This window comes from Sphingobium tyrosinilyticum (genome assembly GCF_042654265.1).
GTDB lineage: Bacteria > Pseudomonadota > Alphaproteobacteria > Sphingomonadales > Sphingomonadaceae > Sphingobium > Sphingobium tyrosinilyticum.
The window spans coordinates 159,494-215,366 of the sequence record NZ_JBHSFZ010000008.1 but is presented as its reverse complement, the minus strand read 5'-3'; the positions used below and the strand labels follow the sequence as shown (position 1 = coordinate 215,366).

The following is a 55,873-nucleotide window of genomic DNA, read 5'->3' as shown; positions in this document are numbered from 1 at the left end:
CGGGATCGCAGCCGAGTTCGTCGCGCAGATCGACGCGCCCATCCTTGCCGAAAGTGGGAATGGGCTGGCCCGTTTCCGGCGATAGCGCCACCAAGTAAGAACCATAGCTGGTGAACAGATGGGCTTCAGCGCCTTCGCGCCAATAGGCTAGGCCGCGGATCGGTTGCGTGCTTCGCGAACCCGGATCATATTCCCACAGCTTGGCGCCTGTCTCCGGCGACATCGCGACGGTCTTCTGCCCCGGGGTCGTGGCATATAGCACACCGCCAATGACCAGCGGCGTGGTCTGCAAGCCGCCGGGACCGAAATCGACCCGCCAGACCTGCTCCAGCTTGCCGACGTTGCGCGTGTCGATCTGGCCAAGCTCGGAATAGCGGTCGCCGCTCGCATTTCCGGCATATACCGGCCAGTCACCGCGATCCGACACGGTGTCGCTGCCGGGCCGCGCGTTCATCGCACAGGCCGCGACGAATGTCGTCAGCCCCAACAACAAGGTTCCGCGGCCGGCCGAAAGACAGGGTTTTCTAGTCATGCTGACAGGCTTTCAGATCTGGCCGGTCAGGTAGGCGAAGCTTTTTGTGAGGGCATCGAACTTGGGTCCCGCGAAGGGCGGTTCCTGCTCAACGTAGAACTGTTGGATGCCGGCGGCATAGGCGGCGGGCAGCAGTTTGGCCCAGGGGATGATCCCGCTGCCGACCTCAGTCGGGTCCTGCCTGATGGCGAAGTTCCGGACAGTGCTGTCCAACACATCCTTGACATGCATCTGGCGAAACCGGCGCGGATAGCGCCGCAGCAGGTGGATCGGGTCCAACCCGGCCGCAACGACCCAGCCTGCGTCCATCTCGAAGCTGACCAGGGCAGGATCGGTCTCAGCCATCAGGATGTCGAAGCCGGTCCGCCCATCGACTGGGGCGAACTCCACATTATGGTTATGGTAACCCAGGCGTAGCCCCTCACGCTTCAGCAGCGCGCCGCGCGCGTTCAGTAACGCGGCTGTTCGTTTCCAGATATCGCCGCCCGGCGTCGCAGCGACACGCGCCAGATAGTCTCCAATTCCCTCGCCTGCCTTGGGCCGTCCGCCCTCCGGCCAGGGCATTAACGGCAGCACGACGTCCTTGATGCCAAGGATGTTCATTTCCGCCGCGATGCGGGCGGGGTCGCTGTCGATCCCCGGTTCCCGTCCGCGCGCGGTCGCCTGGAGATGAATGCTGGTGAAGCGCAGCCCCGCCTTGTCCGCTGCCTGGCGCAGTTCCGTCGCCTTATGCCCGTGCAGTCCGGCCAACTCCACGGTTCGGTAGCCGATCGCGGCCAGCCGGGCCAGGGTGCCGTCCAGATCCTTCGCCGCCTCCGCCCCGACGGTATAGAGCTGAACCCCGACCGGCAGTCCATGCCGGGCGAAGAAACCGCGCCGCCGCGCGAAAGACGGGGTCGAGGCCATCGCGCCGAGGGCCAGGCCGGAAAACAGGATCGAGCGGCGATCGAGCAAGGTCATTCGGCAAGTCCCAGAAGCTTGCGGTTGCGGGCGGCATCACTCTGCGCGGCGGCAAAGTCGTCGAATGCGCGGTCAGTCACGCAGATGATATGGTCTGCGATGAACGGCGCGCCCTCGCGCGCGCCTTGTTCCGGGTGTTTGATGGCGCATTCCCATTCGAGCACCGCCCATCCCGCAAAGTCATATTGAGCGAGCTTCGAGAAAATGGCGCGGAAATCGATCTGCCCATCACCCAGCGAACGGAAGCGCCCCGGCCGATCGACCCATGACTGGTAGCCGCCATATGTTCCGCTTCGTCCGTTCGGCCGGAACTCGGCATCCTTGACGTGAAACGCCCTGATCCGATCATGGTAATGATCGATGAAGGAGAGGTAATCGAGCTGCTGGAGCTGGAAGTGGCTCGGATCGAAAAGGATGGCAGCGCGCGGGTGACCGCCGACCAGATCAAGGAAGCGATCGAACGTCACGCCGTCGTGCAGGTCCTCGCCCGGATGGAGCTCGAACGCGAGATCCACGCCCTCATCGGCGAAACAGTCGAGCAATGGCTGCCAGCGCCGCGCCAACTCGGCAAAGGCTTCTTCGATCAACCCGGCCGGTCGTTGGGGCCATGGATAGATATAGGGCCACGCCAGCGCACCGGAGAAAGTAACATGGACGTCCAGCCCCATCCGGCGGCTCGCCTTTGCAGCGAGCTTCAATTGGCGGGCCGCCCATTCGGTGCGCGCGACCGGATTGCCCCGGACCTCGGGCGCAGCGAAGCTGTCGAACAACGGGTCATAGGCCGGGTGAACAGCAATCAACTGCCCTTGCAGATGAGTCGATAGTTCGGTGACCGCAAGCCCATGCGCAGCGAGCGTACCGGTGATCTCGTCACAATAGTCCTGCGATCCAGCGGCCTGTTCGAGATCGACGAAGCTGCCCTGCCCGGTCGGGAGTTGCAGTCCCTTATAGCCCAGCTCGGCTGCCCAGCGGGCGATCGAATCCAGCCGGTCGAACGGGGGCGTTTCATTCACAAACTGCGCGATGAACAGGCCCGGGCCCTTTAGCGTTTTCATAAACTGTCAATCTTCCAAATTTGTCCATCCGGCACGCGCCGCGCTGCTTGCCACTGCGCGCTCGACAAACCGCATTGACCGCACGCCGGCGGCGATCCCCGGCACCAGCGCGTCAACAATGCCGGGGGCGCCACGGATGGCGGCGGCCGTATCGCGATAGATGTTGGCAAATGCTTCGATGAAACCCTCGGGATGCCCGGCTGGCAAGCGCGAGCGGCCGTCGGCGCCGTCGTGGAGGATTCGTGTCTCGCCATTCAGATAGTTGATCGTCAAACTTGTCGCGGTCTCGTGGCTCCAGACCATCCCAGCTTTCGATCCGTAAACCCGCAGGGTCAGGTTGTTGCGTTCTCCTGTCGCAATCTGGGAAGCGAGGAGTGCGCCGCGCGCCCCATTGTCGAAGCGCAGCAGCAGATTGGAATCATCGTCCAGCAAGCGCCCCGGAACGACGGCCGCCAGATCGGCCACGAACGCGGCCACCTTTGCCCCGCTGACATATTCGGCAAGGTTGAAGGCATGAACGCCGATGTCGCCGATGCATCCCCCGACTCCCGCCTGGGAGGGGTCCGCGCGCCAAGCGGCCTGCTTGTTGCCCTCGGTCTCGATGGGTTCGGCCAGCCAGCCTTGCGGGTAATCGACGACTATCTTGCGAATGTCGCCCAGCGCGCCGTTCGCCACCATCTCTCTGGCGCGGCGTATCATCGGGTAACCCGTATAAGTGTAGGTCAGCGTATAAATCCGGTCGGTCGCCGAGACCGCATCGCGAAGCTCAAGCGCTTCGGCGAGCGTGGCCGTCGCCGGCTTGTCGGAGACCACGTGGAAACCTGCGGCAAGCGAGGCGAGCGCTATGGGCAAATGCAAGTGATTAGGGGTAGCGATCGCCACCAACTCGGCACCGTCCTCGCGCGCTGCCTCGGCAGCGAGCATGGCGCGCCAGTCGGAATGGATACGGTCGTCCTCCAGGCCAAGACTGCGCCCGGTGGCGGCGGAACGATCCGGATCGTGGCTGAACGCACCCGCCACCAGCACGATCTGACGGTCGAGCTGAGCGGCCATCCGATGCACAGGACCGATAAAGGAACCGGCTCCCCCGCCGACCATCGCCATGCGAACGGGAGCAGGATGCGTCTTTCCGCTCATGGCGTCGCCGCCCCCGGGTCCATGCTCAGATACGGAGCCTCATCCTCAATGGCGGCCTTGGGTCCGCGCGAGAGAGGACGAAAGGCAAAGCCGAGAAGCAGTGCGCCGACAAGCGCCAGTCCGGTGGGCACCAGGAACAGCGTGCGATAATCGACCACCATGCGACGTCCGGTCTCCGTGACCACCTCGCTGCTGAGCAGCGCTGCCAAATAGGGGAACAGGAAGCTCGCCACCACCATGCCGACGCCCAGGATCAACAGGTTGAACAAACCCTGCGCGCTCACTCTCACATCCTTGGGAAACGCGTCGTCGATAAAGATGTAAACCGTTGCGAAGAAGAATGCGTAGCAAATCCCGTGCAGCAGTTGCACCCCGATGATAAGCGGTACGCTGTCGGCGGCGAACGCGAAAATCGCGAAGCGGGCTGCGTGTCCGAGTATCCCGATGACCATCGTCGTGCGCCAGCCCAACTTTGCCAGCACCCTCCCGAGCACCAGCATCGTCAATATTTCCGCTAACTGTCCAAGACTCAGGACGACCATGCTGAGATTGCCCGCAATGCCGACACGATCGGTCAGGAACGCATCGGACAGCACGAAATAGCCGTTATGTATGACCGAATCGAGAAAAGTGACGAGGAAAAGCACGGCGAGATAGGGTTGGCGCAGCAAGCCGAGAGCGCGCCGCCACGCCAGTTGATCGACAGACCCGTCCAGTTTCGGCGGCGTATGGGGCAAAGTCAGCGAGAAGGCCGCCATGGCGAAAGAAATAATTGCCGCCACCAGGAAAATCCACCGCACCTGTTCCGCATCCGCATGCGCGCTCAACAGGAAAATGAACGGCCAGCTTGCGAGAATCCAGCCTACCGTGCCGCCCATGCGAACCGTCCCGAAATCGCGTGCCGGATCGGGCAAGCTGGCGAAAGCTATCGAGTTCGCGACCGAGATGGTGGGAACATACAGCAAGCTGTAACCGAGGTAACAGGCGAAGAAACCGGCGAAGCTTTGCGAGAAAGCCGCCCCGATCAGACAGAGCCCAGACAGAAGATGGCTGACGCACAGGAAGCGCTCTGCCGCGAAGTTGCGATCGGCAAATTGGTTCGAAACGAAGATACCGATAACAGCCGCGATACCCCAACTGCTACCGACGACCGCCTGTTCCGCCGCACTAAAGCCAAGCATCGTCATGTAAGGAAATAGCTTTGGCGCCCAGGCGCCCCACACCGCCGTTTGAAGCGCCATCATCAAGAACAAGCGAGTGCGGAGCAGGGGATCAGCTATGACATGTTGTTTACTGGTCCGCGCCACGGCCTGTCCTCCCTGCAAAACGCGTTGTGCAACAACGGTAGTGCGTTGCCAACGGCCCAATCGTCACGTGTGAGCCCAACCTTGATAAGTGTCGCCTGCGGGCCAGCGAACACTTCCACGCGTTCCACGTCCGTCGGCCAGGGTGGACGAAGCGGCTTGCGGTAAATCATCCACGATGATCCCCGTCTGCGCCTGCATGCCAACCGAATTGGCGATGGGGGCCATACCGCGAATGCCAGGTGCCTTGCTGTTCTGCGCTTGCGATGTGGCCGTGACAGTTGGGAAAACGGTCTGCAGATCGGTGATCCACGTCACGCTGGCGACCGCCAGTTGGGCCTGGGAGGCGACAGCAACCTGCTGCTTCGAGACGTCCTCATTCTCGGAGCGCTTCTTCGCTGTAACAACGATCTCGTCGGACGATGCGGCTACGCGTTTTGCAGTGCCACCTTGCGCCTCCGGAGTCTGCGCCCATGGGGTGCCTGTGACACTGGCAATCCCGACGACGGCCGTGGGTGCGAGCGCCGCATACCTCATGCGCTTTCCCCTCATCACCTCGCCTCTCCAGAACCTTGCTATCAACCGGCAAACGCGTAAATAATGACGATTACATTGTCAAATATGCCTGATTTAGCACGTAATAGTGCGTTTTCTGATTAAAAAATGAAACCGATCTCATTCCTTATGGAATCGTTGCTGCAGAGTTCGATCCGCGCGAGATGCTGGCAAGCGGGATGGATCGTGATAAGCGGTGGGAAAGCATTTCAAAAAGGCGCAGAATGACGACGATACGCGACGTGGCGGCAAGCGCTGGAGTATCTTCGGCCACGGTATCACGAGTTTTGAAGCGTCCCGAGCTTGTGACGAGTAAGACGCGGGAAAACGTCCTAAGCGCTATCGAGCGTCTCGGTTATGCACCCAACGCTGTCGCAGCGAGTCTCCGGACATCGCGAACCGGTAAAATTATCGTCAGCGTGCCGGACATTTCCAATCCATTCTTTTCGGCAGTGATCAAAGGTGTGGAGGAGGCGGCTCAGGAGAGCGGCTTTTCGGTTCTGCTGGGCGACACTCATGGCTTGCGGGAAAGAGAGAACCAGTATGCCGAGATGCTTCAGCGCCGCGAGGCGGACGGCCTCATTTTCCTGGGTCATCGTCTGCCTGACGTGCTGGCGCATCGGATAGCGCGCGATGGGCCTCTTGCGCCGGTCGTGAACGGCTGCGAGTTCAGTCCTTCACTTGGCGTTTCCAGCGCGCACATTGACAACGCGGCAGCCGCGCGCGCCGCGATGGATACTCTGTATGACCTCGACCATGAAAGAATAGGTGTAATTACCGGATCTCTCGAAAGCCCGCTCAGCCGCGATAGGTTGGCCGGCGTGCGGCTGGCGGCCGAACGCCGCGGGCTGATCGGCAAATTGACTACAGCCGTCGGCGACTTTTCGATCGCGTCGGGTGAAGCGCGAGCGGCCGAGTTGCTGAGCCGCTCTGAACGCCCGACGGCCATATTTTGCTTCAGCGACGAAATGGCAATCGGCGCGTTGGCCGCCCTGCGGCGCTTGGGGCTGGATTGTCCTCGTGATATTTCGGTATTTGGCTTTGATGATATCCCGATGGCCCGATATGCTTTTCCACCCTTGACGACGATAAGGCAGCCGATGGCCGAGATTGGGCGGCGGACCGTCAAGCTGATGATCGATATCTTGGAAGGCAGGCAGCACCAAGTCGCATCGGTGACACTGCGCCATCGCCTGATTGTGCGGCATAGCGTAGCGCGCAACGATAAGGCTCGCATGTGCGGGTAGCTGACAGCCGATCGCAAAGTCGAAGCTGTTCAAGCCGACATCTTGCCCCATGATTTCGCGGCTTGAAGTTGGGCGGCGATGCTGAGTGGCGACATATGCAATGCTACGCGCCGCCAATCGATCCGTCGCGCGTTTAGGAAAGCCGCAGCCGCTGGGGAATTGCATGATCTCACTTGCAGGTGCGACATCTCCGACCAAACGCTACGTTTGCATGGACATTGATCGAGTAGTGGACGGCCGCGCGATTGTGAGCGACAGATCTCATCCCGTTCGGCTCCGCTATCCCAATTGGTTCCGAGGCCGGTTTAGCTGTCCTCGAAGTGATGCAAAGCCGGCGTTCGCCCAGTTTTCGCCTGCGAGCACTGCTGCAAAGTCACGGCATCTACCAGTTGCAATGTGACGAAGTTTCCATCACCCCGGCTCCATCAATGAGTATTGAACTTAGATGATACGGAAGGGCAGAAGCAGCTTGAAGAATTTCTCGCGCGATTGTGCGCCAATCTTGCCGTACAACTTACGCACTTGGGTGCGCACCGTGTCGAGTGCCACATTCCGGTCGCGTGCGATCTCTGTCACGGTCTGACCGCCCAACAAGGCGCGCGCGGCGTGACCTTCGCTTTCGGTCAAGCCATAGATACTGCGAAAATCCGCGAAGATCGGGTGTTCCTGAGCTTGGGAGGAGCGGACTTCCAGGCAGAAGAATTCGGTTGCCGGATCATGATAACCGAGCATCAGGAAATGGCCAGCGCCATCCTTAAGCGTCAGTATCTCGATTTCGAATTGCGCTTTAAGGTGCGATAGAAATGTAGAGAATTTGCCGACAATGGCAGCATCCACAATCAGTTGACAATCCTGTTCTTGCAAAATGCTGCTGGCGCCGATTGCGCGTTTGGCCGCGTCGTTCCACCAATGGATCCGCCACAGCGGATCGATGATCATACGCCCTCTGAAATCCGCGGAAAGCCAGCCCAAAGCAAGTGCATCGGTCGGCTCAAGATCGGCTCGCAGCATTCCCACCCCTTATCCGCGCAACCAAAAATGGCTGATCGCGTCTTATTGGCGCAGGAAATAATTAGCAATATAGAAGCTTGTTCTACTGATATGATTTTCTGAATATATTACAGATGCGGAGAAGTTTGACTTAGATCATCTATCCGGCACTGACGAAGTGGGTTGGATCAGGCGCTCGCATCCGTTGATGCGCGCCTGAACCATACCGAAAGCGGATAGCTGACAAAAGTTACTGACGGATCGCCACAATGTTGGCGATGCCGCTCTGGGACACGGTGGCGAAGCTGCCTGCTGTGCCCTGCATGATGGAGGCCATGTTGCGATCGCCATTTTGCAGCACCGTCGCCACGCCTTGATCAGAAAATTGCAGGATCTCACCCACATTACCATTGCCGCGCTGGAACAGGATGGAGACGTTCGCCGTCCCGTTCTGCTGCTGGATGGCGCGATTGCTTGTGCCCTCTTGCGATGCGAACTGGCGATTGTCATCGCCGCTCCAATTCTGCTGCCAGACATTGCCGCTCGCATCTTCGCTCACCGACGAGCCCGTTCCGCTGCGGCTATAGCGGCCCAGATCAAGCCCGAAGCCGAGCAAAGCCAGTTCCACCGGCGCTCCTGTCGAGGATAATTCTTGTGAAAGCTGCTCGGTGCTGGCCGCCTGCGCCAGGGAATAGCCGCCCGGATTGGCCTGGAATGTGCTGGGGGCCATGCCCTTCTGCGGCTGCGCCTGGGCGACGAACGCGCTTCCGGCGGACGCCGATACGATCTGCCGTATAGGTGCGGCCCACACCGCGCCCTGCCCGATCTGTTCGATCAAGACATCCGATTGCGCGGCGAAGGCAGTGGAAGATGCAGCAATAGCCGCCATGGCGCCCCATGCCGCAAGGGATTTTTTACCAATAAAAGTCTTCTGCGTCATTCCATCCTCCGGTAATATCCCCGAGGACGGACGTAAAAAGGCAGAATGAAGATATCGTTAGCGGGATTTACTGTGCCAACGCTGTCCCTTTTTGGGACTATTTGCTGATCTGATCTTCGCCTACCAGTTCAGTGCCCCGGAAGATCTTCAACCGCACCGAATAATGGTCATCAGCCGCGATGGAGCCGAAGGCGACATGGGACAGCCGCACGGCCTGATGCGGGGCGGCCTTCACGGCGCCTGCCTGCTTCACGCGCGCATTACCCGCGACGCCCTTCTTCTCACCGGTCAGTTCGTAGCGCCCCTCGAACGGCTGCTGCGCCGTCACATAAGCGACGAATTGTTTCGTGGCATTGGGCGCATCCTCGACGAGGATGCGGGCTTTCAGTTCCGGCTCGGCGGCTTGCGCGGGAACAGCCGCCAGGCATCCGGCGAGCAGAAGGAGGGCGCAGCGCATCATGTTCAATTTCCCCTTGGCACGATGACTGATCCGCCGCCCGGCACGATTACGGGCTGACCATTAGCGCTCGGCGGCGTGTTGCTGAGCGTCTCGGCGGCAGCCTGCGCCGCAACCGCTTGCGCCACGGGGGAGTTGGAGACATCGCCTGAACTCAGCCGGCGCGCGACTTCCCCAGCGTCCGGCGACTGGCCGCGCGACCGCTGTTCGCTCGCCATGCGCTGGGCGGCGCGCTCATCTTCGTTAGTCAGCAATGCTTCCTCCGCGGAGATCGGACGCGGCGCCGGTGTTGCTTCGACCAGGGCATTGCAGTCCACGCCCTTGGGCGGCGCTCCCCTGCCCTCGGCCGCACGTGAGCAGGCATCGACCAGTCCGGGCGGAACGGCACTGACCCTGGAACTGACATTGCGGTCAGCAAGCTGCGCGGTGGGAGCAGCGGCAGCGGCGCGCGGAGCAATCTGGCGCAGCGCCTGCTCTCGGCCACTACGCGAAGAGGACAACTGCCCTTGGAGCGCCGTCTCCGCGGACTCGGCGGCCCCGACCTGTGGCACCGCCCTGCCGGGGGAGCGTGCGGGCAGCTGTTCCACGGCCAGATCACCGCGCTGGGCAAGCGCCGGCGACGTGCCGCCCGTCAGCAGCAGGAGCGGTATGGCAAAAAGGGATCGCATCGGCATCTCGCTGAACGGGGAAAGGGCAGTTCCTTATAATCTATTGCCGGACCTGCGCAAAATTGCGGTCGCCACCCTGGGCTACCGTGCTGTAACTGCCGGCGGTTCGTTGCGACACGAAGGCTTCATTGCTAGCGCCGGATTGGGAAATGAGGCTGACCACCGCCATATCGACGGTTCCCGCGGCCGCGCTCTGAAAGACGCTGGCATAATTGCCGTTGCCGCCGCCCTGCGTGATCGTCGATCGGGCATAGCCTGACTCCGCCGTCTGATAGACATGCGCATCATTGCCGTTGCTGTTTTGCCGGATCGTCGATTCCTGCAATATGCCCCGCTGGAATACCGAGGCGAAGTTGCCGGAAACATCGCCATTTTCAAGGCGGCCCTGCTCGATCAGGCTATATTGCCCGCCATCATAGACGTCGCCATCCTGCCGCACGAAGGCCAGATTGTCGGACCCATATTGATGCGTGATGGCGTTGGCGTCATCTTCCTGCAGGATGACGCCCCGGTTGCCATAGCCGACCTGCCGGACGATCGCGCGATTGTTGCGACCGATCGTGTCCCCTACTTCGAAGGCAAAGGTATTTGGGCTTTCCGCGCCCTGCTGGATCACGGCGTCATTTTCGGCGCCTTCCTGTTCGATCAGGGCATCGTTGCGGGCAGCCACGGCGTTGAACTGGACCGGGACTTCCCGCAGAGCAATGTCGCGGAAGCCGCCCTGCTGGATGGTCGCATTATTACCGAGGTTGTTACCGCTGAAAGCGCCCGCCGACAGATCGAAGCTGCGATGCGTCTGCTGGACGCGGGCATAATTGGAATAAAGCAGGCTGCCTGATCCGACCGCCGATCCCACCTGGCCCACATAGGCCCGATTAAGCGAGCGCTGGCCCGGCGCGCGGGTATCCGCTTGCTCGATCAGGGTCGCATTATCCTCGCCCGCCTGGTTGATCACCGACCATCCCGCATTGCCCGCGGCCTGGTTGATATTAGCGAGGTTGCGTAAGCCATCCTGCTCGACTGCCGTCTTGTTGCCGACAGTGGTGAATTGCAGCCCGGGCACCTGGTCGAGGTTGAAACTGCCGATGATCGACTGGGCGCTCGAATTGAAGGCGGCGATGATGGCGCCGCGCACATCGCCCTTGTTGAAGGCGCGGACATCGCTGCGGTCAGGCGCATTGTCGCTGACGAGGCCCGCGTCCTGCGACTTACCTAGCGCGTTGGCGAGCACCTGATCCTGGATGAAGGACTGCGGCGTGTCGGCGATCTGGATGTCGGTGACGAGGATGCCGTCGCCAGCGCTGATGGTTTGCGCCTGGGCGACACCGGCCATCGCGAAGACTAGGGACATGCCCGCGCCGGCCAGCCAAAGCCTGTTCCTGTTGCGCATTGTCTACTCCTGAACCGGCTGCGGTGGAAATTCCTGGTCCGCCATCGACGGACCCGACGGTCAATATTGCGTAACGGCGATCGGCGACACGCCGTTGGTTCCGGCCCGCTGGTCGATGCCAATGGAATGACCGTCGCCCAGCTGCGTGACAGCCGCATAGGCATTGCCGGGCTGGCGTAGGGCGATGCTGTTGTCGTTGCCGAACTGGCCCAGCAGCGCGGTATTATTGTCGCCACTCTGCTGAAGGGTGATGCTGTTGCCGCTGCCCGCCCCACGTGCGCTGTAGCTGGCGAGCACCGCTTCGGCCGATTGGGCATAGCTGGCGTTACCCGCAGCCCCGGCCAGCGTGCCCGCAGTGGTCAGCGCCGCTTCCGCCCATGCTTGGGTGACGCCGGCGGACCCTGCCTGCACTTGCACGGCGATACTGTTGTTGCCGGTCTGATGGGCATAGGCCGAATTGCCCACGCCGCGCTGCGCCTGGACGGCCGCATTGCCGTTGCCCGTCGGGCCGTCCGGCGTGCCTTGCACGATGGCGGCCTGGTTGAACGATCCCGACAGGGCCTGTGCCGCCTTGTTGTCGTTGCCGAGCTGCGACACATGGAAATCGTTGCTGTCGCCCGCGATCAGCACGCCTGCCAGATTGCGCTGTCCTTGCTGCCGGATCACGCCCGACTCCAGCCCGGCGAGCGGCGTCAGAGTGGAGGTCAGCGGGGCAGCATTGTTGTTGTCGCCCGCATTGCCGTTGCCATTGCTGTTGCCGTTATTGCCGTTGCACGGATTGCCCGTCCCGTTGCCATTGCCCCCGCCGCAGGGGTTGCCCTGGCCGTTATTGCCATTGTTGCCATTGTGGCCGCTGTTCCCGTTGCTGACGCCATAGGCATTCAGCGTCCGCGTCGCGAAGGCCATGGTCCGGCCAGTCCCGCCAACCACATCCCCGCGCCCGTTGCGGCTGCCGGTGACCGACACCACCGCGCGATTGTCACGTCCGCCTTGCGTCACATCGAGGAGATTGGCCGATCCCTTGAACTGAGCCGAAGCCGTTGATCCCGTGCCGCCGCTCTGGTCGATGCTTGCCTGGTTATTGTCCCCCACCTGCTCGATGAAGGCGACGGACTGAGCGCTCGCGCCGGAGCCTGCGGTTGCCGCGGCCAGAGCGGCCAAGCTCAGCGCTGCTACCGCGCACGCCTTTCGCGTCCAATTGCCTGTCATCCGCATGTCATGCTCCTCTTGGGCATTTTCGGCCTGGCTGACCGATCATCCTTCACCTGAACAAAGCTGCCGCTTCGCTGAGGAGAAGGATGCGGGACGGCATGCCGCCGCCCCGCAACTTTTCTGGCTCGATTACTGCGAGACGGTGGCGATGTTGCCGTTCCCGTTCTGCGAGATGTTGCTGTAGGAGAATGCGTTCACATTCTGCGTCACAGTGGACTTGTTACCGTTGCCAGCCTGCGCGATGATGCTGTCCACATTGGCCGCATTCTGCGTCACGTCGGCAAAGTTGGTGTTGCCCGTCTGCGTGATTTCACTGTCGGCATCAGCGCCGCCCTGCGTTACCAGCGCATCATTGAAGTTGCCGCTCTGGGTCAACTCGCTGATGGCGCCCGCGCCCGACTGGATGATCGTGCCTTCATTGTCGTTGCCGGTCTGCTTGGCCTTGCTGTTCGCACCAGCGCCAGACTGGCTGACGGCCAGATCGTTGCGGTTACCGATCTGGTCGATGACGCTGATGGCAGCGGCCGACTGGGTGACGGTAGCCTCGTTGCGCGAACCACTCTGGTAGATGTCGCTCGACGCACCATCTGCGGTTGCAGTCTGGTTGACGGTCGCTTCGTTGTTATTTGACAGCGGGGTAGTCGCGCCGCCACGGACATAGCCCTGACGGATCTGCGAGTTCGCACCGTCGCCAGCCTGCGTCAGACGGGCGTCGTTGTCGATGCCGATCTGGTCGATGAAGCTGATGCCGGAAACGCCCGATTGGTTGACATTGGCATAGTTGCCGAGGCCGGTCTGAAGGATGGTGCTTTGATCACCGGCGCCAGATTGATCGACGACCGCATCATTACCGCCCAGGATAGCCGATACGAGCGGCACCGAAGTCTGGGTCACAACGCTCTGGGCGCCCGCGCCGCTCTGCCGTACGAATGCATCGTTACGGGCATTGGTCTGGGTGACGCGGCTGTTGGCGCCGGCGCCACTCTGGCCCACATTGGCGTCGTTGCCGTTGCCGGTCTGCGCGATGGCGCTGTCGGCAGCCTGACCGCTCTGGTTGACATCGGCTTCGTTGAGATTGCCATTCTGCGTCACCACGCTCTTGGCATAAGCCGACTGCGTGACATCGGCGTCGTTCAGGTTGCCGTTTTGCGTGATCGCGCTGTCGGCGTTGAAGGCCGGGTTGCCATATTTGTTGGCGGGGTTGTAGTCGTCACCGCTCTGATTGACGCTGGCGATGTTGCCGTCACCATTCTGGCCAACGGTGCTGACCGCCTTCAGGCCCGACTGAACGACGAAGGCGTCGTTATAGTCACCGGTCTGTGTGACGGTGCTCTTGCGGCCAAAGCGGTCCAGCCCGGGATCGCGCAGCGTCGGGCTCTGGCTGACATAGGCCTCGTTGGAGCGGCCGGTCTGGGTCGTGGTCGCATCGTCCATCTCGCCCTGAGCGGTTTCAGCGATATTGTCACGGCCCGTCTGGGTGATGACGGCCTTCATGCGGCCATCTTCTTCACCAGCATAGGCGGCAGCACCCTGCTGGATGCCCGCGTTGTTGCCGGTGCCGGTCTGCTTCACTTCGGCATAGTTGGAGAGGCCGCCAGTGGTCGACTGGCCCTGGAAAACCACGGCATCGTTGCGGTTGGCGTCGGTCGAGCTGTTACCCGTGTTGGTCTGCGTTACAACGACGCGCTGGTTGCTGCCTGCAAGGCCGCTGGGAGCAGGAAAGGCGCCGGACAGGAAGCCGCTGTTGTCCTGATCGGTGCCCACCTGAACGACCGTGGCGGAGTTTGCGCCGGTCTTGGCGCTGCCGGTCGAGCTCTGCGTCACGTCGGCGCGGCTGCCAGCCTTGGTCACATTGCCGCTCTGGGTCACGGACGAGCTGTTGCGCGCGCCGCCGGTCTGGTCGACATTGGCGACATTGTTGTTGTTGCTCTGCGAGACGCTCGAATTGTTCGAGGTTCCACCAGAAACGAGAACGACCTGGCCGTCGACGGTCGAACCGTCCTTAGCGCCGAAGGTCACGGTCTGCGCGCCAGCGACACCTGTCGCCAGCGCCAGCGCCGAAGCGCCGATAAGAAGCTTCTTGATCATGTTAATCCTCCTGTTTCAACTCAAGTGCCGCAGGTTCTGCGGCTGCTAGGCTTACCGGCTCCCCAGTTCGGTAGCGCCGGGCGGGCAGGGCTGGTTTTCGTCCTCGCCCCCTCGTCACACTCTCCCCCTGCGTGGAGGGGGAGTTTCATCACCGCGCGGTCGGCTGACCCGCGGAATTCCTTGGATTATTGTTCGCGACGCGCGCCGGAGCGCCCTTCGCATGGCTCGTCCGGGTCGACCGCTTCTTCGGATCATCGATCGGGTCGGTGTAGTAAGGCCCGGTGCGACGGAAGGCGGCGGCGATGGCGCGGTCCTTCTCTTCCTTATAATGGTCGAGATAGACCTTGCCCGCAGCCTGGTCGGCAAAGCCCCACAGCTGGCGGCCGCCAGGCTGGGCGCCTTCCATGATCAGCGCATAGACGGCCTTTTCGATGGCGGCCTGGGTCGCGATCTGGATCGGCTCGTTGGACGACACGCCCGCTTCACCTTCCAGCAGTTCGTCAAACTCCACGAACTTGAAAACATTGGTGTTGAGCGCGACCGAGGCGACCGTCTTGGACGTCACGACATTGCCCAACACCTCGCCGGTCTTCACGCTGATGGCGCGCAGATAGACGGTGACGGTGTTCTGGCGGTACTGCATGTCGCCGCCGATGCCGAGGAAGCGGGCGCCGATGCCGCCCGTCTGGGTGTTGCTGTCATAGCCGATGATGCCGCCTTCGAGCAGGATACCGGCGAACAGCAGCGAAGGCAGGACGCTCGACGGCGTTTCCGCCTCGCCCAGATAGCGCTGGCGCATCTCGCGGATGATCTGGCGCTCTTTCAACAGGTTATCGAGCCGCTCGCGCTCCACCACGGTGAACCAGTTGCCGTTGCCCGCATCGCGCAGCGCCTTGATGAGGACGCTGGTGCCGCCCTGCGTGACGGCGCGCGACAGGCTCTGGATATTCTCCGAGGGCTTGAGCTGCCCGGTCTGGTCGGTAAAGCTGTAAACCGCGATCGGCACCGGCTGCGGTGGCGGCGGCAGGTAAATCAGGTCGCGCTGGACTGGCGTGACGGGCGCGATCTGCGGCGGCGCGCTGGCCGACGCGGTCAGTTCACGCGGCACCGTGCATCCCCCCAGGGTGGCGGCCATGCAGCCGATGAGCGCAGCAGCAGCCGAACGCTTCACGAAATTCCCCCTCATGCTCATCTTACTGCCCCGTCAGACTGGTGGTGCCGGCCAGGCTCGCCGCCAGCGAGCTTTCGACCGAGTTGGCGCTGGCAGACGATGCAGCGGCCGCATTGGCGGTATTGAGAGTCAGCACAGGCACGACGATGTCGGTCGTCTCGCCGGTCGAATTGTCGAAGATGCTTAGGCGGATCTCGCTCAAGGTCCGCTCGAAGGAAATCTTCTGGTCGCCAACCGTGAACTCGCCGGATGTACCAGGGTCCGATCCGGTGATGGCCTCCACCACGCTCGACGACAGGGCCGACAGCAGCCGGCTCTGGATCTGGCGAGCGAACAGCTGCGCCTCGGTCAGTTCACCGGTGCCGTCAGCGCCGCTCGACTTCTGCGGCGGCCGCTGCGCCGTCGCCGTGGCGAGCAGATGGTCGGAGTTGAAGGGGTTGCCTCCGAAAGAAGGATTGCGGAACTCAAATTTCAGTTCCTGCGCCGAAACAGGTGTCGCAAGAGCGATCATCCCGAGAGCAGCCAGTCGTAGATGCTTCACTTTTCAAGCCCTTTTACTGCGTCACATGTGCCCCGTTTTGCTGGAGCAGCTCCGGCAAAAGGGTCACGCATGAAGGTGCGCGTCATCAGTGCCGAACAAGTCACTGTTCGGGGCAGCAGCTATTTAAGAAGATGGAGCCCCGGATCGGAGCACGATCATCACATCAGAGCGACGGATGATCCCTTGGATCGACAGATTTCGCCAGCTTCCTGACCGGGTTCTTCTTCGGCATTGACCACTTTCCCAACTTTCGACGCAAACCGGAAGGATCGTCGGCCGCATCCATCGGCGCGATCATCCAGTCTTGACTGTCAGGGTGGCGACTTTTTTTTGAACTACCCTTCGGCTGATAGGGCAATTAACAAATACCTAACGAATGATATATACCCAAAATTGAGTAGGGCGACTTTATTTCTCCTCCCTAAGCCTTGAAAAAGCAGGAGAAGGAGCTAAAAATTCGCGGCTTTCTTAGGCTTCCGATAGTTAACAGCCCCGGCCAATTTTTTATCATAAAGTTAGTCGTCCGAAATTGGCACATCGACGCGTGGGAGATTTCTGCCGTTTACGGGATGCTCGCCGACTGGATATTGGAGTCCGGCACAACAACGCCTGGATGGATCGTGTCCAGCTGGACCTTGATGCGGTGCGCCTCGTCTCGCCCAGCAGGAAGAAATTCAACGCTTCGGAGTTCGAGCCTCGCTCGCTTCACCAGCCCCCGCCGCAACCGCTTTCATAATCGCTCCGCCGCGGTTCAGGCTACTGCGCGGCCCGCTTCGGCTACGTCTTCCGCTGTGCAGAAATAGAGCTGCGCCTTGCCGCCCCGTTTGGAGCGATAGAGGGCGGCGTCAGCGCAGGCGGTCAGATGTTCCAGGTCCAATCCATGGCGCGGCGCCATCGCTATCCCGATGCTGACGGAAATGCGGATCTGCTCGCCCATCAACTGATAGGGCGCGCTCAGTTGCTTGATGATGCGGCGGGCCAGCATCTCGGCCTCGCCTTCGTGCAGGACGCCTTCCTGGACGACGATGAATTCGTCGCCACCGATGCGGGCGACCGTATCGACGGAGCGTACGGTCGCCCGCAGCCTGGCGGACACCTCTCGCAGAACCGCGTCTCCCATGGGGTGGCCATAGCGGTCGTTGATGATCTTGAAGCCATCCAGGTCGAGGAAATGGACTGCGAGCTGCCTGTCCTCGGACGCGGTGACGCTGAGACTGTTCTGGAACCGCTCTCTCAGCAGCAGGCGGTTGGGGAGACCGGTCAGGGCGTCCTGCCGCACCAGGGCGGCCAGATCATGTTTCGCGGTCAGATGCTCGACATCCGATCGATAGAGATGGCGTACCGACTCCAGGCTGAGCAGCGTGACAACAGTGACCAGCAACGCCTCGATGATGAAATATTCCGCGTGCATGGCCCCGGCGTCGCGCGTGCGGGCATGCAGCGCCAGGGCGGCGACCGTAGGAACGGTCGCCAGCAACAGACTGGTCACGCAGATACGCGGCCTGCCGCCGATGCGCGACACGATGCCCGCGCCGAACGTGAAGATCAGGCTGACGGCGACGAGGTGGTTGAGCGGCGTATGCGTGCCGAGTACGGCCGCACTCAACGCGCCGAGCAGCGCGGCGAACACATAGCTGCCCGCCGCGTATCGCCATTCCCATTGCTTCACGCGATCGATGGTCAGGGCTGCCTGATGCGCATCACGGCGATAGGCGGTCAGCAAAGCAAGTCGCGCGATCGTCACCAGGATGGCCGCGGCGGTGATAAGGCCGACGATGACGCTACGATGTTCCATGAAGATCATCGCTCCGGCGACGCCGAACAAGACGCCCATCCCGGCGATCGGAAGGCGCATCGCGAACAGCGCCTCCACCAGCTCGCAATAGACTGCATCGGGCAGCGGCGGCGGCGGCGGCGGCGGCCCCTTTAACAAGGCGCGGACCGCGCGCCTCATCATGTTCGCTATCCGGTTCGGCTTTTTCGAGACCCGCGTCAAATCTTGCTCCAAGCACTCAGCGCATCGTCATGCAACGCCCGAAAGCCGGGAAATGCCGGGTTCACTTAGCGGGTGGCCTTGAATTTGATAAGTTTTATCTTCGCCGGCAAAGACCTATGGGCAGTGGATAATCACAAGATGAGGAGGAATGCTTGACTGAACAGGACAAGGTCGCCGCTATTCTGGAAATCCACGCGCTCAAGGCACGCTATTTCCGGACCATGGACATGAAGGACTGGGCGGGTCTGGAGGCGGCATTCGCGCCGGACCTTGTCGCCGACTTTCGCGCGGCGGCTGGCGAGTGGAACGAGGCTATGCTGGTTCATGGCGCCGCAGCCTATGTCGCACAGTTGGCGCCGATGCTGGAAAAGGTCTGCACCGTGCATCATGGCCATATGCCCGAAATCCACATCGAGACGGAGAGGGAGGCCAGCGGCGTGTGGGCGATGGAAGACAAGCTGTGGGTCGAGGAAGGCGCGCCGCTGCCGTTCCGCTGGATGCATGGCTATGGCCATTATCATGAGCGCTATGTCCGGCTGGCCGACGGATGGCGGATCAAGGAAATCCGCCTGACGCGGCTGCGGGTCGATGTCGGCTGAGCGAGTGGCATGGCCGCCGATCGACCTTCGCGGCCATGCACAGGGGCCTCTTCGTCTCTCTCTTAGGAGGGCTAAGCCGGGCGCTTGCGCATCATCGCCTGGCGGCGGCATTGGGCGACGATCTTGCCATCCTGATTACGGGCGACATGTTCAAATTCGACAATGCCGGTCGTGGGTCGCGATGTGCTTTCGCGCGCAGACAGGACCTTGCTGCGCACCCGGATCGTGTCGCCCTGAAATACCGGATTGGGAAAGATCACGTCGGTCATGCCGAGATTGCCGACCGTCGTGCCGAGCGTCGTGTCGTTCACCGACATGCCGATCATCAGTCCCAGCGTGAAGAGGCTGTTGACGAGCGGCCTGCCCCATTCCGTCCCCGCCGCGAAATGCGCGTCAAGATGCAGCGGCTGCACATTCATGGTCAGGCTGGAAAAGAGGATATTGTCGGTTTCGGTGACCGTGCGCGACCAGGGATGATCGATCTCCAGCCCCGGCGTCAGCTCCTCGAAATATAGTCCAGCCACCTGCGCGCTCCTCTGCCTATCACGCCCCTGATAGGCGGGAAATCAAAGTTCCTCCAGCGCCGCGCTCGCCTCCATCCAGACTTCCTCGACTGCCTCCAGCTTCTTTTCGACCGAGGCGCGTTTCACCATCAGGTCGGTCATGGTCATTTTCGCTTCCGCCCCCGTGGCCGATTTGGGGTCGAACAGCGCCTGGTCGATGCGGCTGCGCTCCGCCGCCAGCACCGCCATTTCCTTTTCAGCCTTGCTCAAGGCATTTTTCGCCGCCTTCTGCTTCTCACGCCATTCAGCGGCGTTGCGCTTTTCCGCCTTGCGATCGGCCTTGGGCGCGTCGCTGCCGGACCCGTTTCCATCAGCCTTGCGCAGGATGATGTCGGTATAATCTTCCAGGCTGCCGTCGAAGGGCTGGGCCGTGCCGCCATCGACCAGCACAAGACGATCGGCGACCAGTTCGATCATGTGGCGGTCGTGGGAGACGATCACGACCGCGCCCGAATAGTCATTGAGCGCCTGCACCAGCGCCTCCCGGCTATCGACGTCGAGGTGGTTGGTCGGCTCGTCGAGGATGAGGAGATGCGGCGCGTCGCGGGTGATGAGCGCGAGCGCCAGCCGCGCCCGCTCCCCGCCCGACATGCTGCCGACCTTCTGCGTAGCTCGCTCGCCCGAAAAGCCGAAACGGCCGAGCTGCGCGCGCACCGCGCCCGGCGTCGCGCCCTTCATGACGCGGGTCATATGTTCGAGCGGCGTGTCGTTAATGTCCAACTCCTCCACCTGATACTGGGTGAAATAGCCGACATTCATCTTCGACGAGGCGTTCATCGCGCCTTCCATCGGCTTCAGCTGCGCCGCGATCAGGCGCGCGAGCGTGGTCTTGCCATTGCCGTTGCGGCCGAGCAGCGCCAGCCGGTCGTCCGGATCGATGCGCAGATTGACCCGGCGCAGCACCGGCGTCTCATCATAACCGACCGCCGCCATGTCCATGGTGATGAGCGGCGGGCGCAATTCGGGCGGATTGGGAAAACCGAAATGCAGCGTCGGGTCTTCGATGGCCGCGGCAATGGGCTGCATCTTCGCCAGCGCCTTGGCGCGCGACTGCGCCTGCTTGGCGGTCGAAGCGCGGGCAGAGTTGCGAGCGACATAGTCCTGCAGCTTTTCGCGCTCCGCCTGCTGCTTCGCGCGAGCGGCCTCCTGCTGAGCCAGCCGTTCGGCACGCTGGCGCTCAAACGCGTCATAGCCGCCCGGATAGAGAGTGATCTTCCCCCCTTCCAGATGCAGGATATAATCGACGACATTGTTGAGCAGGTCGCGCTCGTGGCTGATGACGACGACCGTGCCGCGATAGGCCTTGAGGAAATTCTCCAGCCAGAGCGTCGCTTCGAGATCGAGGTGGTTTGAAGGCTCGTCGAGCAGCAGCAGGTCAGGATTGGAAAAGAGCAGCGAGGCGAGCGCCACGCGCATCTTCCAGCCGCCCGAATAGCTGTCGAGCGGACGGCCCTGCATTTCCTCATCGAAGCCGAGGCCGACGAGGATACGGGCAGCGCGGGCAGGCGCGGTGTAAGCGTCGATCGCATTCAGCCGCTCATAGATATGGCCGAGGCGATCGGGATCATGCGTCGCCTCGCTCTCAGCCATCAGCGCGGCGCGTTCCTTGTCGGCCGCCAGAACGGTTTCGAACGGCGTGGCAGTGCCGGCGGGCGCTTCCTGCGCGATATAGCCCAGGCGCGTGTCGCGCGGCATTTCGCAACTGCCCTCGTCCGGGTCGAGCTGGCCGATCATCACTTTCATCAGCGTCGATTTGCCCGCGCCGTTACGGCCGATGAGGCCCACGCGGCTACGCGGCGGCAGCGCGGCGCTGGCGCGGTCGATAATGGTGCGGCCGCCGAGGCGCACGGTGATGTCCTTCAGATTCAGCATGGGCGGCCCCGTAGCAGTTGTTGGGGCGGTTGTCAGGGTGGGTTAGGCTTTGGGCGATTCCGCGGCGTAGAGCGTGAACTGCGCATGCAGGCCGCCGTCCGAAGACTGGCCAAGCCATAGGTCGAACAGGCCAGGTTCCGCGATGATTCTGTTACCCGCCCCCACAAATTGCAGGTCGGCGCGCGAAAGGGAGAAGCGGACGGTCTTGCTCTCTCCCGGACTCAGCGTGACGCGCTCGATCCGTTTCAGTTCACGAACTGGCCGGGTGCGGCTGGCCACTCGGTCGCGGACATATAGTTGCACCACCTCGCTGCCGCGCCGGCCACCCTTGTTGGTCAGCCGCGCCGTAACTTCGATCGCCCGGTCCCAGCGGAGCGCGCTGTCCGACAGCTTTAGGTTATCGAGTGCGAACGTGGTGTAGCTGAGGCCGTGGCCGAAGGGGAAACGGGCGCTGTTGTCGGTCGTCATGTAGCGGGCGCGATATTCGGTGCGGTTGTCGATCACCGGCCGGCCGGTTGACTTGCGGTCATAGAAAAACGGCTCCTGCCCCGATTCCCAAGGAAAGCTGACCGGTAGCTTGGCCGAGGGATCGACCCGGCCGAAAAGAATATCGGCGATCGCATGGCCCGCTTCCGACCCCAGGAACCAGGTAGCGAGGACCGCTTGCGCATTGGCCACCGAATCATGCAGCGCCAGCGCGCGGCCGTGGCGCAGCAGCACGATCATCGGCTTTCCGGTGGCGGCGACCGCCTCGGCCAGCGCCTGCTGCACGGGCGGCAGTTCGATCGCGGTGCGCGATTGCGCTTCGCCCGACATGTCCTGCGATTCGCCGACCGCCAGCAGGATGATGTCGCATGCCTTCGCCGCCTCCACCGCCTGCGCGATGCCGCCATCGATCGACCCGCTGATCTCGCAGCCCTTGGCGATGCTGAGCAAGGCCGGGTCCGACATGGCGGCGCGGAGCCCGGCGGCGATGTCCACGCCCTTCCCCTTGTCGCCATAGAAGGCCCAGGGGCCATAGATATTCGCCCGATCCTCGCCGAATGGGCCGATCAGAGCGATCTTCTGGCGCTTTGCAGGATCGAGCGGCAGGACGCCGCTATTCTGAAGCAGCACGATCGACCGCGTGGCCGCTTCCCGCGATAGCGCGCGATGGGCGGGCGTGAAGATGCGGCTCTTCTCCGCCTCCTCACTGATCGACCGATAGGGATTGTCGAACAAGCCGATAGCCGTCTTCACATAGAGGATGCGGCGCACGGCGACGTCCACTGTCTCCATCGGCACCGCGCCGCTTTTCACCAGATCGGGCAAGTGGCGGATATAGAGACCGCTCTGCATCGACATATCGACCCCTGCCAGCACCGCCAGCCGCGCCGCGTCCCGCTCATCCTCCGCATAGCCATGAGCGATCAGCTCCTCGTCCGCCGTATAATCGGAGAAGACGAAACCCCGGAACTTCATCTCGCCGCGCAGCAGGTCGGTCAGCAGCTCCCGATCCGCGGTCGCGGGCACACCGTTTATCTCGCTGAACGCCGCCATGGTGGTCAGCGCGCCCGCCGCGAAGGCCGAACCGAAGGGCGGCAGATGCGTCTCGCGCAGCGTCTCGTCGGAAATATCGACACTGCCATATTCAAGGCCCGCCGCCACCGCGCCATAGGCGGCAAAATGCTTGGGGCAAGCGAGCAAGCTGTCGTCGCGACGCAGGTCCCGGCCCTGAAAACCGCGCACGCGGGCGGCGGCGAACAGGCTGCCGAGATAGACATCCTCCCCCGCCCCCTCGACCACCCGGCCCCAGCGCTGATCGCGCGCGACATCGACCATGGGGGCGAAGGTCAAGTGCAGTCCCGCCGCGCTCGCCTCCTGCGCCATCGCGCGCGCGGTGCGTTCGGCGAGCGACGGGTCAAAACTCGCGGCCTCGGCGAGGGGCACGGGAAAGATGGTCTTTAGCCCGTGGATGACGTCCCCCGCCAGCAGCAGCGGAATACCCAAGCGGCTTTGCTTGACCGCGATGTCCTGCGCGCGGCGAGCCCCTGCCACGCCAATACCGTTGAACAGGCACCCAACGCGGCCCTTGCGCACTTCGTCGGAAAGCCGCTTCTCATCCTGGATGCCGACCTGCGGATTGGGCGGGTTATAGGGACGGAAGCTGTCGGTGAGGCAGGTCATCTGACCCGCCTTTTCCTCGACCGTCATGCGGCCGATCAGGTCATCGACCCGCGCCACTTCGGCGGCGGCAAAGGCCCGGCGGGGAAATGCCAGGGCGATAGCCAGCGCCGAGGAAAGCAGGGTGCGTCGGTCAATGCTCATCGATGGTCAAGGTAAAGCACTTCCGTGCTCCTGCGAAGGCCGGTCGAACGGGCAAACGCACCACCTATCCCGTTCGGGCTGAGTTGCCGAAGCCCTCTTCTCTTTTCTCGAAGGAAGTGAAGCCCTTCGACAAACTCAGCGCGAATGATATTGCAGGCAGCGTATTTCCTGGCGGCGCTCTCAAGCAGCGGCGAATAGCTTCGTGCCGATTACACCGATGACGGTCAGCGCCATGAAACCCGCCTGCATGGGCGTTACCCGGTCGCCAAACAGCATCACGCCGCCAATGATAACACCGACCGCACCCAGCCCGGTCCAAATCGCATAGGCCGTGCCCGCAGGCAGGCCCTTCATCGCAAGCGCCAGCAGGCCCATGTTGAGGAAGCTCAGGGCGATCGGCACGGACGATGCCTGCCAGCTGCCGATGGTCGCCGCCCATTTGAGGCTGAGCGCCCAACAGATTTCGGTGAATATGGCAATGCCCAGCACAAGCCACGCCATGACAGCGTTCCTTCTTTCAGGCGGGCTCGGAAGGAAAGGCGCGCAGGCCGGAAACCCGAAAGAGGCGGCGCGCCCAAAATAGGTCAAAAGACCAAAGGGTGGTGGACAGGGCTGGATTCGAACCAGCGTACGGGAAACCCGGGCAGATTTACAGTCTGCTGCCTTTAACCACTCGGCCACCTGTCCAGTGCCCTGACGCGGTGGACAAAATGCCTTCCACCGCGCTGGAGGCGCGCTCAATGGCGAAAGGAGGCTTGCCTGTCAATGGTCCGATGTGAAAAGAGCGCTTCCATGAAAAGAGGACAACGCAGCGCAAAGCCCAAGGGCAACTTTCCCCGCTTTTACGGCCGCCATGCCGTCATCGCGGCCCTGGCCAACCCCAACCGCGTCGTACGCAAGATATGGGGCACGCGCGAAGCGCTAGGTGCGCTCGACCTGCCGCCGATCCTGCCGATCGTCTATGCCGATGGCGCGGACCTTGGCCGCATGGTGCCGTCCGACGCGCCGCACCAGGGCATCGTCGCGGAAGTGGAACCGCTCGACGATGTGTGGCTGGGCGACGCGTTGGAGGCGGGAGTTGACGACAAGCGCCCGGTGCTGGTGCTGGACCAGGTGACCGATCCGCATAATGTCGGCGCGATCCTGCGATCGGCTGCGGCCTTCGATGCGCTCTGCATCGTCACGCAGGATCGTCATGCGCCGCCCGAATCCGGCGTGCTGGCCCGCGCTGCTTCGGGGGCCCTGGAAATCATGCCCTGGGTACGCGTCGTGAACCTTGCCCGCGCGCTCGATGAGATTGCCGAGGCGGGTTATTGGCGCATCGGCCTGGACGGCGAAGCGGATACCCATCTGGGCGAAGCGATCGGCGATTCGCGCGTGGCCTTGGTGCTGGGTGCGGAAGGCGAAGGGCTGCGCCATAACAGCATGGCCCATTGCGATATTTTGGCTAAACTGCCGATCAGCCCGCGAATGGAGAGCTTGAACGTCTCCAACGCGGCCGCGATCGCCCTGTACGCCGCCGCCAGCCGGTAGCGTCGGGGCATGAAGCGCGCTGCCTGCCAGCGGTGTGCGCGAAAAGGGGGATGATATGGCCGCTTTCTTCCGTGCCGCGAGCGCACTCGCCTGCTGCCTCATGCTGGGAGCCTGCCTGGTGACGCCAGGCAAGTTCGAATCGACGCTGGACATACGCGCGGACCGGCAGTTCAGCTTTACCTATAAGGGCGAGATCATATCGTCCGACATGAAGGGCATGGGCGGCTCTTCGGCTACGCCCGGAGGCGATCCGATCGGCGACGGCGCGCCCGAAAAGAAGGACAGCGCCTGGCGCAAGACCGCCCTGCAAAAGGGAGTGGAAGAGCGGTTCGACAGCGGCAGCGACCGGAACGACGAGGCGCAGATGCAAGCCATCGCCGCAGCACTGTCCAAGGAAAGGGGGTTTCGATCCGCCCGCTATGTCGGCAATCACCGCTTCGAGATCGACTATTCGATCAGCGGACGGCTGACCCACAGCTTTCTCTTCCCGTTCAATAGCGATGCGGAGATCGTCCTGCCCTTCGTCGCGATCGAACTGCGCGGCGAGGATCGTGTGCGGGTAAAGGCCCCTGGCTATTCCAACGGCTTCGACAAGAGTCGTGGCCCCATGGGGCAGAGCAGCGCGGACGAGGATGCGGCAAAGGCGCTCGACGGCCGCTTCACGCTCACCACCAATGCGGAAATCGTCAGCCAAAATCAGGAAGACGGCGCGCAAAGCGCCGCAGAGGGCAAGCGGATCGTCTGGCGGATCACGCCACTAACCGGCGAGGCGCCCATGGCGACGCTGCGCGTCAGCCGATAGCGGGCGCCTCGATCAGGTAGATCAGTCTTCCGGCGCGATGGTGACGCGCAGGCCGTCCAGATCGTCGTTCAACACCAGCTGGCAGGACAGGCGGCTGCTATCGTTGCGGTGGTCGGAACTGTCGAGCAGATCATTTTCATCTTCGCTCAGCGCAGGCAGCTTGTCGGCGAAGGCGGGATCGACATAGACATGGCAGGTGGCGCAGGAGCAGCAACCGCCGCACAGCGCCAGCAACTCGTCAAAGCCGTTATCGCGAATGACTTCCATCACCGACAGGCCATTATCGCCTTCGACGGCCTGCTCTTCACCCGAACGGTTGACCACAATCAGTTTAGCCATGTACCTCGATCCCAAAATATCCCTCGCCGCTCATAGGCGGGGGCGCTGATAAATCAAGAGCCGGAAGAGCAGAGCATGGTGACCACCTCGGAGCAGCTGCGCGCCAGCCTGGACGCGATCGCCGTCCTTGAACCCGGCTTTGCCGCCGCCCTGGCGCGGGTCGGCTACCCCCTGCCTCGCGTGCGGGAGCCGGGCTATGAAACGCTGCTGCGCACCATCGTCGGCCAGCAGGTCAGCGTCGCAGCAGCGGCAGCGGTGTGGCGCAAGCTGGAGCTGGAGCTGGGCGAAGGTTGCGCGCCGGACAAGCTGCTGGCCCGCGACTATGACGCATTGCGCGCCTGCGGTCTTTCCCGGCAGAAGCAGGGCTATGCCCGCAGCCTAGCCGACCTGGTCATGAGCGGGAAGATCGACTTGCATGCCCTCCCCCAGGATGATGAAGAGGCGATCACCCTGCTGATGCGGATCAAAGGGATCGGTCGCTGGTCAGCGGAAATCTATCTGCTCTTTGCTGAGGGACGTCCCGATGTCTGGCCTGCGGGCGACCTGGCCGTCCAGATCGAGGTCGGCCGCATCCTCGGCCTTCCCGAGCGCCCCAGCGAACGCGAGACGCGCGCACTGGCGGAACGCTGGCGTCCTCATCGGGGCGCGGCAGCCATCATGGCCTGGCACCATTATAATACAGAGGTTCTTTGATTCATGTCTTTGCCCCACGCCCGCTACATCGTCCTCGAACATGAGGGCGTGTGGAAGATCAATCTCGACAATCGCTATTATGGCCCCTTCGCCACGCGCGAGGCGGCGGTGGAAAATGCGACCGGCACCGCGCGCAAGGCGGCAGAAGGCGGCTATCCCGCCAGCGTGCTGCTGATGCAGGGCACACGCTTCGAAACGCTCTGGACGAACCAGGCTGACGGAGCGTCATCCTGACTTTTTTGCCCCTTGTCGGGAACCAGTAGGCGGCCCGGACATTTATTGCCTCCAGTTTCGCGGGCTGAGGCATGAGCAAAAAGGTTCTGATTGTCGAAGACGAAATTTTCGTCGCACTGGAAATCGAACAGATCGTTGAGGATGCTGGATTCGCGGTCAGCGCCATTGCGGCAGATCGCGAAAGCGCGCTCGTGGCGGCGGCGGATTGCGACATCGCGCTCGTGGATCTCAATCTGCGCGACGGCCCCACCGGCCCCAGCATCGGCATGGAACTTGCCACCAGCTATGGCGTGCGCGTGATCTACGTCACCGCCAATCCTGCGCAGATCGGCGCTGCGTCACAGGCTGCGCTGGGCGTCATCACCAAACCCTTTCGCCCGCAAAGCATCGCCGCGACGCTCCGCCTTGCGGCGTCGAACGAGGATGATTTGGAAACGGCCGAGATTTCCGGCTTTACGCCATTTCCGCCGCGACCCGGCTCATGGAGCGGAATGGGATCCACAGGCTGACCAGCAGCCCGTTCGGCCGCCAATCGCGTTGCAACCGGCCGCCAAGCTGACGCTCTGCGCTGAGCTGCATCAGGCGGCTGCCGAAGCCCTCGTGCATCGACGGCTGAACCAGCGGCCCACCTTCCTCGCGCCACTGAACGCGAATGTCCGTGCCTTCTTCCCGCACATCGATATGCACACGTCCGTGCGGCACTGACAGAGCGCCATATTTCGCCGCGTTGGTCGCAAGCTCATGGAACAGCAGCGCGAGCGGCGTCGCCGACCGGTCGTCGATCGCCGGATTTTCTCCTGAAAAAACGATGCGGCTCTCGCCAGCGTCGTCATAGGGCGCGAAAATCTGCTCCAATATGCCGCGTAGCCGGCCCTGCGCCATATCCTCGTCCGCTTCGGCGCTGTGCGGACGGACGAAATCATGGGCGCGGCCGAGCGCCATGATCCGGTCGCGCAGGTCGTCCGCCACGGCCCGGATAGCTGGGTTCTGCCGCGCGGACAGGCCGATCAGGCCAGAGATCACTGAAAAAATATTCTTGATCCGGTGCGACAGTTCATGCGCGATGATCTCGCGCTCCTCCATCATCAGCTTTTGTTCGTGAATTTCGGTGCAGGTCCCGATCCACCGGATGATCCTGCCCTCGTCATCGTGGATCGGCAGGGCGCGTCCCAGGGTCCACCGATATTCGCCGCTGTGATGACGCAGCCGATATTCGACTTCATAGGGCTCGCCAGTCTCCAGCGAATGGCGCCAGCGCGTCCATGCGGCTTCACGATCATCGGGATGGAAGTTGCCGCTCCACCTATCGCCGTCGGTGGATCCTTCCGCGACGCCGGTATATTCATACCAGCGCGCATTATAATAATCATGATAACCGTCGGGCAGGGTCGACCAAACCATCTGTGGCATGGTGTCGGCCAGGGTGCGGAACAGCCGGTCGCTTTCGGCCACGGCTTCGGCGTCCTTCGCCTGGCGGGCAATCATGTCCCGGTCGCGGCCCCTTCCCTCCAGTTCCATCATCACCTGATGCGCCAGCAGAGAAAGACCCTGCCGCTGTAAGGGCGTCAGGTCATTGCGGGGTTTGTCGTCGATGACGCAGAGCGCACCCAGCGGCATGCCCTCGCCACCCAGCAAGGGCGCGCCGGCGTAGAAACGGATATGGGGCGCGCCGGTGACCAGGTCGTTGGAGGCGAAACGCGTGTCTGCCCGGGCGTCCGAAACAACGAAGATATCACGGCCCTGCATAGCATGGGCGCAAAAGGACAGGTCGCGCGGGGTCTCTTCCGCATCCAGCCCGGTCCTGGCCAGAAATCTCTGGCGCTCATGCTCTACGATGCTCACCAAGGCGATGGGCGCGTCGCAGAGTGCGGCGGCGAAGTCGGTTATCTGGTCCAGCGTGCGGAAGCCACCGGCATCCAGATCATAGCGCGCCAGCACAGCGGCGCGGTCCGTCTCCAGCCCCCGCGTGTCAGCCATCGCTGACTCGCTCGATGTCAGCGCCGACAGCTGACAGCTTTTCTTCCAGCCGCTCATACCCGCGATCCAGATGATAGACGCGATTGACCTGCGTCTCCCCTTCTGCGGCGAGTCCTGCCAGGATCAGGCTCATCGACGCGCGCAGGTCCGTCGCCATGACCGGCGCACCGGCCAGCCGGTCAACGCCGCGCACGACGGCGGTGCGGCCATTTACGCCGATGTCGGCGCCCATGCGCGCCAGTTCGGGTACATGCATGTAGCGGTTTTCGAAGATCGTCTCGGTCAGCACCGACGCACCGTCCGCCTTGGTCAGCATCGCCATGAACTGCGCCTGCATGTCCGTCGGGAAAGCCGGGAAGGGGGCGGTGGACAGGGTCAGGGGCTTGAGCTTGCCGTCCGCCGACACGCGGATGCCATCCTTCAGCTCATCGACCTGCACACCAGCGTCGCGAAGCGCGGCCAGAATGGCGTGCATATCGTCCGCGCATGCGCCCGCCAGTTCCAGCGAGCCGCCGGTGATCGCCGCGGCGCAGGCGTAGCTGCCCGCCTCGATCCGGTCGGGCATGACACTGTAGGTCGCGCCGTGCAGCCGATCGCGGCCATGGATGATAAGCTTGTCGGTCCCGACGCCCTCGATATCCGCGCCCATCGCGATCAGCAGCTTGCAAAGATCGACGATCTCCGGTTCGCGCGCGGCATTTTCCAGCACACATGTGCCCTTGGCCAGCACCGCTGCCATCACCGCGTTTTCGGTCGCTCCGACCGACACCACCGGGAAGGTGTATATGCCGCCGGGCAGACCGCCATCCGGCGCGCTGGCGCGGACATAGCCCGCGTTGATCTCAATGATCGCGCCAAATGCTTCCAGCGCTTTCAGATGCAGATCGATCGGCCGGTTGCCGATCGCGCAGCCGCCGGGCAGCGATACCCGCGCTTCGCCCGCGCGCGCCAACAGCGGCCCCAGCACCAGGATCGACGCGCGCATCTTCCGCACGATGTCATAGGGTGCTTCGGTCGATGTGACGCGGCCCGCCCGCAGGGTCATCACTCGCCCGAAATCCTCCGGCCGCGCGCCTTCGATCATCGTCGACACGCCGAGCTGATTGAGCAGATGCCCGAAGCTATCGACGTCCGCCAGCCGCGGCAGGTTGCGCAACGTCACAGGCTCGTCGGTCAGCAGCGCGCAAGGCAGCAGGGTCAGCGCAGCGTTCTTCGCGCCGGAGATGGGAAGGCGGCCGCTCAGCATTTTGCCGCCGCGAATATGAATGCGGTCCATCGGCTGGGTTCTTAACGTTAATTACGACTGGCGCAAGGCGGGACGAAGGGCCTTGGCTCCGCAATGCGTGTCCGCGGAGATACGCTTTGGGAAACAATTGCACTCTCCCCGACGCGATATTGATCGAGTTTAGTGCAGCGCCCGGAAATGCAGCCAAAAGACGCAAGGGGCGTTTTGCCATCGTAACGACAAATTTGATAAAAAGGTGCTTTGGGTGGCGACAAGTTGTTTCGCGGAAAGATTGGCCAAAAATGTGCCTCTTTCCGAGGCGGAAAAAAACGCGCTGACCAGACTTGAGGAAAATCCGCGCAAGGTGAAGCGCGGCGCGATGATCCAGCGCGTCAACGAAACGGTCACGGAATTGTTCGTCCTGCGCGAAGGGCGCGTGATGAGCTTCGTCATCCTGCCGGATGGCAGCCGCCAGATTCTGCGGGTCTATTTTCCCGGCGATTTCATCGGATCGGCCAGCACCATCTACAGCAAGGCGCCGGAATCATTGGTAGCCCTGTCCGACGCGATCATCTGCCCCTTCGACAAGCATGCCCTGCGCCGCTTGCTCGAACAATATCCGCGCGTTGCGGCGCTGCTGTTCCTGCTGTCCAGTTCGGAAAAGGTGGCGCTGACCGATCGCCTCGCTTCGCTGGGACGCACATCGGCCAAGGCGCGGGTGGCAGCCTTCCTGCTCGACATTTTCGACCGTTTGCGCGTCACGGACGATGGGGTGACCGACAGTTTCGACCTCAAACTGACGCAGGAGGAGATTGGCGATGCCATCGGCCTTACCTCCGTCCATGTGAACCGCATGGTGCGCCAGATGGAACAGGAAGGGCTAATCAGCCGGGCGAACGGCCGCATCACCCTGCTCAACATGGCCCGGCTGGAAGAAATCGGCCATTACACCAACCGGCACAAGGATGTGGACCTGGACTGGATTCCAGGGCTGGGTTGACACGACTTAGTCCCCCTCCCGCGAGCGGGAGGGAAATTGGAGAAGGTCAAGCCAGCAGTTCGACGTCCCAGTAAAGCCAGTCATGCCAGCTTTCATGCAGGTAGTTAGGCGGAAAGGCGCGGCCATGTTCCTGCAACTGCCAGGTGGTCGGCCGGATCGGCGTCACATGCAATTGCATATGCGCTTCCTTGGGCGTGCGCCCGCCCTTTTTGAGATTGCAGGGCGAACAGGCGGTGGCGACATTTTCCCATGTGGTGCGACCGCCCGCGCGGCGGGGAATGACATGGTCGAAAGTCAGATCGTGCGGCGATCCGCAATATTGGCAGGCGAAGCGGTCACGCAGGAAGAGGTTGAATCGGGTGAAGGCAGGATGCTCGGACGGCCTCACATATTGCTTGAGCGCGATGACCGAGGGTATTTTCATCTGCAGGCTGGGGCTGTGCACCTCCCGCTCATAGCTGGCGACGATGTCCACCCGTTCCAAAAAAACCGCCTTGATGGCGGTCTGCCAGGGCCAGAGGCTCAGCGGATAATAGCTTAACGGCGTATAATCAGCATTCAACACCAATGCCGGACAGTTTTCCGGATGTCGTATCAGGTCGGGATGGTACATAAGAACCCTCGAACCCCCAATTGCCAGGTCCTGATTGATCAGGAACGTGACGGCAACATGACAGCATTAACCACCCCGACCCGTCAAGGGCCTGTATGAACCATTCGCCAGCCCCACAGCATATGGTAACGCGCTTCGCGCCCAGCCCTACCGGCAGACTGCATATCGGCCATGGCTGGTCCGCCCTGCTGGCGATGGACTTCGCCCGCGAAAATGGCGGGTCGTTTCGCCTTCGGATCGAAGATATTGACGGCACGCGGAGCCGCCCGGAACATGTCGCCGGGATTGTCGAGGACCTCAACTGGTTGGGGGTGGCCTGGGACGGTGAGATCGTCTTCCAGTCCTATCGCCTCGGCCAATATGAAGCCGCGCTCGCACGATTGCGGGCGATGGACCTGCTCTATCCCTGCTTCTGCACCCGCGCCGACATCGCCGCCAGCGCGAGCGCGCCCCATGGTCCTGAAGGTCCGGTCTATCCTGGAACATGCCGGGGTCTATCGCCAACGGAGCGGGAGAGGCGGATCGCTGCGGGCGAGCCGCATGCCTGGCGGATCGATATGGCGAAGGCGGTTCAACAGGTTGGGCAACGTGATTGGCTGAACATCCCTTTTCCCGGTCGAACGGAGCCTGTCGAAGGCCATCCCCTCTCTTCAGTGCGGATGGAATTTGTTCAGGCCGATCCCCTCGCAGCAGGTGACGTGGTCCTCACCCGCAAGGACGCCCCCGCCAGCTATCACCTTTCCTGCACCCTCGATGACGCGGCGATGGGCGTAACCCATGTCTTGCGCGGCCAGGATCTGTTTGCCGCCACCCATGTCCACCGCCTGCTTCAGGCGCTGCTCGGCCTTCCCTCACCCATCTACTGCCATCATCCGCTGCTTGTGGGCGCGGATGGCAAGCGGCTTGCCAAGCGGGATGGATCGATCGCGCTGGCCGATTTGCGGGCGCAAGGCGTGGATCCGCAAAGGCTCGCATCCGATCTGCGCAACGCGCGCTTTCCGGTTGGCATTTCGCTGGCCAAAGCTTAGATTCGCATCATGAACACCGTTCTTGTGATTGCCCTCATCCTCGCCATGGCCGCGACCCTGTTCGCGCTGATCCGCGGCATCATCGCCTTTCTGCAGGCCAGCAAGGAGCAACTGAACGCGCCGGACGGCACGCCCAGCCCCTCCAGCCTCAAGCAGAACAAGATGATGATGAACCGCATCCTGTTCCAGGCGGCGGCCATCATCATCGTGGCGATCCTGCTGCTGATGAAGGGGAACGGCTGATCCCCACATGGTGAAGCTGAACAAGATCTACACCCGCACCGGCGACGCGGGCACGACCGGCCTTGTCGATGGATCGCGCCTGCCCAAGCATGCGCCGCGCATGCAGGCGGTCGGCGATGTGGATGAGGCGAACAGCGCCATCGGCCTCGCCGTCCTCGCGATTGGCGACACGGCCGAGGCTGCGTGGCTGACCACCATACAGAATGACCTGTTCGACCTCGGCGCAGACCTCGCGACGCCAGTGCCGGAGGGAGAGGACGAACCCTGGGCGCTGCGCATCATCGCCAGCCAAGTCAAACGGCTGGAGGAGCAGATCGACGCGATGAACGCCGATCTGCAACCGCTCGACAGCTTCATCCTGCCCGGCGGATCGCCGGCCGCCGCCGCCGTCCATCTGGCCCGCGCCATCACCCGCCGGGCCGAACGCAGCGCCACCGCCGCCGCGGTGGAAGTCGCGCTCAATCCTCAGGCGCTTGCCTATCTCAACCGCCTGTCCGACCTGCTCTTCGTCCTCGCCCGGCGCCTCAACGGCAATGGCGCAGGCGACGTCAAATGGGTGCCCGGCGCGTCCCGCTAGCCCGCTTTTCCGGAACCTAACCCGCCCCTCATGCGCTTGTTTTTGCAAGTGCAGCACAAACCTGTGAGAAGGGGCAAGGATGGCGAAAAGCCGGACAGCACCGGGCCAGGAGGATCTGACGCCCCGCTACCGCGACGTTCGCGCGTTGAGCGAAGCGCTGGCCGCGCCGCTATCCGATGCTGACGCCACGGCGCAGTCCATGCCCGACGCGTCACCGGCCAAATGGCACCTCGCGCATACGAGCTGGTTCTTCGAAACTTTTGTTCTGCGCGACCATCTGCCCAGCTATCGCCCCTTCGATCCGCATTACGCTTATCTCTTCAACAGCTATTATGAAGGGGAAGGCGAGCGTCATGCCCGGCCGCTGCGTGGCATGCTGACCCGCCCCTCGCTCGACGATATCCTGAGCTACCGCGCCCATGTGGATGCCGCGCTGCTCGCCGCCCTGCCCGGCATGGACCCGCAGGCGCAGGCGCTGGTGATGCTCGGCCTCCAGCATGAACAGCAGCATCAGGAACTAATGCTGACCGACATCCAGCACCTTCTTTCGCTCAACCCGCTGGAGCCTGCGCTGTTCGACGCGCCCAGCGGCATGCCCGCCGCACTGCCTGGAGCCATTCACTGGATCGAAGGGCGTCAAGGCTTGGTGGAAATTGGCGATGACGGCAAAGGCGACTTCGCCTTTGACTGCGAAGGTCCCCGGCACAAGGCGTTGCTCCACCCGCATGCACTGGCCCACCGGCCTGTCACCAACGCCGAATGGATCGGCTTTATCGAGGATGGCGGCTATCGCGATCCGGCGCTTTGGCTGTCGGACGGGTGGGCATGGACGCAGGCGGAAGCCATAGCGGCGCCCCTCTACTGGCGGCAGGAACAGCAGGGCTGGACCCGCTTCGGCCTGGACGGCCGCAAGCCCGTCAATCCCGCCGCCCCGGTCTGCCACATCAGCCTATATGAAGCCGATGCCTATGCCCGCTGGGCGGGCGCACGCCTTCCGACCGAGGAGGAATGGGAGAGCGGCGCACTCAATGTTCCGCCGACCAGCGGCAACCAGTTGGACGGCCCCGCCTGCCCCCGCCCGCAGGCGACAGATGACAACTCGGCGCTCACGCGCATGTTCGGCGACGTGTGGGAATGGACCGGCAGCGCTTATCGCCCCTATCCCGGCTTTCACGCCGATGACGGCGCGTTGGGCGAATATAATGGCAAGTTCATGTCCGGTCAGTTCGTGCTGAAGGGCGGCAGTTGCGCCACGCCGCGCGGCCATGTCCGGGCAAGCTACCGCAACTTCTTCTACCCGCATCAGCGCTGGCAGTTCACCGGACTGCGGCTGGCGAAGGATCTCTGACGGATGCTGCTGACCCGAGAACCGCTATCGACCGCGCCTGCCGCCGACCCGGCATTTTGCCGCGACATAGTAGAGGGGCTGTCCCGCTTTCCCAAGGCGACGCCGCCCATCTGGTTCTACGATCAGCGCGGTTCTGAACTGTTCGAAGCCATTGCCGACCTGCCCGAATATTATCCCACCCGCACCGAAACCGGCCTGCTGCAGCGTCACGGCCCCGACTTTGCAGAGGCTATCGGCCCTGGCCGCGCGGTCATCGAATTCGGCGCAGGCAGCGCGCGCAAGACGCCGCACCTGCTGCGCGCAATAGACCCCGTCGCCTATGTGCCGATCGACATCAGCGGCGATTTTCTGCATGCGAGCAGCGCTGCGCTCGCCGCCGCCTTTCCCGGCCTGCCGGTGCTGCCCTTGGTGGGCGACTTTAACGCCGACCTTTCCCTCCCCGCGGCGATCCACGGGTTGCCGCGCCTTGGCTTCTTCCCAGGATCGACCATCGGCAATCTGGAACCTGCAGGCGCGGTCGATCTTTTAAGGGCCATGCGCCGCCTGCTCGGCGAGGAAGCAATGCTGCTGATCGGCATGGACCGGATCAAGGACCCCGCCCGGCTGGTCTCCGCCTATGATGATGCCGCTGGCGTCACCGCCGCCTTCAACCTCAACCTCCTCACCCGCATCAATCGCGAGTTGCAGGGAGACTTGCCGTTGGAAGCCTTCGCGCACCGGGCGGTCTGGAACGACGACAAGGCGCGGATCGAAATGCATTTGGAGGCGCTACGGCCACTCCATTTCCATGTCGCCGGCTACTGCTTCGACATGGCAGCGGGGGAGACGATCCATACCGAGAGCAGCCACAAATATGGGCAGCGCGACGAAAGGCTGCTGTTGCGTGCGGGCGGATGGGAACCCACGCGTCAATGGTCGGATGACGAAGGCTTATTCTCGCTGATCCTCGCCTCGGCCGCCTGATCCCCCTGGCTTCAGTCCACCACCTTGGCCGACCAAGTGGTTATCCAATGCCAGGCACCACGGCATTCCGCCATGGCGCTCGCCTCCGCCAGGCGGAAGCGCACGCCATCCCACACATAGGATTCGCTGCTACCGCAATCGCCCAGGCCCCTGCCCTTGGCATGGCTTTCAAGCGACGAGCTTTCGGGCGACCATGACGCGTTGACCAGCACCGGATGCGCCGCATCCCCGCTCCATCCCGGTTGATAGTCGAAGCTGGCGAAGCGGAAGCTGCGCCGGCCTGGAATGCCGGTGGCGATGACCGGCACGGCGGAGAAATTATAGGCGCCCGCTCCACAGGGGACGAGCACCAGCGTTTCGCTCTTTGACAGCCGATAAAGGTCGGGCGGGGACGCGTCGCGCATCTCGTCGGCGCAAGCCGTAAACTTGCCCAATGCCGCCAACTCTTCACGCCATAGCGTGACCGGCGCGGCCCCCGCAGGGATCAGCGCACGGCGGATCGACGCAAGCGGCGGAGCGGCACGCACCGCGCTAGGGCTCAGCGGCCCAGTGGCCACCAGCGCCGCCATCGTGCCCGCGCGCCCTTGCCGCGCATCCATATAGCGCATTGCCGCCGCCGCTCCCGCGAGCGAAGGCTGCGCGATCAGACCGCCAGCCGAGCGCACCTCCAGCTTCGCGCCGCGCGTCATCGCGACGGCAAGCGCAGCCGCCTGCGGCCCCTGAAGCGCAGCCTCTCCATCCCGGCTCGGGGCGCTGGCGATCTTGCGGCCATCGACGAAAAAGCTCAGTTCTTCCCGCCCCTTGGCATCGCGGCTCAGCCATATTTCGGGTTCAGCCGCCCCGCCGGCGTCGCGCCGGAGGCCAAGCGTTACCGGCGCATCCGGCCAATCGCCGCCTTCCGGAAGCAGCGACACGGCTTCGCATCGGGCGCGATTGTCGCAGCCGATGGTCCAGTCCTTGTAGGTTTCCAAGGAGCCAGGCCGCGGCGATTGAGCAAGCGCCGGAGCCAAGCCGGTGATAGCCGACAGCAACGCCGCCAGCGCGAACATAAGTTTCTCCCCCATAGGCTAACTATAACTTAATTGATAAACCTATGGTAGGGTCTCCGTTATCGGGATGGCTTGTCATCCCGGCCCAGCTTCTCCCCCCGCGCCACGCAGTCCCCACATCCCAAAAGAAAAAGGCCGGTGTCCTTCGACACCGGCCTCATGCATCAAGCAGCCGCCTTGGCGCGCGACATGCGCTTGCGCTCGTTGGGGTCGAGATAGCGCTTGCGCAGACGGATCGTCTTGGGCGTCACCTCAACCATTTCATCATCGTCGATATAGGCGATCGCCTGTTCCAGCGTCAGCTTGCGCGGCGGGGTCAGGCGGATGCTGTCATCCTTGCCGCTTGCGCGGAAGTTGGTCAGCGCCTTCGACTTCATCGGATTGACTTCCAGATCTTCCGGCTTGGCGTTCTCACCGATGATCATGCCTTCGTAGAGCGCTTCGCCCACGCCGACCATCAGGACGCCGCGCTCTTCCAGCGGGCCCAGCGCATAGGCATTGGCCTCGCCCGATCCGTTGGAGATCAGCACGCCATTCTTGCGGCCTTCGATCTTGCCCTTGTGCGGGCCATATTTCTCGAACAGCCGGTTCATGATCCCTGTGCCGCGCGTGTCGGACAGGAATTCGCCATGATAGCCGATCAGGCCGCGCGACGGCGCGGAGAAGGTGATGCGGGTCTTGCCGCCGCCCGAGGGACGCATGTCGGTCATCTCGGCCTTGCGGATGTTCATCTTGTCGACGACCGTGCCGGAAAATTCATCGTCCACATCGATCACTACGATTTCATAAGGCTCGGTCTTGTTGCCATTCTCGTCCTCACCGAACAGCACGCGCGGGCGCGAGATGCCGAGTTCAAAGCCTTCGCGGCGCATGGTTTCGATGAGCACGCCCAGCTGCAATTCACCGCGCCCGGCCACCTCGAAGCTGTCCTTGTCGTCGCTCTCGGTCACCTTGATCGCCACGTTCGATTCGGCTTCGCGGGCCAGACGGTCGCGGATCATGCGGCTCGTCACCTTGCTGCCTTCGCGGCCCGCCATCGGCGAATCATTGACGGCAAAGCGCATCGACAGGGTCGGCGGATCGATCGGCTGCGCCTGGATCGGCGTGCTGACCAACGTATCGCAGATGGTGTTGGCGACGGTCGCGACGGTGAGGCCCGCGAGGCTGATGATGTCGCCTGCCTTCGCCTCTTCCACCGGAACGCGGTCGAGGCCGCGGAACGACATGATCTTCGACGCGCGGCCGGTTTCGATCACATTGCCGTCCATGTCGAGGGCATGGATCGGCTGGTTGACCTTGACCGTGCCGGACTGAACGCGGCCGGTCAGGATGCGACCGAGGAAATTGTCGCGGTCGAGCAGCGTCACGAGGAAGCTGAACGGCGCGTCCTGGTCCAGCGACGGCGGCGGCACATGATCGACGATCTTCTGGAACATCGGCTCCAGCGTACCCGAGCGCAGGCTCGGATCGTCATTGGCATAGCCGTTGCGGCCCGAAGCATAGAGCACGGGGAAGTCCAGCTGTTCGTCGGTCGCGTCGAGCGTGACGAACAGGTCGAACACCTCGTCCAGCACTTCCTGGATGCGCTCGTCCGGACGGTCGATCTTGTTGACGACGACGATGGGCTTCAGGCCCAGCGCGAGCGCCTTGCCGGTCACGAATTTCGTCTGCGGCATCGCGCCTTCCGACGAATCGACCAGCAGGATGACGCCATCGACCATGGAGAGGATGCGCTCCACCTCGCCGCCGAAGTCGGCGTGGCCGGGGGTATCGACGATGTTGATGCGGACGCCGTTCCATTCGACCGAGGTCGGCTTCGCCAGGATGGTGATGCCGCGCTCCTTTTCCAGGTCGTTCGAGTCCATGGCGCGTTCCTCGACGCGCTGGTTGTCGCGGAAGGTGCCGGACTGGCGGAACAGCTGATCGACGAGCGTGGTCTTGCCGTGATCGACGTGCGCGATGATCGCGATATTACGCAGGGACATGTCTTGCCTTTGGGATGTCGGTTTTCCCGGCAGGCACCGCGCCTGACCAGAGTATCGCGCGCGCCCCTACAGGAAATGACGCGTTGCGGCAAGGCGCCACGGCTGCCGCGCAATTGCATCGGCCGGAACAGACGGCCATATTCCGGATTGAAGCGTAACTGTTATAGTCACATATAACAGCTCGAAGGAGACGTTATGGCCAGCACCGCGTCCAGCACGACGACTACCGCCGATCCGCTCAACTTGACGCCGCCCGATCCGGTGCCGCCCGTCGCGCCAGACAAGGCGGCAGGGCTGGTGCCGCTGGACGATGAAAAACGCTCCAAGCTGGACGAGAAGGTCGATGCCTTCATCGACGATCTGGTCGCGCAGGACGCCAACTCTCCCGAATTCGGACAGCGCGTCGATCAGCTCACCAACATGGGCCGCAAGGAGATTGCCGAGGCCGCTGGGCACAGCAATCGCTTCCTCGACCGCCCGGTGCGGGCGATGGACAGCGACAACAAGGTCGGCGCCGACCTGGCGCAGCTGCGCCGCACCGTCGAGGATCTCGACCCCGGCAAGCGCGACAGCCTGCTTGCGCCCAAGAAGCTGTTCGGCCTGATCCCCTTCGGCAACAAGATGCGCGATTATTTCGACAGCTACAAAAGCGCGCAGGGCCACATCAATTCGATCCTTGGTTCGCTCGCCAGCGGCAAGGATGTGCTGATCAAGGACAATGCCGCGATCGATGTCGAGCGGCAGAATATGTGGGCCGCCATGGGCCGGCTGGAACAGATGATCCACATATCAAAGACGCTCGACGCCAGGCTGGAGGCGAAGGCGCTGGAGCTGGACTCCTCCGACCCCGCCAAGGCGAAGGCGATCCGCGAGAGCGCGCTTTTCTACATCCGCCAGCGAACCCAGGACCTGCTGACGCAGATGGCGGTGACGGTGCAGGGCTATCTGGCCCTCGACCTCGTCAAGAAGAACAATGTCGAACTGGTGAAGGGCGTCGATCGCGCCAGCACCACTACCGTCGCGGCCCTGCGCACCGCCGTCACCGTGGCGCAGGCGCTCGTTGGGCAAAAGCTGGTGCTGGAGCAGATAACCGCGCTCAACACGACGACCGCCAACATGATCGATTCGACTGGAGAGATGCTGAAGAACCAGACCGCCGCCATCCATGAGCAGGCCGCGTCCAGCACCATCCCCATCGAAACGCTCCAGCGCGCCTTCCAGAATATCTATGACACGATGGACAGCATCGACAGCTTCAAGGCGAAGGCGCTGGAGAATATGAAGACTACGGTTAACACGCTGACGAGTGAGGTGGAGAAGTCGAAGGGCTATATCGCCCGCGCCGAGGGTCAGGCCCAGGCGGCGAGCCAGGCCCGCGCCGACAATCCTCTCTTAAGTGCGGTCGAGGGGTGAAGATGAGAAACTCCCGGCCCCCGCTCGTTTCGAGCAGAGTCGAGAGACGGATGCGCGAGGTTTCTCGTCTTCGCTCGAAACGAGCAGAGCTGGAGACATTGTTCACATGACCCGCTCCGACCGCGTGCTTGCCGACGCCGAGGCAGTCCTGCGCCGCCACAGCGAGCGCGGCCAGAGCCTTTCGGCCCGTGCGCGGCAGAGGCGCAACGCGGCGCTGATGCGGAAGCTCAAATATGCCTTCTGGACCGTGATAGCCGTCTTGGTCGCCAGCATCGCCGCCGGCTTCGTCATGCCGCTCGGCACCACCGGCGTGATGGTCGCGCTCGGCATCATGATCGCAGCGCTGCTGCTGATCGCCGCCCTTCCTACCGAGCCACGCGTGAGGACCGCCGCGCTGGCCGCGACGCCCCTGCCCGCACTCCCGCTTCAGACCGAGATCTGGCTCGACAATCAGCGCAAGGCATTGCCACCGCCAGCGCTCACGCTGGCCGACAGCATCGGCGTCAAGCTGGAGACGCTCGCCCCGCAACTTGAGCGACTAACCGATCAGGAACCGGCGGCCCAGGAGATCCGCAAGCTGCTGTCCGATCATCTGCCCGAACTGGTTACCGGCTATGAGTCTATCCCTGCCCCGCTCCGCCGCGAAGAGCGCAATGGCCGCATTCCCGAACAGCAGCTGGTCGAAGGGCTGACCGTCATCGACACCGAACTAGCGCGGATCAGCGAGACGCTGGCCAGCGGCGACATAGACAAGCTGGCGGTGCAGAACCGCTTTCTGGAACTGAAATATCAGGAGGCGAAGGAACTGGGCCGCTAGCCCAGCCGTCCTTCCTCCCATGATCCATCTGACGCTGATCATCGTCGATTTCCTGACCGGCCTGCTCGCGGCTGGCGCCTGGGCGCTCGCCTCGGCGGGCGGCGTGATTGCAGCCCTGGTCGGCGGCGGCCTCGTCAGCGCATCGTTGTTCAGGAAATGGCGGCGCCGCGGCTGACCGTCATGCGCCGCTGATCAGCCTTTCCACCGCCTCTTCCGACAGAGGCTGGCTGAACTGAATGCCGAACCGCTTGCCGCGCGCCCACATCACCCGGCCGCTTGCCTCCATCCCCAGCGCCGATACGAATATATAGGCACCTGCAACAGGTGGCGTTTCGCAATGGGCCAGCGCACCAGAAGAGGACAGGTCGAGAAAATGGCCCCGCATCTCGGCGCTGCCGACGCGCAACGTGACCGGGCCGAACATCTTGTGCCGGGCCGTGTGCCGGCGCTGCTCCGCATTGGCCGCCGGGCTTCTGCTTTGGTCGATCATATCGAGCCTCTCCCACGGGCCATTCAATCACGAAAAGGTCAAAGCGATCCACAGGATCATGGTTAACGGCCCATTAGCCGCGTTTTTGTCCAAGGAAACCCGCTAATTTACGTTAGTTTCCGCTTTTTATCGTACAGGGAACGATACTCTCCGGCGCGGGCCGGGCGGCGACCCGGCGGAAGCGGGCAAAATATCCGCCTGCCGTTGGCTTGGGGATCAGCTCCTCCAGCCGGAAGCCAACTGCCGCCAGCTCGCAGACCAGGAGGCGCGGCGGCGTGCCATGTTGCGGGGTCGGACGGTTGGCATCGACCACGATCAACTCGCCATCGGCCTTCAGCGCTGGGCTCAAATGCCACAGGAAAGCGTAGGGCTCGGCAATCTCATGATACATATGGACCATCAGGATGCGGTCGAAGCTGTTCTCTGGAAGCCTCGGATCCTCGGGCGCGCCCAGCCGTACGCTGACATTGCGCCAGTCCTCGCGGGTGATGCGACGGGACAGCGCCTCGATCACCTCGGGCATGATATCCTCCGCCAGCACCCGGCCCTTGGCGCCCACACGGTTGGCGAGGCGAACGGTGTAGTAGCCCTCGCCCGCGCCTATGTCCGCCACAGTCATGCCGGGCCGAATACCTGCACGATCCATGATGTCGTCGGCTTCGTTGACGCGGTCGCGCGCTTCTTCGCTCGACCAGCGGGTCGAAACGATTGGGGCCACCGGGCGGTCGGCGCGAGGAAAATCGCGCGCGCCGGCTGGCCGGTCATCCTCCTTGGCGGGTGATAACAGGCTACAGCCCGCCAGCAGGAGCAATGATCCCGCCAGCGCCGCTCGCATCATCAATCGACATCCTCCACATCGACCTTCTCGCCCGTCACCTTCTGGCTGAGCGCGGCGGCCATGAAGGGATCGAGTGCGCCGTCCAGCACATCGTCAGGCGAGGTAGAGGTGACGCCGGTGCGCAGGTCCTTCACCAGCTGATAGGGCTGAAGCACATAGGAACGGATCTGATGGCCCCAGCCGATCTCCGTCTTGGCCTGATATTCGCCGGACGCCGCCGCTTCCCGCTTCTGCAGTTCGGCCTCATAGAGCCGCGCCTTCAGCATGTTCATCGCCGTCGCGCGGTTCTTGTGCTGCGACCGGTCATTCTGCGACGCGACGATGATGCCCGACGGAATATGGGTGATGCGGACGGCGGAATCGGTCGTGTTGACGTGCTGCCCGCCCGCGCCCGATGCGCGATAGGTATCGATCTTCAGGTCGCCTTCATTGACGTCGATCTCGATATTGTCGTCGATCACCGGATAGACCCAGACCGACGAAAAGCTGGTGTGCCGCCGCGCCGAACTGTCATAGGGGCTGATGCGGACGAGGCGATGTACGCCGCTTTCGGTCTTGGCATAGCCATAGGCATTCTCGCCCTTGAACAGGAAGGTTGCGGACTTGATGCCCGCCTGGTCGCCCGCCTGATAGTCCACCAGCTCCACCTTATAGCCGCGCCGCTCGGCCCAGCGGCGGTACATGCGCGATAGCATCTCCGCCCAATCCTGGCTCTCGGTGCCGCCTGCGCCTGCGTGGATTTCCAGATAGGTATCGCTGGCGTCGGCTTCCCCCGCCAGCAGCGCCTTGATCTTGTCCTCATCGGCCCGCTCGGCGAGCGCCTTCAGCGAAGCGATGGCTTCGCTCACCATATCCTCGTCGCCTTCAGCATCGGCCATTTCGATAAGTTCGGCGGTGTCGGTCTTCTCGCTGTCGATCGCGCGGGTCGCACCAATGGCGGCGTCCAGCCGGGTGCGTTCGCGCATCACTTCCTGCGCCTTTTTCTGGTCGTCCCACAGCGTCGGATCCTCGACACGCGCATTCAGCTCGTCCAGGCGGCGCAACGCGCGGTCCCAATCCAGAAAACGCCGCAGCAGGTCCAGCGCGGCATCGATGCGGTCGATATATTGCTGCGCTTCGGCGCGCATGGGAACTCTCCAGAATCTCGGGGCGTGTCATAAACGCGCTAAACGCCAGCCCCTATCCGAGGGAGGAGATTTTGGGAAGATTCAATCCTTCAGCGGCTATACTCCACTCCCGTTCGTCCTGAGCCTGTCGAAGGACGCGCTCGACCTCACCCTGCGATCGAATGCGATTGCCTCAATAAATCCCGCCCTGATCCTGCAGGAAGTCGCTATCCGTCCTCTGCCGTACCTGCGCCCGCGCTTCGCGGCGCTGCGCCGCCTGTTCCTGCGCAACAACCTCTTCCTTGCGGATCGATCGGCGCGGTTCAGTCTCGGGCTTGAACGCCTCCCAGATCACCGCTGGCTTGGGTTCATCGGTTGGCCACACGCCATAGACCCGCTTGCCCGACCGGCGGTCGATCGTCACCATGCGGATGCCCGCCGGAGCGACGAAGGGCGTCTTGGGCATTTGCTCCAGCACCGGCGTCATCGCCGCTTTCCAGATCGGAGCGGCGACGCGGCCGCCTTGTGCCCAGCCGCCCAGGCTTCGCGGCTGATCATAGCCGATATAGACGCCCGCGACGATGTCGGGCGATCCGCCCACGAACCAGACGTTCGTCGGGCCATTTGTGGTGCCGGTCTTGCCGAACAAAGGCCGCTTCAGGTCCGAGAGGATGGTGGCGGTGCCGCGCTGGATGACGCCCTCGGCGATGTGCACCACCTGATAGGCTGTCATCGGGTTCATCACCTGCCGCCCCTCGAAACCAAAACGCGGCATCGGCTTGCCATCCCAATTCGCCATGTTGCACCCGTCACAGGCGCGCCAGCGCAGCGGCCAGATCACCTTGCCACGACGATCCTGCACATAGTCCATGACCTTGGGCGACAGCTGCCGTCCATGGTTGGCCAGCATCGCATAAGCGTTGACCATGCGCTCCACGGTCGTTTCGCCAGCGCCCAGTGCGAAGGACAGATAGGGCTGATAGTCGCCGATCCCCATCGCCTTGATCGTGCGGACCACGCGGTCCATGCCGGTCTGGCTGGCCGCGCGCACGGTCATCAGGTTGCGCGACTGCTCGACGCCCCAGCGCATGGTCTGCGGCCCGGCGCTGCCGCCGGTGAAGTTGCGGAAGCATTTCTGCCCCAGCCCCGCGCCCTGATAGACGCATAAGGGGCCATCGACGATGATCGACGCCGGGGTCATGCCATTATCCAGCGCGGCGGCATAGACGAATGGCTTGATGGTGGAGCCCGGCTGACGCATCGCCTGCGTTGCGCGGTTATAGGAGGACAGGCGGCTGTCGAACCCGCCTTGCATGGCGAGTACGCGCCCCGAATGGGTCTGCTCCGCCATCATGCCGCCTGATACTTCGGGCACATTGCGCAGCGCCCAGCTGGCCCCGTTGCGCGCGACGGCGATCAGGTCGCCCGCCTTCAGACTGTTGAACGCAGGACCGCCCGCGCGGCGATAGGGCATTTGCGCCGCCCCGGCTGGCAGCGTTCCGGCCGATCCGTCGGAAAATCCGATCTCGGCTCCGGTAGAATTACGGTCGATCACCGCCCCGATACGCCAGCCTGCATAGTCGATGCCAATATAGCTTGCCGCCAGTTCCCGCTTCCAGCCACGCGCCATGTCGATCTTGCCGACCGGGCCCGACCACCCCTTGCCCGCGTCGAACCGCAGCAAACCGTTGCGAAGCGCGGTGGTGACACCTTCCTGCAGCTTGGGATCATAGGGACTACGCACCCACAGACCGCCCGCATAGACGCTGTTGGGCCCGTCATCGGCCTTTTCCCCGAACTGCTGGATCAGGCGGCGGCGCACCTCTTCCATATAATAGCCGCCCGCGCGCGCATCGAAGCCGGAACCGTGCGGCGGCACCGTGCCCAGCGGCTGGGCCTGCGCCTCATCGCGCTGCGCCTGGGTGATCCAGCCATTTTTCAGCATTTCGCCCAGCGCCCAGTTGCGACGCTCCAGCGCGCGTTCATGGCCGGTCGGGCTTTCGGGCCGGTAATTGGCGGGACCCTTCGGCAGAATGGCGAGATAGGCCATTTCGTGCAGCTTCAGGTCCGCGACGTCCTTGTCGAAATAGGCGCGCGCGGCGGCCTGCACGCCATAGGCGTTGCGGCCGAGAAATATCTGGTTGAGATACAGTTCGAGGATCTGCTGCTTGTTCAGCACGCCTTCCATGCGATAGGCGAGGATCATTTCCTTCACCTTGCGCGTGGGCGAATATTCATCGCCGATCAGCAGGTTCTTCGCCACCTGCTGCGTGATGGTGGAGCCGCCCTTGGCGCGCTGGCCCGATCCGATCTTGGTGACATAATCGAACACCGCGCCGAAAAAGCCGGGAATATCGACGCCATGATGGTCGAAGAAGGTCTTGTCCTCGGCGGCCAGATAGGCGCGGATCAGCAGCGGCGGATAATCGCTATATTGCAATTGCACACGACGCTCGCGCGCATAGCTGTGCACCGGCTGGCCGTTGATGTCGCGCACGATGGTGGGCAGCGGCGGCTCATATTCCAACAGCGTCGCGGCGTCGGGCAGGCCGCGCGCGAAGATCAGCCAGAACAGCAATATCGCAAGGAACAGCCCCCCCAAGGCGATCGCCGCCCAGCGGAACCAGCGCCGGTCCCAATGCGGCGCGAGCCGCTCCCGGAACGCGCCCCCATGCCCGCGCAGGCGGTCGGCTAAGGACGATCGGGCGGTATCGGGGCGGGCCTCTTCCATGACGAGAGGAGGCTCTAAGGTCAAAATGCAGCCAGCGCCAGTGCGGATCGACGGAGCGGCCCCATCAGCCGCCGCTCAAGGCCAACCTGCGGGCGAAATACACCTCGATCGCTCGCGCCACGCCTTTGGCGATGCTTGCCCGCCCGGTGCGGGACGCCAGGAAAGCGGCGTCCTTGTCATTGCTGAGATACCCCGTCTCGAACAGCACCGAGGGGGTATCGGGCGCCTTCAAAACCATGAGTGAAGCATAGCGATGGAAGACGTTGCGAAAGGCCATGAAGGGCGACGCCTCCCGCTTCAGCAAGGCCGCGAAACTCGCTGATTCCCTCATGGTTTCGCGCTGAGTGAGGTCGATGAGGATCGAGGAGACGTCATCCCTCTGCCCACCCAGATTGACGCCGTTCAGGACGTCCGCCCTGTTCTCCCGCGCCGCCATCCGCGCCGCCTCCCGGTCTGATGCGACCTCGGACAGAGTATAAACCGTCGCCCCCTGCGCCTCTTCATTGTCCGCCGAATCGGCGTGAACCGAAAGGAAGAGGTCCGCATTCAGCTTGCGCGCAACGCCATAGCGTTCCTGCAGCACCAGGAAGCGATCATCGTCCCGAGTCAGCGCCACCCGCACCCGCCCCGACTTCAGCAGTGCGTCGCGGATCGCTTCTGCGATAGCCAGCGTCAGGTCCTTCTCCCGCTGCCCGGTGCGCGCATTGATGGCGCCCGGATCATGTCCGCCATGGCCTGCGTCGATGACCACCAAAGGCCGCGAAGCGTCAGCCGGCCCTTCGACGCGGGGCAGAGACAGGCCGCGCGCGACAGGCGGGATCGGCACGGTGATGCTGTGCCACCGCTTGACCGGCCGCGGCGCCATGGCCGCTGGCGCATCGAAGGCGATGCGCGCCGTCACGGCGGGGTTGGTGAAGAGGGCGCCTGCCAGGGCAAGAGCGTACAGCATGGCCGCGCTTGTGCATCGCGCCGCCCCCGGCCGTCCAGCCCCATTCTTGCCGACCGCCTGCGCCCGGCCTTAACCTTTGCTTCACCATGTTTGCCCCATGATCGCGGAATGCCGCCGTTCATCGTGGCGAAACAATTTTGTGCGGGACGTTGCTAGGCTGGCCTTTGACTGCTACCCCTTCACATTCCTGAAAGAAACGCCCAAATCAGGCGCGGCTCTTTCGGGAGCTTTCACGACAGCATCGGCGGGCGCCAGCCGCTCGGACCCGATGCTACGAACAGGTTGACGCTGCATGAGGCATGAATTCCATTCCACGCTGAGTCCGGTAGCGGGCGATGCGGCGTGGATGGAGCGGACCGGCGGTTTGCCCGGCCCTGCCGATGCAGCAGAAGCGCAGTTTTTCCTGTCAAACCGGATGATAGCACCACCCGCGCCGCTGGCGGCGCGACTGCATTCGTCCCTTCACTATCGCGTGACAGCCCGGCCAAGCGCCGCAGGCCGTCATCGCCGGAGACTCATAAATGACAATGCGTATGCTGATCGATGCGCGCCACCGGGAAGAAACCCGGGTCGCGGTCGTCAAGGGAAATCGGATCGAGGAATTTGATTTCGAGTCCGCCGAGCACAAGCAGCTCAAGGGCAATATCTATCTCGCCAAGGTTACCCGTGTAGAACCCTCGCTGCAGGCGGCCTTCGTCGATTATGGCGGCAATCGCCACGGCTTCCTCGCTTTCAGCGAAATCCACCCCGATTATTACCAGATTCCACGCGAAGACCGCGAGGCGCTGCTGCGCGAAGAACGCGCGCATGCGGAGGAAGAGGCCGCTCTGCGCGCCGACTATGATGACGAGGATGATCATCATGGCGAGGACGGCGTCGAAGTCGTCGAAGCCACGCATCATGAGGATGAAGAAGGCGAAGCCGCCGAAAGCAGCGAAGGCGCGGACAAGCCCGGCCGCCGCAAGCGCGGTGGCGACGATGCTGCCGATGAACTGCGCCGCAAGCGCATGGCGCTCCGCCGCCGCTACAAGATCCAGGACGTCATCAAGCGCCGCCAGGTGCTGTTGGTTCAGGTCGTCAAGGAAGAGCGCGGCAACAAGGGCGCGGCGCTGACCACCTATCTCTCACTCGCCGGCCGCTATTGCGTGCTGATGCCCAACACCAGCCATGGCGGCGGCATTTCGCGCAAGATTTCGAACGCCGCCGACCGTAAGCGGCTGAAGTCGATCATCGCGGAAATGGCACTGCCCTCTTCCATGGGCTGCATCGTCCGCACCGCCGGGCTGCAGCGCACCAAGCCGGAGATCAAGCGCGACTTCGACTATCTCGCCCGCCTGTGGGACGAAATCCGCGAAAAGACGCTGAAGTCGGCCGCGCCCGCGCTGATCCACAATGACAGCGACCTCATCAAGCGTGCGATCCGCGATATCTACAACAAGGATATCGACGAGGTCATCGTCGAAGGCGAGGAAGGCTATCGCGCCGCCAAGGACTTCATGAAACTGTTGATGCCCAGCCACGCGCGGCGGGTGCAGCAATATGCCGATGCGGTGTCGCTGTTCCAGCGCGCAGGCGTCGAGGATCAGCTGGCGGCGATGTACAACCCCGTCGTGCAGCTGAAGTCGGGCGGCTATCTGGTCATCAACCCGACCGAAGCGCTGGTATCGATCGACATCAACTCCGGCCGTTCGACCCGCGAGCATGGCATCGAGCAGACCGCCGTCGCTACGAATCTGGAAGCCGCACGCGAAATCGCCCGCCAACTGCGCCTGCGCGACATGGCGGGCCTGGTCGTGATCGACTTCATCGACATGGAGATGAACTCCAACATCCGTAAGGTCGAAAAGGCGATGAAGGAGGCGCTGAAGGACGATCGCGCCCGCATCCAAGTTGGCCGCATCTCTGGCTTTGGCCTCATGGAAATGAGCCGCCAGCGGCTGCGCACCGGCGTGCTGGAAGCATCGACCCGCCAGTGCCCGCATTGCGAAGGCACCGGCCTTGTCCGCACCGCTTCGTCGGCGGGCCTTGGCGCGCTGCGCATGCTGGAAGAGGAAGCCGCGCGTGGACGTGGCAGCCTGGTCACGCTGCGCGCCAGCCAGGAAGCCGCCTTCTACGTCCTCAACAACAAGCGCGCCGAACTGGACGAGATCGAGCAGCGCTATGGCGTGCGGATCGCGATCCTGCCCGATGGGGAGGTTGAGGGGGCACGCATGTCGGTCGAAGCCAGCGGGCCGCGTCCGGAACGGGTGGTGACCTATGCCCCACTCGTCGAGGAAGAAGATGACCTCGATATCGTCGAGGAATTGGAAGAAGAAGAGATCGAAGAGGTCGAAGCCGCCGAACGCGACGAGCGTGGCGATCGTGGCGAGGATCGCGAAGGCGGCCGTCGCCGTCGTCGCCGTCGCCGTCGCCGTGGCGGACAGCGCGAGGAACATCGCGCAGAGGGCGAGGCTGAAGCCGCCGCCGAGGGTGAGAGCGAGGAAGGCGAGGACGCCGAAGCGATCGTGGAAGAGGCCGGAGAGCATCCGGTCGAGGCGAATGCTGAAAGCGAAGAAGCCAGCCGCCGCCGTGGCCGCCGTGGTCGCCGTGGTGGACGCCGTCGTCGCGAAGGTGATGAAGGCGGGGCTGAGGAAGCGGCTGCAGAAGCTGCAGAAGCTGCAGAAGCAGCCCCTGAAGCAGCCGAGTCCGTCGCAGCTGAACCTGCCGTCGAAGCACCGGTAGAAGCCGCGCCGGAAGCGCCCGCTGAGGAGGCTCCCAAGACGCGCCGCCGTCCGCGCACGCGGAAGGTCAAGGAAGCCGTCGAGGCTCCAGTCGAGGTGGTTGAAGCTGCAGTCGAAGCGCCTGCCGAGGAAGCGCCCGCCAAGCCGAAGCGCACCCGCAAGAAGAAGGCGGACGTTGCGGCCGAGGCTCCTGCCGAGGCGCCCGCGGGCGTGGAAGCGGAGACCGAAGCCCCCGCCAAGCCCAAGCGTACCCGCCGCAAGAAGGCAGACGCCATGGCCCAGGAAGCGGCAGAAGCGCCTTCGATCGCTGAGTCCGTGGCCGCGCAGGCGGCAACCGAAGCGGAAGCTGGCGCAGAGCCGGTCGGCGCAAATGACAGCGGTGCTGCTATGCTCGATGACGCGAGCGCAGCCGCATCACAGGCCGAAGAAGAAAGCGCGCCGCGCCGTGGCTGGTGGCAGCGGACCTTCGGCCAATAACTGGGACTCTTACGTCCTTATGAGCAACGCCGCCGCCCTGCCGGTTCTCACCGGATGGCGGCGGCGTTCTCGCTTCACGCTTCGTTCAGGGCTCCGCTGCCATCGGCATCGCGGCATGCCTGTTGCTACTCCTATCCGCGCTGGCCGTCCGTGAAGCGCCGTTGGCTTCATAGTGCCGCAATTGCGGTCGCGAGCCTATCGCTGCTGGGCAAACCTGCGGCCGCCCAGCAAATCCTCCGCGACGCTGAAACCGAAGCCTTCATGGCCGACATGTCCGCCCCGCTTGTGCATGCCGCAGGTATGGAACCGCGCAATGTCCAGGTGTTTGTTCTCAACGATCGGGAAATCAACGCCTTCGTTGCGGGGGGCCAATATGTGTGGCTGCATAGCGGCCTGATCGCCACCGCCGACAATGTGAACCAGTTGCAGGGCGTGGTCGCGCATGAACTCGGCCATATTGAGGGAGGCCATGTCATCCGCTCGGCCGAGGGGATGAGGGAAGCGACCGGCATCACCCTGCTTAGCCTGGTGTTGGGCGCGGCCGCAATCGCCGCGGGTGGCGCGGAAGCCGGCATGGGCATATTGGGCATGGGCCAGCAGGCCGCGATGGGCAAATTTCTCGCCTTCTCCCGCGCGCAGGAAAGCTCGGCGGACCTTGCGGGCGCCCGCTATCTCAGCAAGGCCGGCCTGTCAGGCAAAGGCAGCCTCGACTTCTTCAAGAAGCTGCAAAATCAGGAATATCGCCTCGCCATCCCGCAGGATGACAGCTACGGCCGCACCCACCCGCTCTCGGGCGAGCGCATCAACGTCCTGCGCGAAGTCTATACGGTCGATCCGTCCTGGAACAAGCCGATGGACCCCAAGCTGGAGGCGCGGTTCGAACGCATCAAGGCGAAGCTCGTCGGCTTCGTGTCCGAACCCAATCAGACTCTGATTAAATATCCGGAAAGCGACCAGTCGATCCCGGCTCATTATGCGCGGGCCTATGCTTGGCACAAAAGCGCTTACCCGGACAAGGCGATGAGCGAGGTGGACGCTCTGCTGACGGCTCAACCGCATGACCCGTATTTCCTAGAACTCAAGGGCCAGGTGCTGCTGGAAAGCGGCCGTCCAGCCGACGCCATCCCGCCGCTGCGTGAGGCCGTGCAGCTTACCCGCCAGCCGCTGATCGCGACGATGCTGGGGCATGCGCTGATCGCGACTGAGGATGACAAGAATTTCGCCGAGGCCGAACAGGTGCTTCGCAATGCCGTAGCCCGCGATCGGGAAAATCCCTTCGCCTGGTATCAGCTGGGCGTCGTGTACGAGCGGCGCGGCGACACGCCCCGCGCGGCACTGGCGACGGCCGAACGCTATGCGCTGATGGGCGATGACCAGATGGCATTGCGCAGCGCCGACGCCGCCATGCAGGGGTTGAAGGCGGGAACGGTTGACTATCTGCGGGCGCAGGATATCGCCATGGTTTCACGCGCGGCCGTCGAACAGAAGCGGAAGAAAAGATGACCGAACCCTCTCGGCCCGGCTTTCGCGCGGCCCTCTCCAATAGGACGATTCAAATGACGCTGGGCGCTTTCGCCTTCATCGCCGCCACCGCGACCGGCGCGGCCCTTGGCATGCAAAGCACGGGCAGTGTCGCTGTGGGTGACAAGGCAGCGATCGAAAAAATCGTGCGCGACTATATCTTGGAGCATCCCGAGATCATTCCCGAAGCGGTCGAAAGGCTGCAGGCGAAACGGGTTTCCGACAGCATCGGTGAGAGCCGCAAGGCAATCGAAACACCCTATGCGGGCGCCTGGGAAGGCGCGGCGAATGGGGATGTGACCTTGGTCGAATTTTTCGACTATGCCTGCGGCTATTGCCGAGCCTCGCTGCCTGATCTTGCGAAGCTGGTGGGTGAGGACAAGGGGCTGAAGGTCGTATATCGCGAGTTGCCCATCCTGTCCGACCAAAGCGCCGACGCGGCCAAGGTCTCTTTGCTTGCGGCCGATAAGGGCCAATATATGCCCTATCATCGCGCGCTCTATGCCGGTGGCAAGGTCACGCGCGAAACCATCTTGGCCGCTGCCGCAAAGGTCGGGATCGATCGCCAGGCGGCTGAGGCCGCGATGGCCAGCAGCAAATATGATGCGGAAATCCAGTCCAATATCGCGTTGGCGCAAAAATTGCGCGCGACAGGTACTCCGACCTTCGTCGTCGGCGACCAGGTATTGAACGGCGCGGTGGGCTATGATGCGCTGAAGCAGGCAGTTGCGGCGGTCCGAGCGAAGTAGGTCAATCCCGTCCTCCGCCATTGACTCGTCCCCGCCTTTTGCCTATCGGACGCCCCCTGACATGCGGCCGCCCCACGGCGGCCCTTTTTTGTCACGCCCGATTTTGTTTTGCTTTGAGGAATGAACGATGAAGCGCACCTATCAGCCGAGCAATCTGGTTCGGAAGCGCCGTCACGGTTTCCGCGCCCGCATGGCGACCCCCGGCGGCCGCAACGTGCTGCGCGCCCGTCGCGCCCGCGGCCGCAAGAGCCTGAGCGCCTGAACGACGCGCCGCCGAACAGCGCGCCTGCCATCATGGTCCGGCGCGCCGATTTCCTGGCGGCGAATCGCGGGCGGCGTGCGCCGATGCCGGGCTTTGTCCTGCTGGTGCGCGAACGCGCCGATGGCGACGCGGCGATGCGCTACGGCATCACCGTTACGAAGAAGATTGGCGGCGCTGTCATCCGCAACCGGATGAAGCGCCGTTTTCGCGTTCTGGCGCGGGAGCTGCTGCCGGTCCATGGCGTACCAGGCGCGGACCATGTGCTGATCGGCCGTTCGGACGGCATAGAACGAGACTTCAGCCTGCTGCGCGCCGAACTGGAAAAGGCGCTGCGCAAGGTGATGACGCGGCCAGCGGGCGAATCGCGCGGCCGCTCCCCCCGCTCCCCGGAACGTAAAAGGCACATTTCGGCCGCTTCTGGGCCTGGACAGGAGGAAGCGGAGCAATGATCGCCCGCCTGCTCATCCTCATCGCCCGCTTCTGGCAGCTTGGCCCGTCGCGCATATTGCCGCCGTCTTGCCGCTATGCACCGTCCTGCTCGCAATATGCGATCGAGGCTATCCGCAAATATGGTGCGGTGAAGGGTAGCTGGCTCGCCACGAAGCGGCTAATGCGATGCCACCCTTGGGGAGGGTCGGGCTACGACCCGGTCCCCTGACAAAGATTTTCACTAAAAGACGGCGGAGCCGACAAGCGTGGACGACAAGAAGAATATTATTCTGGCGGTGCTGCTGACCGCGGCGATCCTGTTCGGCTGGCCTTACATCGCCAAGCATTTCTTCCCCGCCGCCAATCCGCCGGCGACGAAGATCGAAGGCGGCAAGACCACACCCGTCTCGCAGGGGGCCAGCCCCGTGGCCGGCACTCCCTCCGCGATTCGCGACCGCGCGTTGGTGCTAAAGGAAAGTCCGCGCCTACCAATCCGCACGCCCAAGCTGACCGGCTCCATCAACCTGAAGGGCGCGCGGATCGACGACATCGTGCTGCCCACCTATGGAGAGACGATCGCGAAGGATTCGCCCTTCGTGCGCCTCTACAGCCCATCGGGCACCAAGGACGCCTTCTTCGCCGGCTTCGGCTGGCAGGGTGAAGGATTGAAGGCACCGGACGCCAATAGCGTCTGGGCCGCCGAGGGCAAGGAACTCACGCCGACAAGCCCGGTGACCCTGCGCTGGAACAATGGCACGGGCCAAACTTTCGAGATCCGCCTTTCGGTGGACGAAAATTACATGATCACTGCGCAACAGAAGGTGTCGAACAGCGGCGCGGGTACGGTGGGCGTGAAGCCCTTTGGCTATATCAGCCGTTCCGGCATCCCGCATGATCCCGATACCTGGACCATCCATATCGGCCCGATGGGCGTGTTCAACGGCGCGGCCAATTATGATGTGAACTACAAGGATCTCGCCAAGGGTCCTTCGACCCAAAGCTTCCAATCCACCGGCGGCTGGCTCGGCTTCACTGACAAATATTGGCTGTCGGCTCTCGTGCCTGATCAGAAGGCCGCCTTCGAAGGCCAATTCCGCAAGGGTGCGGGCACCCAATATCAGGCGGATTACAGCCTTGCCCCCACCATGCTTGCGCCGGGCAAGGCCATCACGCAGACCGTCCGCCTGTTTGTCGGCGCGAAGGAAGTAAAGACGCTCGAAGCCTATCAGGACGCGGGCATTCCGCTGTTCGACCGGGCGATCGACTGGGGCTGGTTCTACTGGTTCGAAAAGCCGATCTTCGCGCTGCTCCACTGGCTATTCGAACATATCGGCAATTTCGGCGTCGCCATCATCTGCCTGACCTTCGTCGTCCGCGCGCTGATGTTCCCGGTCGCGCAGCGTCAGTTCGCCAGCATGGCGGCGATGCGCGCGGTGCAGCCCAAGATGAAGGCGCTGCAGGAGAAGTATAAGGATGACAAGCCCAAGCTTCAGCAGGAGATGATGGAACTTTACAAGCGCGAGAAGGTCAATCCCCTCGCCGGCTGCCTCCCGATCTTCATCCAAATCCCGATCTTCTTCGCGCTCTACAAGGTGCTGCAGCTGACGATCGAAATGCGTCACCAGCCCTTCGTGCTGTGGATCAAGGATTTGTCCGCGCCCGATCCGCTGCACATTTTGAACCTGTTCGGCCTGCTGCCCTTCACGCCGCCCTCCTTCCTTGCGATCGGTGTGCTGGCGCTGCTGCTGGGCATCAGCATGTATTTCCAGTTCAAGCTGAACCCCGCGCAGATGGACCCCATGCAACAGCAGGTGTTCGCGATCATGCCCTGGATGATGATGTTCATCATGGCGCCCTTCGCGGCGGGCCTGCTGGTGTACTGGATCACCAACAACTGCCTGTCGATGCTCCAGCAGTGGTGGCTGTACAAACGCCATCCCGTTCTGAATGCGGCAGAGGCGAAATAGCATCGTTCAACGCCCGTTCGGTCGAGCCTCTCGATTGCCTGCTTGCAGCAGACGTTCAAGAAAGGCGCGACCAGAACGGTGCGTCTATAATTCTCGATAAGCTTGAACCGAACGGACCTAGTGTGGACGAACAGCAGCAGGCCGACCTGATCGAGGAAGCGCGCAAGGTCTTTGCCGGACCGATCGCCTTCCTGAAGTCCGCGCCGGACCT

54 protein-coding genes, 1 tRNA gene and 1 pseudogene (2 of these 56 cut by a window edge) are annotated in these 55,873 nt (G+C 63.1%); 24 read left to right on the top strand and 32 right to left on the bottom strand.

The window, feature by feature from the left end:
* The 6 genes from ACFO3E_RS07060 to ACFO3E_RS07035 all read right to left on the bottom strand — a co-directional run.
* Positions 1-532 carry the 5' end (the start) of a pyrroloquinoline quinone-dependent dehydrogenase gene (locus ACFO3E_RS07060; RefSeq protein WP_380803447.1) on the bottom strand. Its footprint begins 1,622 nt before the window's first position, so the window shows 532 of its 2,154 coding nt (coding positions 1-532); its start codon is at positions 530-532; its stop codon lies beyond the left edge, outside the window.
* Between the two features lie 12 nt (positions 533-544).
* On the bottom strand, positions 545-1,492 hold the full coding sequence (locus tag ACFO3E_RS07055) for a sugar phosphate isomerase/epimerase family protein (RefSeq protein ID WP_380803445.1): 948 nt from the start codon (positions 1,490-1,492) through the stop codon (positions 545-547).
* Positions 1,489-2,547 (bottom strand): sugar phosphate isomerase/epimerase family protein, encoded by a 1,059-nt coding sequence (locus ACFO3E_RS07050; protein WP_380803442.1) that lies wholly within the window; start codon positions 2,545-2,547, stop codon positions 1,489-1,491. Before ACFO3E_RS07050 ends, ACFO3E_RS07055 begins: the two co-directional genes overlap by 4 nt.
* A gap of 6 nt (positions 2,548-2,553) precedes the next feature.
* A complete protein-coding gene (locus ACFO3E_RS07045; protein ID WP_197486342.1) occupies positions 2,554-3,651 on the bottom strand; it encodes a Gfo/Idh/MocA family protein in 1,098 nt (365 codons plus the stop codon).
* A 29-nt stretch (positions 3,652-3,680) separates the two neighbouring features.
* Positions 3,681-4,991, bottom strand: coding sequence for an MFS transporter (locus ACFO3E_RS07040; RefSeq protein ID WP_380803440.1), 1,311 nt, complete (start codon positions 4,989-4,991; stop codon positions 3,681-3,683).
* Between the two features lie 63 nt (positions 4,992-5,054).
* A complete protein-coding gene (locus ACFO3E_RS07035; RefSeq protein ID WP_380803438.1) occupies positions 5,055-5,525 on the bottom strand; it encodes a hypothetical protein in 471 nt (156 codons plus the stop codon).
* 182 nt (positions 5,526-5,707) lie between these two features.
* Here ACFO3E_RS07035 and ACFO3E_RS07030 point away from each other — a divergent pair, with 182 nt between their 5' ends.
* Positions 5,708-6,790, top strand: a complete 1,083-nt coding sequence (locus ACFO3E_RS07030) for a LacI family DNA-binding transcriptional regulator (RefSeq protein ID WP_380803435.1) — start codon at positions 5,708-5,710, stop codon at positions 6,788-6,790.
* Between the two features lie 441 nt (positions 6,791-7,231).
* Here ACFO3E_RS07030 and ACFO3E_RS07025 read toward each other — a convergent pair whose 3' ends face one another.
* From ACFO3E_RS07025 to ACFO3E_RS06980, 10 genes are all read right to left on the bottom strand, one after another.
* Entirely contained in the window at positions 7,232-7,801 is a 570-nt protein-coding gene (locus ACFO3E_RS07025; protein ID WP_380803433.1) for a helix-turn-helix transcriptional regulator, read from the bottom strand.
* 229 nt (positions 7,802-8,030) lie between these two features.
* A complete protein-coding gene (locus ACFO3E_RS07020; protein ID WP_380803430.1) occupies positions 8,031-8,720 on the bottom strand; it encodes a hypothetical protein in 690 nt (229 codons plus the stop codon).
* Between the two features lie 97 nt (positions 8,721-8,817).
* Positions 8,818-9,180, bottom strand: coding sequence for a curli-like amyloid fiber formation chaperone CsgH (gene csgH, locus ACFO3E_RS07015; RefSeq protein WP_380803428.1), 363 nt, complete (start codon positions 9,178-9,180; stop codon positions 8,818-8,820).
* A gap of 2 nt (positions 9,181-9,182) precedes the next feature.
* Positions 9,183-9,851 (bottom strand): hypothetical protein, encoded by a 669-nt coding sequence (locus ACFO3E_RS07010; protein ID WP_380803426.1) that lies wholly within the window; start codon positions 9,849-9,851, stop codon positions 9,183-9,185.
* A 34-nt stretch (positions 9,852-9,885) separates the two neighbouring features.
* Entirely contained in the window at positions 9,886-11,235 is a 1,350-nt protein-coding gene (locus ACFO3E_RS07005) for a hypothetical protein (protein WP_380803423.1), read from the bottom strand.
* 60 nt (positions 11,236-11,295) lie between these two features.
* Positions 11,296-12,450: a hypothetical protein gene (locus ACFO3E_RS07000; RefSeq protein WP_380803420.1), complete on the bottom strand. Its 1,155-nt coding sequence runs from the start codon at positions 12,448-12,450 to the stop codon at positions 11,296-11,298.
* A 126-nt stretch (positions 12,451-12,576) separates the two neighbouring features.
* On the bottom strand, positions 12,577-14,535 hold the full coding sequence (locus ACFO3E_RS06995) for a beta strand repeat-containing protein (RefSeq protein WP_380803418.1): 1,959 nt from the start codon (positions 14,533-14,535) through the stop codon (positions 12,577-12,579).
* A gap of 148 nt (positions 14,536-14,683) precedes the next feature.
* Entirely contained in the window at positions 14,684-15,721 is a 1,038-nt protein-coding gene (locus tag ACFO3E_RS06990) for a CsgG/HfaB family protein (protein ID WP_380803416.1), read from the bottom strand.
* Positions 15,722-15,728: 7 nt separating this feature from the next.
* Entirely contained in the window at positions 15,729-16,247 is a 519-nt protein-coding gene (locus ACFO3E_RS06985; protein WP_380803414.1) for a curli assembly protein CsgF, read from the bottom strand.
* Between the two features lie 751 nt (positions 16,248-16,998).
* Positions 16,999-18,204, bottom strand: a complete 1,206-nt coding sequence (locus ACFO3E_RS06980) for a diguanylate cyclase domain-containing protein (RefSeq protein WP_380803411.1) — start codon at positions 18,202-18,204, stop codon at positions 16,999-17,001.
* A 191-nt stretch (positions 18,205-18,395) separates the two neighbouring features.
* Between ACFO3E_RS06980 and ACFO3E_RS06975 the strand changes: the two genes are divergently transcribed.
* A complete protein-coding gene (locus tag ACFO3E_RS06975; RefSeq protein WP_156518458.1) occupies positions 18,396-18,842 on the top strand; it encodes a nuclear transport factor 2 family protein in 447 nt (148 codons plus the stop codon).
* A gap of 71 nt (positions 18,843-18,913) precedes the next feature.
* Here ACFO3E_RS06975 and ACFO3E_RS06970 read toward each other — a convergent pair whose 3' ends face one another.
* The 5 genes from ACFO3E_RS06970 to ACFO3E_RS06950 form a co-directional block, all read right to left on the bottom strand.
* Positions 18,914-19,366: a MaoC family dehydratase gene (locus ACFO3E_RS06970; RefSeq protein ID WP_380803409.1), complete on the bottom strand. Its 453-nt coding sequence runs from the start codon at positions 19,364-19,366 to the stop codon at positions 18,914-18,916.
* Between the two features lie 42 nt (positions 19,367-19,408).
* Positions 19,409-21,277 carry an ABC-F family ATP-binding cassette domain-containing protein gene (locus ACFO3E_RS06965; protein WP_066526789.1) on the bottom strand — a complete coding sequence of 623 codons (1,869 nt, stop codon included), beginning with the start codon at positions 21,275-21,277 and terminating at the stop codon, positions 19,409-19,411.
* 42 nt (positions 21,278-21,319) lie between these two features.
* Entirely contained in the window at positions 21,320-23,584 is a 2,265-nt protein-coding gene (locus ACFO3E_RS06960; RefSeq protein ID WP_380803406.1) for a glycoside hydrolase family 3 N-terminal domain-containing protein, read from the bottom strand.
* Between the two features lie 180 nt (positions 23,585-23,764).
* Positions 23,765-24,085, bottom strand: coding sequence for a DMT family transporter (locus ACFO3E_RS06955; protein ID WP_066526786.1), 321 nt, complete (start codon positions 24,083-24,085; stop codon positions 23,765-23,767).
* Between the two features lie 99 nt (positions 24,086-24,184).
* Positions 24,185-24,271, bottom strand: a tRNA-Tyr gene (locus ACFO3E_RS06950).
* A gap of 105 nt (positions 24,272-24,376) precedes the next feature.
* On the opposite strand from ACFO3E_RS06950, the gene ACFO3E_RS06945 reads away from it, so the two are divergent.
* Together ACFO3E_RS06945 and ACFO3E_RS06940 are read left to right on the top strand one after the other, a co-directional pair.
* Positions 24,377-25,117: a TrmH family RNA methyltransferase gene (locus ACFO3E_RS06945; protein WP_066526785.1), complete on the top strand. Its 741-nt coding sequence runs from the start codon at positions 24,377-24,379 to the stop codon at positions 25,115-25,117.
* 55 nt (positions 25,118-25,172) lie between these two features.
* Positions 25,173-25,919 (top strand): hypothetical protein, encoded by a 747-nt coding sequence (locus ACFO3E_RS06940; protein ID WP_380803402.1) that lies wholly within the window; start codon positions 25,173-25,175, stop codon positions 25,917-25,919.
* A 21-nt stretch (positions 25,920-25,940) separates the two neighbouring features.
* On the opposite strand, the gene ACFO3E_RS06935 is transcribed toward ACFO3E_RS06940, so the two are convergent.
* Positions 25,941-26,258, bottom strand: a complete 318-nt coding sequence (locus ACFO3E_RS06935; RefSeq protein WP_066526782.1) for a 2Fe-2S iron-sulfur cluster-binding protein — start codon at positions 26,256-26,258, stop codon at positions 25,941-25,943.
* Positions 26,259-26,333: 75 nt separating this feature from the next.
* Here ACFO3E_RS06935 and ACFO3E_RS06930 point away from each other — a divergent pair, with 75 nt between their 5' ends.
* From ACFO3E_RS06930 to ACFO3E_RS06920, 3 genes are all read left to right on the top strand, one after another.
* Complete coding sequence (locus tag ACFO3E_RS06930; RefSeq protein WP_380803400.1) at positions 26,334-26,951, top strand: DNA-3-methyladenine glycosylase family protein; 618 nt, start codon at positions 26,334-26,336, stop codon at positions 26,949-26,951.
* Between the two features lie 3 nt (positions 26,952-26,954).
* Positions 26,955-27,185 (top strand): DUF2188 domain-containing protein, encoded by a 231-nt coding sequence (locus tag ACFO3E_RS06925; protein WP_066526773.1) that lies wholly within the window; start codon positions 26,955-26,957, stop codon positions 27,183-27,185.
* Positions 27,186-27,256: 71 nt separating this feature from the next.
* Positions 27,257-27,694 carry a response regulator gene (locus ACFO3E_RS06920; RefSeq protein ID WP_066526770.1) on the top strand — a complete coding sequence of 146 codons (438 nt, stop codon included), beginning with the start codon at positions 27,257-27,259 and terminating at the stop codon, positions 27,692-27,694.
* Here the strand turns inward: ACFO3E_RS06920 and ACFO3E_RS06915 are convergent.
* Positions 27,639-29,162, bottom strand: a complete 1,524-nt coding sequence (locus ACFO3E_RS06915; protein ID WP_380803397.1) for a sensor histidine kinase — start codon at positions 29,160-29,162, stop codon at positions 27,639-27,641. The genes ACFO3E_RS06920 and ACFO3E_RS06915 overlap by 56 nt on opposite strands.
* On the bottom strand, positions 29,155-30,438 hold the full coding sequence (gene murA / locus ACFO3E_RS06910; protein WP_066526764.1) for a UDP-N-acetylglucosamine 1-carboxyvinyltransferase: 1,284 nt from the start codon (positions 30,436-30,438) through the stop codon (positions 29,155-29,157). The genes ACFO3E_RS06915 and murA overlap by 8 nt, the downstream gene beginning before the upstream one ends.
* Before the next feature lie 214 nt (positions 30,439-30,652).
* Between murA and ACFO3E_RS06905 the strand changes: the two genes are divergently transcribed.
* The gene (locus tag ACFO3E_RS06905; protein ID WP_197486262.1) at positions 30,653-31,387 is read left to right on the top strand and encodes a Crp/Fnr family transcriptional regulator; all 735 of its coding nucleotides are present in this window, start codon (positions 30,653-30,655) and stop codon (positions 31,385-31,387) included.
* A 46-nt stretch (positions 31,388-31,433) separates the two neighbouring features.
* Here ACFO3E_RS06905 and ACFO3E_RS06900 read toward each other — a convergent pair whose 3' ends face one another.
* Positions 31,434-32,000, bottom strand: a complete 567-nt coding sequence (locus tag ACFO3E_RS06900; protein WP_066526759.1) for an HNH endonuclease — start codon at positions 31,998-32,000, stop codon at positions 31,434-31,436.
* Between the two features lie 122 nt (positions 32,001-32,122).
* On the opposite strand from ACFO3E_RS06900, the gene gluQRS reads away from it, so the two are divergent.
* The 5 genes from gluQRS (at position 32,123) to egtD (ending at position 36,159) form a co-directional block, all read left to right on the top strand.
* Entirely contained in the window at positions 32,123-33,028 is a 906-nt protein-coding gene (gene gluQRS / locus ACFO3E_RS06895) for a tRNA glutamyl-Q(34) synthetase GluQRS (RefSeq protein WP_380803393.1), read from the top strand.
* Between the two features lie 9 nt (positions 33,029-33,037).
* On the top strand, positions 33,038-33,271 hold the full coding sequence (locus tag ACFO3E_RS06890; RefSeq protein WP_066526757.1) for a twin transmembrane helix small protein: 234 nt from the start codon (positions 33,038-33,040) through the stop codon (positions 33,269-33,271).
* Positions 33,272-33,278: 7 nt separating this feature from the next.
* Entirely contained in the window at positions 33,279-33,848 is a 570-nt protein-coding gene (locus ACFO3E_RS06885) for a cob(I)yrinic acid a,c-diamide adenosyltransferase (RefSeq protein WP_380803390.1), read from the top strand.
* Positions 33,849-33,927: 79 nt separating this feature from the next.
* On the top strand, positions 33,928-35,196 hold the full coding sequence (gene egtB, locus ACFO3E_RS06880; protein WP_380803388.1) for an ergothioneine biosynthesis protein EgtB: 1,269 nt from the start codon (positions 33,928-33,930) through the stop codon (positions 35,194-35,196).
* Positions 35,197-35,199: 3 nt separating this feature from the next.
* Positions 35,200-36,159, top strand: a complete 960-nt coding sequence (gene egtD, locus ACFO3E_RS06875) for an L-histidine N(alpha)-methyltransferase (RefSeq protein WP_380803386.1) — start codon at positions 35,200-35,202, stop codon at positions 36,157-36,159.
* A gap of 11 nt (positions 36,160-36,170) precedes the next feature.
* On the opposite strand, the gene ACFO3E_RS06870 is transcribed toward egtD, so the two are convergent.
* Positions 36,171-37,223, bottom strand: a complete 1,053-nt coding sequence (locus tag ACFO3E_RS06870; RefSeq protein WP_380803384.1) for a DUF1176 domain-containing protein — start codon at positions 37,221-37,223, stop codon at positions 36,171-36,173.
* A gap of 149 nt (positions 37,224-37,372) precedes the next feature.
* A complete protein-coding gene (gene typA / locus ACFO3E_RS06865) occupies positions 37,373-39,193 on the bottom strand; it encodes a translational GTPase TypA (RefSeq protein WP_066526744.1) in 1,821 nt (606 codons plus the stop codon).
* Positions 39,194-39,388: 195 nt separating this feature from the next.
* On the opposite strand from typA, the gene ACFO3E_RS06860 reads away from it, so the two are divergent.
* The 3 genes from ACFO3E_RS06860 (at position 39,389) to ACFO3E_RS06850 (ending at position 41,598) form a co-directional block, all read left to right on the top strand.
* Entirely contained in the window at positions 39,389-40,606 is a 1,218-nt protein-coding gene (locus tag ACFO3E_RS06860) for a toxic anion resistance protein (RefSeq protein WP_380803382.1), read from the top strand.
* A 106-nt stretch (positions 40,607-40,712) separates the two neighbouring features.
* Positions 40,713-41,423, top strand: a complete 711-nt coding sequence (locus ACFO3E_RS06855; protein WP_380803380.1) for a hypothetical protein — start codon at positions 40,713-40,715, stop codon at positions 41,421-41,423.
* Between the two features lie 19 nt (positions 41,424-41,442).
* Positions 41,443-41,598, top strand: coding sequence for a hypothetical protein (locus ACFO3E_RS06850; RefSeq protein ID WP_197486261.1), 156 nt, complete (start codon positions 41,443-41,445; stop codon positions 41,596-41,598).
* 3 nt (positions 41,599-41,601) lie between these two features.
* Here the strand turns inward: ACFO3E_RS06850 and ACFO3E_RS06845 are convergent, their stop codons facing one another.
* The 5 genes and pseudogenes from ACFO3E_RS06845 to ACFO3E_RS06825 all read right to left on the bottom strand — a co-directional run.
* Positions 41,602-41,913 carry a PilZ domain-containing protein gene (locus ACFO3E_RS06845; RefSeq protein WP_380803378.1) on the bottom strand — a complete coding sequence of 104 codons (312 nt, stop codon included), beginning with the start codon at positions 41,911-41,913 and terminating at the stop codon, positions 41,602-41,604.
* A 112-nt stretch (positions 41,914-42,025) separates the two neighbouring features.
* The gene (locus ACFO3E_RS06840) at positions 42,026-42,751 is read right to left on the bottom strand and encodes a class I SAM-dependent methyltransferase (protein ID WP_380803376.1); all 726 of its coding nucleotides are present in this window, start codon (positions 42,749-42,751) and stop codon (positions 42,026-42,028) included.
* On the bottom strand, positions 42,751-43,878 hold the full coding sequence (gene prfB, locus ACFO3E_RS06835; RefSeq protein WP_380803374.1) for a peptide chain release factor 2: 1,128 nt from the start codon (positions 43,876-43,878) through the stop codon (positions 42,751-42,753). The genes ACFO3E_RS06840 and prfB overlap by 1 nt, the downstream gene beginning before the upstream one ends.
* A gap of 172 nt (positions 43,879-44,050) precedes the next feature.
* Complete coding sequence (locus tag ACFO3E_RS06830; protein WP_380803372.1) at positions 44,051-46,588, bottom strand: penicillin-binding protein 1A; 2,538 nt, start codon at positions 46,586-46,588, stop codon at positions 44,051-44,053.
* Between the two features lie 64 nt (positions 46,589-46,652).
* A pseudogene (locus ACFO3E_RS06825) lies at positions 46,653-47,480 on the bottom strand (N-acetylmuramoyl-L-alanine amidase family protein); the annotation flags it as partial.
* 578 nt (positions 47,481-48,058) lie between these two features.
* Between ACFO3E_RS06825 and ACFO3E_RS06820 the strand changes: the two are divergent.
* The 8 genes from ACFO3E_RS06820 to yihA all read left to right on the top strand — a co-directional run.
* The gene (locus ACFO3E_RS06820) at positions 48,059-50,734 is read left to right on the top strand and encodes an Rne/Rng family ribonuclease (protein WP_380803370.1); all 2,676 of its coding nucleotides are present in this window, start codon (positions 48,059-48,061) and stop codon (positions 50,732-50,734) included.
* 150 nt (positions 50,735-50,884) lie between these two features.
* Positions 50,885-52,237, top strand: a complete 1,353-nt coding sequence (locus tag ACFO3E_RS06815) for a M48 family metalloprotease (protein ID WP_380803368.1) — start codon at positions 50,885-50,887, stop codon at positions 52,235-52,237.
* On the top strand, positions 52,234-53,004 hold the full coding sequence (locus ACFO3E_RS06810; RefSeq protein ID WP_066526723.1) for a DsbA family protein: 771 nt from the start codon (positions 52,234-52,236) through the stop codon (positions 53,002-53,004). Before ACFO3E_RS06815 ends, ACFO3E_RS06810 begins: the two co-directional genes overlap by 4 nt.
* 127 nt (positions 53,005-53,131) lie before the next feature.
* Positions 53,132-53,266, top strand: coding sequence for a 50S ribosomal protein L34 (gene rpmH / locus ACFO3E_RS06805; protein WP_007683189.1), 135 nt, complete (start codon positions 53,132-53,134; stop codon positions 53,264-53,266).
* A gap of 32 nt (positions 53,267-53,298) precedes the next feature.
* Complete coding sequence (gene rnpA / locus ACFO3E_RS06800) at positions 53,299-53,715, top strand: ribonuclease P protein component (protein ID WP_066529091.1); 417 nt, start codon at positions 53,299-53,301, stop codon at positions 53,713-53,715.
* Complete coding sequence (gene yidD / locus ACFO3E_RS06795) at positions 53,712-53,924, top strand: membrane protein insertion efficiency factor YidD (RefSeq protein ID WP_066526720.1); 213 nt, start codon at positions 53,712-53,714, stop codon at positions 53,922-53,924. Before rnpA ends, yidD begins: the two co-directional genes overlap by 4 nt.
* A 37-nt stretch (positions 53,925-53,961) precedes the next feature.
* A complete protein-coding gene (gene yidC, locus ACFO3E_RS06790; RefSeq protein WP_066526718.1) occupies positions 53,962-55,662 on the top strand; it encodes a membrane protein insertase YidC in 1,701 nt (566 codons plus the stop codon).
* A gap of 122 nt (positions 55,663-55,784) precedes the next feature.
* Positions 55,785-55,873: the beginning of a ribosome biogenesis GTP-binding protein YihA/YsxC gene (gene yihA, locus ACFO3E_RS06785; RefSeq protein ID WP_066526716.1), read on the top strand. Its footprint extends 559 nt past the window's final position; 89 of the gene's 648 nt are visible here — the first part of the coding sequence; its start codon is at positions 55,785-55,787; its stop codon lies off the right edge, out of view.

Bases quoted from the DNA above. Each gene is read 5' to 3' on its own strand.
- ACFO3E_RS07055 (WP_380803445.1), bottom strand. From the start codon at position 1,492: ATGACCTTGCTCGATCGCCGCTCGATCCTGTTTTCCGGCCTGGCCCTC.
- ACFO3E_RS07050 (WP_380803442.1), bottom strand. From the start codon at position 2,547: ATGAAAACGCTAAAGGGCCCGGGCCTGTTCATCGCGCAGTTTGTGAAT.
- ACFO3E_RS07045 (WP_197486342.1), bottom strand. From the start codon at position 3,651: ATGGCGATGGTCGGCGGGGGAGCCGGTTCCTTTATCGGTCCTGTGCAT.
- ACFO3E_RS07035 (WP_380803438.1), bottom strand. From the start codon at position 5,525: ATGAGGTATGCGGCGCTCGCACCCACGGCCGTCGTCGGGATTGCCAGT.
- ACFO3E_RS07030 (WP_380803435.1), top strand. From the start codon at position 5,708: ATGCTGGCAAGCGGGATGGATCGTGATAAGCGGTGGGAAAGCATTTCA.
- ACFO3E_RS07025 (WP_380803433.1), bottom strand. From the start codon at position 7,801: ATGCTGCGAGCCGATCTTGAGCCGACCGATGCACTTGCTTTGGGCTGG.
- ACFO3E_RS07020 (WP_380803430.1), bottom strand. From the start codon at position 8,720: ATGACGCAGAAGACTTTTATTGGTAAAAAATCCCTTGCGGCATGGGGC.
- csgH (WP_380803428.1), bottom strand. From the start codon at position 9,180: ATGATGCGCTGCGCCCTCCTTCTGCTCGCCGGATGCCTGGCGGCTGTT.
- ACFO3E_RS07010 (WP_380803426.1), bottom strand. From the start codon at position 9,851: ATGCCGATGCGATCCCTTTTTGCCATACCGCTCCTGCTGCTGACGGGC.
- ACFO3E_RS07005 (WP_380803423.1), bottom strand. From the start codon at position 11,235: ATGCGCAACAGGAACAGGCTTTGGCTGGCCGGCGCGGGCATGTCCCTA.
- ACFO3E_RS07000 (WP_380803420.1), bottom strand. From the start codon at position 12,450: ATGCGGATGACAGGCAATTGGACGCGAAAGGCGTGCGCGGTAGCAGCG.
- ACFO3E_RS06995 (WP_380803418.1), bottom strand. From the start codon at position 14,535: ATGATCAAGAAGCTTCTTATCGGCGCTTCGGCGCTGGCGCTGGCGACA.
- ACFO3E_RS06990 (WP_380803416.1), bottom strand. From the start codon at position 15,721: ATGAGGGGGAATTTCGTGAAGCGTTCGGCTGCTGCTGCGCTCATCGGC.
- ACFO3E_RS06980 (WP_380803411.1), bottom strand. From the start codon at position 18,204: ATGATGAGGCGCGCGGTCCGCGCCTTGTTAAAGGGGCCGCCGCCGCCG.
- ACFO3E_RS06965 (WP_066526789.1), bottom strand. From the start codon at position 21,277: ATGCTGAATCTGAAGGACATCACCGTGCGCCTCGGCGGCCGCACCATT.
- ACFO3E_RS06960 (WP_380803406.1), bottom strand. From the start codon at position 23,584: ATGAGCATTGACCGACGCACCCTGCTTTCCTCGGCGCTGGCTATCGCC.
- ACFO3E_RS06955 (WP_066526786.1), bottom strand. From the start codon at position 24,085: ATGGCGTGGCTTGTGCTGGGCATTGCCATATTCACCGAAATCTGTTGG.
- ACFO3E_RS06945 (WP_066526785.1), top strand. From the start codon at position 24,377: ATGAAAAGAGGACAACGCAGCGCAAAGCCCAAGGGCAACTTTCCCCGC.
- ACFO3E_RS06940 (WP_380803402.1), top strand. From the start codon at position 25,173: ATGGCCGCTTTCTTCCGTGCCGCGAGCGCACTCGCCTGCTGCCTCATG.
- ACFO3E_RS06935 (WP_066526782.1), bottom strand. From the start codon at position 26,258: ATGGCTAAACTGATTGTGGTCAACCGTTCGGGTGAAGAGCAGGCCGTC.
- ACFO3E_RS06930 (WP_380803400.1), top strand. From the start codon at position 26,334: ATGGTGACCACCTCGGAGCAGCTGCGCGCCAGCCTGGACGCGATCGCC.
- ACFO3E_RS06925 (WP_066526773.1), top strand. From the start codon at position 26,955: ATGTCTTTGCCCCACGCCCGCTACATCGTCCTCGAACATGAGGGCGTG.
- ACFO3E_RS06920 (WP_066526770.1), top strand. From the start codon at position 27,257: ATGAGCAAAAAGGTTCTGATTGTCGAAGACGAAATTTTCGTCGCACTG.
- ACFO3E_RS06915 (WP_380803397.1), bottom strand. From the start codon at position 29,162: ATGGCTGACACGCGGGGGCTGGAGACGGACCGCGCCGCTGTGCTGGCG.
- murA (WP_066526764.1), bottom strand. From the start codon at position 30,438: ATGGACCGCATTCATATTCGCGGCGGCAAAATGCTGAGCGGCCGCCTT.
- ACFO3E_RS06900 (WP_066526759.1), bottom strand. From the start codon at position 32,000: ATGTACCATCCCGACCTGATACGACATCCGGAAAACTGTCCGGCATTG.
- gluQRS (WP_380803393.1), top strand. From the start codon at position 32,123: ATGGTAACGCGCTTCGCGCCCAGCCCTACCGGCAGACTGCATATCGGC.
- ACFO3E_RS06890 (WP_066526757.1), top strand. From the start codon at position 33,038: ATGAACACCGTTCTTGTGATTGCCCTCATCCTCGCCATGGCCGCGACC.
- ACFO3E_RS06885 (WP_380803390.1), top strand. From the start codon at position 33,279: ATGGTGAAGCTGAACAAGATCTACACCCGCACCGGCGACGCGGGCACG.
- egtB (WP_380803388.1), top strand. From the start codon at position 33,928: ATGGCGAAAAGCCGGACAGCACCGGGCCAGGAGGATCTGACGCCCCGC.
- egtD (WP_380803386.1), top strand. From the start codon at position 35,200: ATGCTGCTGACCCGAGAACCGCTATCGACCGCGCCTGCCGCCGACCCG.
- ACFO3E_RS06870 (WP_380803384.1), bottom strand. From the start codon at position 37,223: ATGGGGGAGAAACTTATGTTCGCGCTGGCGGCGTTGCTGTCGGCTATC.
- typA (WP_066526744.1), bottom strand. From the start codon at position 39,193: ATGTCCCTGCGTAATATCGCGATCATCGCGCACGTCGATCACGGCAAG.
- ACFO3E_RS06860 (WP_380803382.1), top strand. From the start codon at position 39,389: ATGGCCAGCACCGCGTCCAGCACGACGACTACCGCCGATCCGCTCAAC.
- ACFO3E_RS06855 (WP_380803380.1), top strand. From the start codon at position 40,713: ATGACCCGCTCCGACCGCGTGCTTGCCGACGCCGAGGCAGTCCTGCGC.
- ACFO3E_RS06850 (WP_197486261.1), top strand. From the start codon at position 41,443: ATGATCCATCTGACGCTGATCATCGTCGATTTCCTGACCGGCCTGCTC.
- ACFO3E_RS06845 (WP_380803378.1), bottom strand. From the start codon at position 41,913: ATGATCGACCAAAGCAGAAGCCCGGCGGCCAATGCGGAGCAGCGCCGG.
- ACFO3E_RS06840 (WP_380803376.1), bottom strand. From the start codon at position 42,751: ATGATGCGAGCGGCGCTGGCGGGATCATTGCTCCTGCTGGCGGGCTGT.
- prfB (WP_380803374.1), bottom strand. From the start codon at position 43,878: ATGCGCGCCGAAGCGCAGCAATATATCGACCGCATCGATGCCGCGCTG.
- ACFO3E_RS06830 (WP_380803372.1), bottom strand. From the start codon at position 46,588: ATGGAAGAGGCCCGCCCCGATACCGCCCGATCGTCCTTAGCCGACCGC.
- ACFO3E_RS06820 (WP_380803370.1), top strand. From the start codon at position 48,059: ATGACAATGCGTATGCTGATCGATGCGCGCCACCGGGAAGAAACCCGG.
- ACFO3E_RS06810 (WP_066526723.1), top strand. From the start codon at position 52,234: ATGACCGAACCCTCTCGGCCCGGCTTTCGCGCGGCCCTCTCCAATAGG.
- rpmH (WP_007683189.1), top strand. From the start codon at position 53,132: ATGAAGCGCACCTATCAGCCGAGCAATCTGGTTCGGAAGCGCCGTCAC.
- rnpA (WP_066529091.1), top strand. From the start codon at position 53,299: ATGGTCCGGCGCGCCGATTTCCTGGCGGCGAATCGCGGGCGGCGTGCG.
- yidD (WP_066526720.1), top strand. From the start codon at position 53,712: ATGATCGCCCGCCTGCTCATCCTCATCGCCCGCTTCTGGCAGCTTGGC.